This is a genomic window from Aureimonas endophytica, from assembly GCF_014642635.1.
Taxonomy (GTDB): domain Bacteria; phylum Pseudomonadota; class Alphaproteobacteria; order Rhizobiales; family Rhizobiaceae; genus Plantimonas; species Plantimonas endophytica.
In genome coordinates this window covers 1-56,659 of sequence record NZ_BMIQ01000011.1, presented here as the reverse complement: position 1 = coordinate 56,659, position 56,659 = coordinate 1, and the positions used below count along the sequence as shown (strand labels likewise).

Sequence of the window (56,659 nt, the reverse complement as noted above, 5' to 3'; positions counted from 1 at the left end):
TCTGCACGACGCTCGCCGAAGTGCCGACGCGCGACGAGGCGCGCCGCCGCCTGGGGCTCGATCCGAAGCGCGAGATCATCGTCGCCGTCACCGGCGGCGGGGGCAGCGGCACGCCCTATGCGCCGCTCACCGTCGCGGCGCGCGCCGCGCCGGACGCGCTCTGGCTGGCGATCGGTCCGACACACCGCGAGGGGCACGAGACCGATTTCGCCAATCTCGCCGAACTCGGCTGGGTGGCGAATGTGACGGACTATCTCGCCGCCGCCGATCTCGTCATCGCCTCGGCCGGCGACAACACGGTGCACGAGATCGCCCGCATCGGCCGCCGGCTCCTGGTCCTGCCGGAATGGCGCTATTTTGGCGAGCAGCGGCGCAAGGCCGAGGCGCTGGTGCGGCTCGGCGCCGCCGTCGGCGCGCCGGCCTGGCCGAGCGATCTCGCCGCCTGGCAGGACCTTCTGGCGAAGGCGCGGGCGCTCGACCCGGCCGCGATCGCCCCGCTCTACGACGGCGAGGCCGCCGCCAAGGGCGCCGCCTGGCTGGAGCGGCTCACCGACGAGCTCTGGGAAGGGGCCGGGACCGAGGCCGCGCCGCTCCTGAAGGTCGTCGGCTGACGCGGCGGTCTCCGGTCTCATGGCGACCCTCGTCACCGTCCTGAAAAGCGGCGGCCGTTACGACGCGGCCTGGGTGGAGCGGCTGGCGCGCGGCATCCGCCGCTTCGCGCCGGGCTTCTCCCGCTTCGTCTGCCTCACCGACCTCGCGCTCGACCTGCCGGGCGTCGAGACCCTGCCGCTCGCCAAGGATTGGCCGGCCTGGTGGTCGAAGATCGAGGCCTTCCGGCCCGGGCTCTTTTCCGGCACGGTCGTGCTTCTCGACCTCGACACGGTGCTGACCGGCGACGCCTCGGCGCTGACGGTGCCGGGCCTCGCCGCGATGGAGGATCATTTCCACAAGGGCCGGCTGTCGAGCGCGATCCTGCGCTGGACCGGCGACGAGCTCGGCTTCGTCTTCGAGACCTTCGCCGCCGATCCGGCGCGTTGGATGGCGCCCGGCGCCTGCGGCGCGGTGCCGAACGCCGTCCATGGCGACCAGGTGGTGATCGACCATCTCCTGCGCCGCGCCGGCCGGATGCCGGCCTTCGTGCAGGCGATCCATCCCGGCCTTCTCGACTTCCACGACCCGGAAAAGCCGGCGCCGGGCCCCGTCGTGATCTTCATCGGCGACGCCAAGCCCGACACGGCCGGGGAACCGATCCGGAGCCTCTGGCACGGCGAGCGGTAAGCCGCGCCTCCGCACGTTTGCGAAGCGAAGCGCCCCACCGCCTCCGAACGCCCCAAGGCCGCGCCACCGCGTCCCTCTCCCGAGCCGGGAGAGGGTGCCGGCAGGCGGGTGAGGGAGACGTGGGGCGCAGGCATCGGCGTCGCGGGTGAGTGCGGACGCTGGTGCTCTACGTCTCCCTCATCCCGCTGCCGCGATCTTCTCCCGGCTCGGGAGAAGGAGGAGGCTGCACGGCCTCTGCTTTTTTCGGTGCGGAAGAAGCAGCATGGCGGGGTAGGAAGAGCGCCTTTCCTCTCCCCAGCGGGGAGAGGGTGGCCCGCAGGGCCGGGTGAGGGGCCTGCGGCGGTGGAGACTGGCGGAGGGCCGCTCGGCTCTGCCGACCCCTCATCGCCTGCCGGCACTTCTCCCCGCAGGGGAGAAGAAGGCGGTGGGGCGGCCGCGCCTTCTTGCAACCGGGTAGAACAGGCGAGGGCGGCTCCACCGCGTCCCTCTCCCGAGCCGGGAGAGGGTGCCGGCAGGCGGGTGAGGGAGCCGTAGGGCGCAGGCATCGGCGTCGCGGGTGAGTGCGGACGCCGGCGCGCTCTACGCTTCCCTCATCCCGCTGCCGCGACCTTCTCCCGATTCGGGAGAAGGAGGAGGCTGCACGGCCTCTGCTTTTTTCGGCGCGGAAGAAGCAGCATGGCGGGGTAGGAAGAGCGCCTTTCCTCTCCCCTGCGGGGAGAGGGTGGCCCGCAGGGCCGGGTGAGGGGCACGCGGCGGTGGAGACTATCCCAAACCCGCTCGGCTCCGCCGACCCCTCATCGCCTACCGGCACTTCTCCCCGCAGGGGAGAAGAAGGCGGTGGGGCGGCCGCGCCTTCTTGCAACCGGGTAGAACAGGCGGGGGCGGCGCCACCGCGTCCCTCTCCCGAGCCGGGAGAGGGTGCCGGCAGGCGGGTGAGGGAGCCATAGGGCGCAGGCATCGGCGTCGCGGGTGGGTGCGGACGCTGGTGCTCTACGTCTCCCTCATCCCGCTGCCGCGACCTTCTCCCGACTCGGGAGAAGGAGGAGGCTGCACAGCCTCTACCTTTTTCGGCGAGGGAGAAGCAGCACGGCAGGAGAAGGAAGAGCGCCCTTCCTCTCCCCTGCGGGGAGAGGGTGGCCCGCAGGGCCGGGTGAGGGGCCTGCGGCGGTGGACACTTTCCGAAACCCGCTCGGCTGCGCCGTCCCCTCATCGCCCTGCCGGCACTTCTCCCCGCGAGCGAGAAGAAGGCGGCGTCATTGCCGCGCGAGACGATCGGCCCCGCCCCGTCAGGCGGCGAGTTCGGCGGTGTTTCGTTCGGTGAGGACATGCGTCAGGAACAGGCTGAAGAGTTCCTGCTGGCTGGCGATGCCGAGCTTGGCGTAGATGCTCTTGCGGTGGTTCTTCACCGTGCCCTCGGCGATGCCGAAGAGCGCGGCGACCGAATGGGTGGAATGGCCGCGCAGCACCATCTGCGTCACCATCCGCTCGCGCGTCGAGAGAAGGCCGGCGCAGAAGGTGGCGAAGGCCCGGTCAAGCACGGGCTCCGCCGCGCCCGCGAGCGCCGCAGCGGCGGGTTCGGGGGCGGCGAGGCGCGGGAACTGCCGGCGCAGCGCCTCGCGCACGATCGGCTCGGCGCCGCTGAGGCGCTCGAACTCGGCCGCGTCGAAAGGCGGCTGCCCGGCGCTGCGCATCAGCGAATAAACGGCGCGAAGCCCGCCCGGCAGTTCCACGACATAGCCGATCTCCTCCGACAGCGAGCCGGACTCCATCGAGATGCAGGGATGCACTTCCCAATTGTTCACGTATTCGCCTTCGAAAAAGGCATCCGGCGCGATGTCGCGCATCCGGTAGAGGCCGGGCGGCACCGGGCGGGCGCAGGCGACGTAGAAGGGATCGAGCAGATAGGCGCCGTCGAGATAGGCGGCGAGCGCCGCGCCCGGCCGATGCGCGCCGAGCCCGTCATGAAGATGCAGCACCCGCCCGGCGGCCGGATAGGCGAAGATGACGCTGAGATCGAAGGGGGCGAGGCGCCGCAGCGCCGCGTCGAGCCGCTCGGGCAGATCCGGCTCGCCGAGCCGCGCGATGACGGCGCCGATCTCGGCCAGCCATTCGCCGCCCGCCGCCGCCCCGCCCGCCATCGCCGCCGGCCGCCCGGCCTCCGCCGCTGCCCCCATCGCCTCGCCCTCCGATCCCGTCTCGATCGTCCTCCAGGACGCAAGAAGCGTACCAGTGGCACCGCCCCGGCGGATAGCCCTTTGGTGACATTGCCACTTCTTTGAACCCGCCTCCAAACTGGGCGCTCGGGACGGCGCCGGGCCGGGGAGGGGCTTCGGCGCCGCCGGGCGGCGGCATCGCCGCCCGTCCCAGCCCTTCGCGGAATCCGGAGAACTCGCATGTCGACAACCCGCACCGTCTCGCCGCCCGCCACTTATACGGACGACCAGAAGCACACGGACATGCAGGCCCTGCATTCGATGGGCTATGCGCAGGAGCTGGAGCGGCGGATGAGCCGCTTCTCCAACTTCGCCATCTCCTTCTCGATCATCTGCATCCTGTCCGGCGGCATCAACTCGCTGGCCCAGGCGACGGCCGGCGCCGGCGGGGCGGCCATCGGCATCGGCTGGCCGATCGGCTGCGCCGTGTCCGCCGTCTTCGCCATCGCCATGGCGCAGATCGCCTCGGCCTATCCGACGGCCGGCGGCCTCTATCACTGGGGCTCGATCCTCGGCAACCGCTTCCTCGGCTGGCTGACGGCCTGGTTCAACCTGCTCGGCCTCGTCACCGTGCTCGGCGCCATCAATGTCGGCACCTACTACTTCTTCTTCGGCGCCTTCGGTCCGATGCTCGGCATGGCCGACACGATCGAGACGCGCATCCTCTTCCTCGCGGCGATCACCGCCGTCCAGGCGCTGATCAACCATTTCGGCATCGGCCTGACGGCGAAGCTGACCGATTTCTCCGGCTCGCTGATCCTCGTCACCTCCGTGGCGCTGGCGCTCGCCTGCCTCGCCTTCGCGCCCTCCTGGGATGTTGGCCGGCTCTTCACCTTCCACAATTATTCGGGCGCCGCCGGCGGCAATGTCTGGCCGGAAATGTCGACGGGCTGGGCCTTCCTTCTCGGCCTTCTCCTGCCGATCTACACGATCACGGGCTACGACGCCTCGGCCCATACGTCGGAGGAAACGCGCGACGCCGCCAATTCCGTGCCGCGCGGCATGATCTCGGCGGTGCTCTGGTCGAGCGTCGCCGGCTATATCGTCCTCTGCGCCTTCGTCCTGATGATCCCGGACATGGACGCGGCGGCGGCGCAGGGCTGGAACGTCTTCTTCTGGGCGATGGATTCGCAGGTGCCGGGCGCCATCCGCAACATCCTCTATGCCGCGATCTTCGTCGCGCAGTTCCTGTGCGGCCTCGCCACCGTCACCTCGGTCTCGCGCATGATCTTCGCCTTCTCGCGCGACGGCGGGCTGCCGGCCTCGAAGGCCCTCGCCAAGGTCAGCCCGCGCTTCCGCACGCCGGTCGCGGCGATCTGGACGGGCTCGATCCTCTCGGTCCTCTTCGTCTGGGGCACCTCGCTGATCAGCTTCGGCGAATCCTCGGCCTATGCGATCGTCGTCTCCTGCACGGTGATCTTCCTCTTCTTCTCCTTCGCCATCCCGATCGCCGCCGGCCTTCTCGCCTATGGCGGCCGCAAATGGCCGCAGATGGGCCCGTGGAACATCGGCCGGGGCGCCTTTGCCCTCGCCGCGATCCTCTCGATCCTCGCCATGGTGCTGATCTTCGTCCTCGGCGTGCAGCCGCCGAACGGCAACGCGCTCTACATCACGCTCGGCTTCTTTGTGATCGCCGGCATCGTCTGGCTGGTCTTCGAGCGACGCCGCTTCGCCGGCCCGCCGATCGGCGACGAGATCGCCAAGCGCCAGGCGGCGATCAAGGTGGCGGAATCGGCCGTCGGCGAGACGGCCTGACAGGCCGCGCAAGGGAGGCGCCCGCAATGACGAAACGCTTGCAGGGCCGGAGCACGCTCGTCTCCGGCGGGGCGGATGGCTGCGGCGCGGCGGCGGCGCGGCTCTTCGCCCGGGAAGGAGCGCGTGTGGCGATCGTCGACCGCCAGCGCGACAAGGGCGAGGCGCTGGCCGAGGCGATCCGCGCCGAGGGCGGCGAGGCGATCTTCGCCGAGGCCGACGTCTCCAGGCGCGAGGCGGTGGACGCGGCGGTGGCGAAGGCGGCCGCCGCCTTCGGCCCGCCGGTCGCGCTCTTCAACCATGCCGGCTCGATCGTGGTGAAGCCCTTTCTGGAGACCACGGACGAGGATTACGACTGGCTGATGGACGTGAATGTCCGCTCGATGTTCCTGATGACGCGCGCCGTCCTGCCCGGCATGATCGCGGCGGGCGGCGGGGCGATCGTCTGCACTTCCTCGATCTCGGCGGTGGCGGCGACGCCGGCCGAGGTGCTCTACGATCTGACCAAGGGCGCCGTGCATATGTTCGCCCGGGCGATCGGCGTCGAGTTCCGCGACCGCAACATCCGCTGCAACGCCGTCTGTCCGGGCTTCATCGCGACGAGCCACGGCCATCGCGAGGTGGAGCAGCTCACCCGCTACGGCGTCGACGCCTCGGAAGCGGCGATCGCGGCGGGCCAGGGGCGCATGTGCCGGCCGGAAGAGGTGGCGAGCGCCGCCCTGTTCCTCCTCAGCGACGAGGCGAGCTTCGTCAACGGCGCCCATCTCTTCGTCGATAACGGCTTCACCGCCATCTGAGGAAGCGGCCACGATGGCATTCGAGAAAGGCGGCCTCTGGCGCAACTGGGTCGGCAACCAGTCCTGCATCTCGCGCTACAAGGCGGAGCCGACGGAGGAGGCCGAGCTTTGCGAGATGGTGGCGGAGGCGGGCCGCCTGGACCTGCCGGTCCGCGTCGCCGGCTCCGGCCATTCCTTCACGCCGGTCGTCGGCACGACGGGGCTGCGCCTGTCGCTGGCGGGAATGACCGGGGTCCTTGCCGTCGACGGCACGCGGGTGACGGTCGCGGCCGGCACGCGCATCGGCGATGTGGGGCGGGCGCTGAAGGAACTCGGCCTGTCGCTCGCCAACCAGGGCGACATCGACAGCCAGGCGATCGCCGGCGCCTTCACCACCGGCACGCACGGCACCGGCGCGACGCTCGGCTGCCTCGCCTCGCAGATCGCCGGCCTGCGCCTCGTCCAGCCGGACGGCTCGGTGCTGGCGGTGGACGGTTCGGACCCGGACCTCCTCCTCGCCTCCCGCGTCTCGCTCGGCACGCTCGGCGTCATCTCGGCGATCACGCTCGACACCGTGCCCGCCTACAATCTTCACGAACATCTCTGGCGCGACGATTTCGAGACCTGCATGGCGCGCCATGACGAGCTGGCGGCGACGCATCGCCATTTCGGCTTCTTCTGGTGCCCGGTGCCGGAAAGCCGCCATCTCTACTGCCTCGCCGACACGCGCGACGCGCCGCTTTCGACGACGCGCGCCACGGCCGATGTCTGCGAGATGAAGGTGATGGACATCACCGACCGGCCGGCGCTCGAATCGCCCTTCGAGCGGATCGCCTATTCGTCGGAGATCTATCCGATCGACTATGTGCCGAACTTCCACGAGCTCGAATATGCCGTGCCGGTGGAGCACGGGAAGGCGGCGGTGCGGGCGGTGCGCGAACTGATGCTGACCAAGCATACGAACTGCATCTATCCGATCGAATATCGCTTCACCGCCGGCGACGAGGCCTGGATGAGCCCCTTCCACCGGCAGGATTCGATCACGCTCTCCGTCTCGGGCGGGCCGGGCATCGACTATTGGGACTACCTGCGCGATGTCGACGCGATCCTGCGGCGCTACGGCTCGCGGCCGCACTGGGGCAAGCTGCATTTCCTCGACACCGAGGACGTGACGGAGCTCTATCCCCGCGCCGACGACTTCCGCGCCTTGCGCCGCCGCCTCGACCCCGCCGGCCGCTTCCTCAACGACCATGTGCGGATGCTGCTCGGCTAGGATCGGCCGGCCGCTTGTCCCCGCTCGCGCGGCACGCGACAAGCGCGCCATGAGCATTCCGACCGACCACTCCTACGGCTTCGATCCGACCCATGGCATGGGGCTCGACGCGCTGCGGGCGCTGCGGGCCCCGGCCGCGCCGTCGGGCTTCCGCGAGTTCTGGGAGGCGCGGTATCGGCGGGCGCTCGCCGTCGAGCCGCGCCCGCGCCTTTCGCCCGACTCCAGCGACCATCCCGACTGGCGGGTCTTCGACCTCGCCTTCACTTCCACCGACGGCTGCGCGATCGGCGGCTGGCTCCTGCTGCCGCGCCGGGGCGAGGTGCGGCGCGGCCTCGTCGTCGGCCATGGCTATGGCGGGCGCGAGGCGCCGGATCTCGACCTGCCGGTCGAGGCGACGGCCCTGCTCTTTCCCTGCTGTCGCGGCCTGTCGCGCAGCCGGCATCCGGCGATCTCCGCCAATCCGGCCTGGCATGTGCTGCACGACATCGACAAACCGGAGCGCTACGTGCTCGGCGGCTGCGTCGAGGATCTCTGGCTCGCCGTCTCGGCGCTTCTCGCGCTCCATCCCGAAATCGCCGGCCGCGTCGGCTATAGCGGCATCAGCTTCGGCGGCGGAATCGGCGCGCTCGCCCTCGCCTTCGACGCGCGCCTCGATCGCGGCCAGCTCACCGTGCCGACCTTCGGCAACATGCCGCTCTGGCTGAGCCTGCCCTCGATCGGCAGCGCCGCCGCCGTCCAGGCCTATCGAAGGCGGCACCCGGAAGTGGCGGAGACGCTGGCCTTCTTCGACGCGGCCAGCGCCGCGACGCTGATCACCGTGCCGATGCTCGTCGCGCCCGCCCGCTTCGACCCGGCGGTCGCCCCGCCCTGCCAGTTCTCGATCGCCAATGCGCTGGCGTCATCGAGCCTTCATGAAAGCTTCATCCTGGATGCGGGCCATACCGACTATCCTGGCATGGCGGATCAGGGAGCCATGCTTCGCGAGAGGGTCGGCGAATTCTTCCGGGCACCATGAGGCGCGATTATCGACGCTGGTACAGTTCGCGGCTCGATCGCGACATGGAACTCCTGATCTTCGGCCATGCCGGCGCGAAGGTGCTGATGTTTCCGACGCGCGAGGGCCGTTTCTGGGAATACGAGACGCTGAACCTCGTCTCCAGCCTCGCCGACAAGGTGCGGGCGGGCCATCTCCAGCTCTATTGCATCGAGGGGCTGGCGCGCGAGAGCTTCTACGACGCCGGCCGCCATCCGGCCGAACGCATCCGCCGCCATGCCGCGCTCGAGGACTACGTGCTGCACGAGGTCCTGCCGCTGATGGCGGCGCTGAACGGCCATGACTGCACCATGGCGATGGGATGCAGCCTCGGCGCCTTCCAGGCGGCGAGCCTCGTCTTCCGGCATCCGCATCTCTTCCGCAAGCTCGTCGCGCTCTCCGGCCGCTACGACCTGACCTTGCGGGTCGAAAGCTTCGGCGACCTCTTCGACGGCTATTACGACGACGACATCTATTTCCGCACCCCGACGCATTTCCTGCCGGGTCTCGCCGGGGGCGACTGGCGGCTCGAACGGTTGCGCGAGCTCGACATCGTTCTCGCGATCGGCGATGCGGACCCCTTCCTGGAGAACAACCGGCATCTCAGCCGTCTGCTTCACGAGAAGGCCGTGGGGCACGCCTTGCATTTCTGGAACGGACGCGCCCATAGCGCGGGCGCCTGGCGGCGGATGGCGGCGCTCTACGTCTGACGCCACGGGCGCCGCCGGCCGCCGGCCGCGTCGCGCCCTTGCCGCCGACTTGTTTATGACGCGCTAACCTTGCCGCCAACTCGCGACGAAAAAACGTGGTGGAGAATGTGGGCGGCAAAATATCAGCCGGCCAATCAACCATTCCTAGAGACCGTCTCCGCAAAATCCCTTCTAAGTAGATCGGGGCCGGAGCGCCCGGCGCCGTTGCGCGGGGCCGGCGGCAGGACGATGGGAGGATCGACGCTTGACGTTCAAGACCGGCAGTCCCGACGTGCTCAAGCTTCTCAGCCGCCATGCCGGCGTGGGTCTCTTCGACGCCTTCATCGTCGACGGCGACCCGTTCCATCCCGACAGCCGCTGGGCCTATTCGGCGGAATATCGCCGGCTCGTCGGCCATGACACGGAAGCCGGGTTTCCCGACCTCTATCAATCCTGGCGCGACCGCCTCCATGCCGACGACGTGGACGCGATGCTCAAGGAACTGGGGCGGCTCTTCACCGACACCGCCCCCGTCACCCATTACGACGTCAAGTTCCGCCTGCGCCATGCCGACGGCAGCTATCGCTGGTTTCGCGGGATCGGCGGCGTCGTCCACGACGCGCTGGGCATGCCGACGCGCATGTGCGGTTCGCTGATCGACATCCAGGAGGGCGAGGCGGCGGCGGCCGAGATCCGTCGCGACGCGACTTCCGAGATGGAGCGCCTCGCCCATGCGCACGAGGCGAGCCGGAACCGCTTCCTCCAGATCGCGGCGGCCGCGCCGGACGGCATCTGCTGCACGGACGAGGCCGGCATCGTCACTTTCTGGAACGATGCCGCCGAAAGGCTGCACGGCATCCCGCGGGCCGAGATCCTCGGCCGCCCGGTCGACCGCGTGACGACCCGGGAGATCCAGGCCAAGGGCGATTTCCTGACCCGGGCCATGGCAGCCGTCGGCGGGATGAGGGAATACGAGCTCTTGGACCGCGAGGGCCGGCTTCTGCCCGTCGAACTCTCCACTTCGAGCTGGCTGGAGGGCGGGCGCCCCTGCTTCGGCTTCATCACGCGGGACGCGCGCGAGCGGAAGGCGCGGGAGGCGCGGCTGGCCGAACTCGCCCGCACCGATCCGCTGACGGGCCTGCCCAACCGCCCGGCGCTGACCCGGCATATCGCGGCGATCGAGGACACAGGCCCCTTCGCCGTGCTGATGATCGATCTCGACGGCTTCAAGGAGATCAACGACGCGCTCGGCCACGAGAGCGGCGACGCGGTGCTGAAGGTGGTGAGCGCCCGCATGCTGGCGACCGTCGTGCCGGACGACGTCCTGGCGCGCTTCGGCGGCGACGAATTCGCCCTCGTCGTCGCTGGCGAGAACGCGCTCGGCCGTTGCGCGGCCCTCGCCGAAGCGCTGATCGCCGCCATATCGCGGCCCATCCCGCTCGACGAGGCGGAAGTGCTGGTGGGCGCCAGCATCGGCATCGCCACGGCGCCGGATCATGGCACCGAGGCGACGGAGCTCCTGTCCTCGGCCGACAGCGCGCTCTACGCGGCCAAGCGCGAGGGGCGCGGCCGCTTCCGCTATTTTGCGCCCGAGTTGCGGCAGGCGGCGATCGATCTCGGCAATACCCGCCGCCAACTGCGCGCGGCGGTGGAACGGGGCGAGTTCGAGCTCTTCTACCAGCCGCAATATCGGCTGGCCGACCGCCGGCTCATCGGCGCCGAGGCGCTGCTGCGCTGGCGCCATCCCGAGAAGGGGCTGATGGCGCCGGCCGGCTTCCTGCCGGTTCTGGAAAAGAGCCCGCTCTCCATGGCGGTCGGCGACTGGATCCTCTGGGAAGCCTGCCGCCAGGCGGCCGAATGGCGGCGGCGGATGCCGGATTTCCGCATCGCCGCCAATCTCTTCGCCTCGCAGCTGCGGGACCCCGCCCTGCCGGAGAAAGTGGCGCGGGCGCTGGCGGCGCACGACCTGCCGGCCGAGGCGCTGGAACTGGAACTGCCGGAAACCGTGCAGCTTTCCGCCGATGCCGGGCTGAAGGCGCGGCTCGCCGACCTGAAGACGCGGGGGCTCGGCATCGCCTTCGACGATTACGGCACCGGCTACGCCTCCTTCGCCAGCCTGCGCGACTTTCCGCTGACGCGGCTGAAGATCGACCGCAGCTTCGTCCAGGGCATGATCGTCTCCGGTCTCGACGCGGCGGTGGTCGAGGCGATCCTGCTCCTCGGGCGCCGGCTCGGCGTCTCGGTCATCGCCGAGGGCGTCGAGACGATGGAACAGGAACTGCGGCTCGGCGACGGCGGCTGCCTGGAGGGTCAGGGCTATCTCTTCGGCCGGCCGGCGGCGGCGGGCGACTTCGCCGAACGCTTCCTGGCCGCCCCGGCCGGACCGGCGCCGCTCGACCGTCCGGCCCCGTTGGCGATGGCAAGCCCCGGCGCCTATCGGGCGGCCGACCTCCGCCACCCCGCCGCCGCCGGGCTGTGAAGACTTTCGCGCCCTTCCGGAGACCCGCTTGCCCTGCCGCTTCGTCATCCCGGCCTTGAGCCAGGATCCATTCCAAGCCGGTCGCGACGGGCAGGAAACGACGCGGAGGGAGGCCGCGTCTCCAACCTCATCCCTGCGGTTTCGTGGACGGCATGGGTCCCGGCTCAAGGCCGGGACGACGAAGCTGAAACGCAGTCGATAAAGATCATAACAGAGGTGCGGTGGTCGAAGTGCCTTCGCGGACGCTGCCAGGCCGGTCGCCCTTCGCCGCCGCCCGACCCCTTCGCGCCGTCCCCGGACCTCTGCTAGGAGCACCGGCCGAGTCGATCGGCGAGGCGCGGCGCCTCCGGCGGCGGTGAAGACGAGGATTCTCCATGCTCTACGACGCCGCCTTCCTGGCCCGGCTCGCGGCGGATCTGCGCGGCCTCCTGCCGCTCTGGGGCTTCGGGCCGGCGGCGGCACTTTCGCTTCTGACGGTCTCGGAAAACGCCACCTTCCTTTTGAAGGAGCCGGACCGGCGGCTGATCCTGCGCGTCCATCGGCCGGACTATCACACCGAAGCGGAGATCGCCTCGGAGCTTGCCTGGATCGAGGCTTTGCGCGCGGCCGACGTGGTCCCGACGCCTCGCCCGGTGCCGACGCGCGACGGAAAGCTGCTCGTCGCCTTCGAGAACGGCGACACGCGGCGCCATGTCGTCGCCTTCGAGCATCGGGGCGGGCGCGAGCCGGAGGCGGGGGACGACCTGCCGCGCTGGTTCCGCCATCTCGGCGCGATCAACGCCCGCCTGCATCGCCATGCCAAAAGCTGGACCCGGCCGGAAAGGTTCACCCGCAAGCGCTGGAACTTCGCGACGATCCTCGGGTCCAGGGCTTACTGGGGCGACTGGCGCGATGCCTTCGGCCTCGACGCGCCGGGCCGCGCGGTGCTGGAGCGCCTGCATCGTCGTCTCGAAGCGGAAACGGCCGCCTTCGGCGAGGCGGAGGACCGCTTCGGCCTCGTCCATTGCGATCTGCGCGCCGCCAATCTTCTGGTCGAGGGCGAAGAGATGGCGGTGATCGACTTCGACGATTGCGGCTTCTCCTGGTTCGGCTACGACTTCGCCGCCGCCGTCAGCTTCATCGAGCACGAGCCGATCGTGCCGGCGCTGATGGAGGCCTGGCTGGAGGGCTATCGCGCCGTCGCGCCCTTCGCCGAGGCGCAGGCGGCGATGCTGCCCGCCTTCGTCATGCTGCGCCGGATGCAGCTCACCGCCTGGATCGCCTCGCATGCCGAGACCCCGACCGCCAAGGCCCTCGGTCCGGCCTATACGCAAGGCACCGTCACCCTCGCCGAGCGCTACCTCGCAGCCCGTCCGGCGCGGATCGCCTTCGCCTGAGACCGGCACCGGCGAAGGACGGGCGCGGCTCCGCCATTCCCTGACATCGGGGGAGGGCGCGCCGCCGCGCGCCGCGCTATAGATCGGTCACGGCCCCGGTTCGAAGCGAGACGCATGACAGGACCCGATGCGAGGGCGGCGACGCAAGCGCCGAACCGTCTGCCCGGCACCAGCTCGCGACAGAACGTCCGCCATCGGCGCCTCCTGGTCCGGAGGCCGGCGGCGCGACGGCGGCCGAGGTCAGGCCGCGACGAACTCGACCTTGATCCGGTCCGGGTCCTCGACGAAGAGCGCGTAATAGTCGTCGCCGCCATTCGCGAAGGGATAGCGGTCGTCGTAGAGGCAGGAGACGCCGGTCGCCTGGCAATGATCGCGGAGCGCATCGACGGTCGCCCGGTCCGCGACGCGGAAGGCGAGATGGTTGAGGCCGACCCCGCAGCGATGATAGGGCCGCGTTGCATGATTCTCGGCGACCTGCACGAAGGTCAGATAGGCACCGGGTCCGGCGGCGAGCGAGAAGCCCTCCGCCCAGCGGCCGGTCTCCGCATAGCCGATCCGGGCGAGAAGCGCCGACCAGAAGGCGTGGGACGCGTCGAGGTCCGAGACATAGATCTCGATGTGATGCAGCATGCCCGTCCTCTCCGCTGATCGTCGCTTCGCGCTCGTCTTGCGTGTTCTAGCCGGATTGCCGGGCGAGTCGCGAGGCGTGTCCGGCACTCTCTTTCGAAAGGTCGCCCGGCCGTGAGCCTTCTCCCCGACGAGCGCTTCCAGACGATCCTCGACCACCTGCGGCGCGACGGGCGGGTGCTCGTGGCGGAGGTGGCGCGGGCGCTTGCGGTCTCCGGCGAGACGGTGCGGCGCGATCTCCTGAAGCTGGAGGAGGCGGGGCTGCTCCGCCGCTGCCATGGCGGCGCCCTGCCGGCCCCGCCGCCGCAGGGCGAGGACCTGCCCTTTCCCGCCCGCTCGGTGCTGAACATCGCCGCCAAGCGCCGCATCGCGGCGCTCGCCGCGGCGGAGGTGCGGGATGGCGAGGCGATCATGCTCGATTCCTCCTCCACCGTGCACGAGATCGTCCGGCCGCTCGGCGCGCGGCGCGGCCTCACCCTCGTCACCAATTCGGTGGCGCTCCTGTCCGACCCGCATGCGATGCCGCACCAGCTTCTGTCGGTCGGCGGCGAATGGCGGCGCGAACTGATGACCTTCGCCGGGCCGCTGGCGGTGGAGGCGATCCGCCGCTTCCGCGCCGATCGCGCCTTCATCTCGGTGAAGGCCCTGTCGCCGGACGGCGGTCTTCTCGTCGCCAATGCCGAGGACGCGGCGCTGAAGCGCGCCTTCATCGACAGCGCGGCGCGCACGGTGCTGCTCGTCGACGGCGACAAGTTCGACGGGCCGGGGCTCCTCACCGCCGCTCCGCTTCACGCCGTCGATCGGATCGTCACCGATCGCCTGCCGGACGAGCGCTGGCGCGCGGCGCTCGACGATGCCGGCGTCGCGCTCGATGTGGCATCGTGAGGGGATATGTGGATTTCTGTTGATTTGTGACCGTGCTTTTGCGAGGGTCCGGCGCGGGCAGGGACGGACATCATGAGCGACACGATCGAAGCGCTGCGGCGCGCCATCTGCGATATCGGCCGGCGGGCCTGGGACAAGGGCATGGGCGCCGCCAATGACGGCAATATCAGCGTGCTTCTGGACGACGACACGCTGCTCTGCACGCCGACCGGCGTCTCCAAGGGCTTCATGACGCCAGACATGATCTGCCATATCGGCCGCGACGGCGCGCCGCTGACGGATTCGCGCTGGAAGCCCTCGACCGAGACGCGCATGCATCTCTGCGTCTACGACGCGCGGCCGGACGTGCGCGCCGTCGTTCACGCCCATCCCCTCTACGCGACGGTGCACGCGATCTGCGGCAAGCCGCTCACGCAGCAGATCATGCCGGAATCGACGATGTTTCTCGGCGAGGTGCCGCTGGCGCCCTACGGCCTGCCCTCCACCGAGGAACTGTCGGACGCGATCCGGCCCTATCTGGAGCGCCACGATGCCGTGCTTCTGGAGAATCACGGCGCCCTGTCCTGCGGCCACGACCTGCAATCGGCCTGGTTCAAGATGGAGGCGCTCGATTACTACGCGAAGGTCGTCTATCTCGCCGCCGGCTATGGCGGCGCCCAGGAATTCGACGCGCGTCAGGTCGAGCGGCTGATCGGACTGCGGCGCGACCGCTTTCCCTCGCCCGGCCGGCACCCGTTCATCACGCCCTGAGACCTCAATCCGTTCTGGGAGGGACGACACGCATGTATGCCGAGAAGATGCGACTGGACGGCCGGATCGCCGTCGTCACCGGGGGCGGGCGCGGCATCGGCCTCGCCATCTGCGAGGCGCTGGCCGAACATGGCGCCGAGGTGATCATCGCCGATATCGATCCCGAGATCGGGGCGCGCGGCCAGGCCGCGCTCGCCGAAAAGGGCTACCGGACAAGCGTTCATCCGCTCGACGTGACGAAGCCGGCCGAGGTCGAGGCGCTGGCGGCGGAGCTCGTCGCGCGGCACGGCCGCGTCGACATCCTCGTCGCCAATGCCGGCATCGCCCGTTCGGGCGTCGCGGCGGAGGATACGGAGGACGAGCGCTGGCTGAACGTCAACGACGTGAACTATAACGGCGTCTTCTGGTGCAACCGCGCCTTCGGCCGCCACATGCTGAAGGCGGGCCGGGGCGCCATCGTCAATATCGGCTCGATGTCGGGCATCATCTCCAACCGCCCGCAGAAGCAGACCTATTACAACGCCGCCAAGGCGGCGGTGCACCAGCTCACCTCCTCGCTCGCCGCCGAATGGGCGGATCGCGGCGTCCGGGTGAACGCGGTGGCCCCGACCTATATCGAGACCGAGATGACGAGCTACCGTCACGACAATGACGGCATGATCGACGTCTGGCTGCGCGACACGCCGATGCACCGCATGGGCAAGCCGGACGAGATCGCCTCCGTCGTCCATTTCCTCGCCTCCGACGCCTCCAGCCTGATGACCGGCACGACGGTGGTGGCGGATGCAGGCTTCACCTGCTGGTAGGCCGCTCGGCGCCCGTGCCATCCGCGAAACGGGGAGGCCGCCGCCCGGCCTCCTCCGTCTTCCCGAGCCTCATACCATCGCGCCTTCGCCGAGGCCCGCTCACCTCACCGCATCGTCATCCCGGCCTTGAGCCGGGATCCATTCCAAGTCGGTCATAACAGGTCGGGACCGGTGCGGAAGAACGCGCATCTCCACCCCTATCCATGCGGTTCCGTCGAGGCATGGATCCCGGGTCGGGCCCGGGATGACGAAGCTGAAGCGGGATCACCAGAGATCAGCGCATCAGCGCGCCGATATCAGCCCTCGTCGCGGAACAGGATGCCGAGCGGCAGTTGCGCCTTATCGATCGGCGTGCGCAGGACGATGTAGCTGAAATATTTTGCGATGCCGATATTGCGGTCGAGCAGGGCTTCGATCACCTCCTGGTAATGCGGCAGGCCGCGCGTCACGAATTTCACGAGATAGTCGTAGCCGCCGCTGATCAGGTGGCATTCCATCGCCTCCTCGACGCGGCGCAGCGCCGCCTCGAAGGTCTGGAAATATTCGCGCGTATGGCCGTTGAGGGTGATCTCGGTGAAGACCGTGACCGTCTCGCCGAACTTCGCCAGCGCGATCTGCGCGCCGTAGCCGGTGATGTAGCCGGCCTGCTCCATCCGCTTCACCCGCTGCAGGCAGGGGCTGGCCGACAGGCCGACGGCCTCGGCCAGCATGACATTGGTCATGCGCCCGTTGCTTTGCAGCTCGGCCAGGATCTTCATGTCGATCCGGTCGAGCCGAGGGGGGGAGGGGGACATGGCGCGATCCTCGGGGCTCATCCAGGGCGGCGGCGAGAAGCCCGGCCCCTCGCATCCGCCCCGTGCCTTGTTGCCTCCGAATCCGCGAAAAGGCGAGCGCCCGCCCGCGAAAAAGCCGGGGCGCCGCGGGCCTTGGCCCGTCGTCGCCTCAGACGGTACGGCCGCCATCCACCTCCAGCACGACGCCGGTGACGAAGGCGGCCTCGTCGGAGGCGAGATAGAGGCAGGCGCCCGCGACGTCGTCGGGCTCCGACAGGCGGCCGAGCGGGATGGTGGCGATGAATTTCGCGCGGTTCTCCGGCGTGTCGGGCAGGCCCATGAAGCTTTCGAGCAGGGCCGTCGCGCCGATCACCGGGGCGACGGCATTGACCCGGATGCGGCGCGGCGCGAGCTCCACCGCCAGCGAGCGGCTGAGGATGTTCACCGCGCCCTTCGTGCCGTTGTACCAGGTGAGGCCGGGGCGCGGCCGGATGCCGGCCGTCGAGCCGATATTCACCACCACGCCGCCGCCCTGGGCCGCGAACTGGGGCAGGCTCGCCTGGATCGAATGGAAGATCGACTTGACGTTGATCGCGTAGACGCGGTCGAACTCCGCCTCCGTCACCTCGTCCAGCGGCTTGTTGCGATGCGTCCAGCCGGCATTGTTGACGAGGATGTCGAGCCGGCCGCCATGCGCCACCGTGGCGGCGACCGCGCGGTCGAAATCCGCCCGGCGCGTGACGTCGCCGGCAAGGCTCGCCGCCGAGGCCCCGATCTCCTCCGCGACGCGGCGCCCGCCCGCCGCGTCGAGATCGAGGATCGTCACCTTCGCGCCCTCGCGGGCGAAACTCCGGGCGATGGCGGCGCCGAAGCCCGAGGCGCCCCCCGTCACCAGTGCCGACTTGCCGGCGAGCCGCCCGGTCATATCGCGGTCACTCCGAGCTGTTTCAGGAGGCCGAGATTGTCGAGCAGCGCCCAGTGCTCGACGAGCTTGCCGTCGCGGAACTGGAAGAGGTCGAGCACGCCGATGTCGATCGGCCGGCCGGTCGCGGCAAGGCCCATCAACTCGCCGCCATGCGTGCCCTTCACGCGCAGCCGCACCAGCACCTTCTCGCCCTCGGCGATCACGTCCTCGATCGGCAGCTCCATGTCGGGAATGCCGGGATGCAGGGCGTCGGCCAGCTGCTTGACGCCCTCCGGCCCGCGCACCTCGAAGGGCAGGCCGGGATCGTGGCGCCGGAATTCGGGCGCGATATGCTCCCGCCACCAGGCCTCGTCGCGCCGCATGAAGGCGGCGAAATAGTCGCGCGCGAGCTGCTTGTTCTCGCTTTCGGTCGCCATGTCGTCCTCCCGAGATTGTTAGCGGCGTCGAAGCCGCGTCCCTCTCCCGAATCGGGAGAGGATGCCGGCAGGCGGGTGAGGGAGGCGTAGGACGCAAACGGTAGCGCTCTACGCTTCCCTCATCCCCCTGCCGGGACCTTCTCCCGGCTCGGGAGAAGGCGAAGTGGCATTGTCCCGCACCCCTTCAGATGTAGGGTGCGGTCGTCTCGAAGGCCGGGCGCTCGGCGACCTTGGCCCGCAGCGCGTCGAGGCGCGGCAGGGCGGGCGCCCAGGGCGCGTCGCGAAAGCGCAGGCGCAGATAGTCGAGCGCCACGATCGTGACGATCACCGCGACGTCCGGCGTGCCGCCGTCATAGGCCGGCGGGTCCGCCTCCAGCGCCCGGAAGCCGTCGAGAATGGTGCGCCGCCGGCGCAGGCCGACGCGATGCTCGCCGAAACCCGGATCGACCTGCATCGTGTTGGTGACGATGTTCGCCATGGCGTCGACGACGCCCATCGCCCGGCCGGCGAGGCTGATCGTCCGGTCGAGCGGGCCGGCGAGAAGCGAGGGCTCCGGCACCTTCTTCTCCAGCCAGAGCAGGATGAGGAGGCTCTCGGTCAGCGGCAGGCCCTCGCCCGTCGCGAGCGTCGGCACGCGCGCCGCGCTGTTCAGCTTCAGAAGCGCCGGATCGTCGGCCCAGGGGTTGACGATCTCCGTGCCGGACAGGTCGAAGCCCTTCTCGCCGAGCGCGATCCGCGCGATCCGCGCATAGGGCGAGGTCGTGTTGGTGAGAATCCGCATCAGGCGGCTGCCGCCGTGGCGCCGGGCGCCGCGTCGCGCTTCAGCGCGCTGTAGCCGAAGCGCGGGAAATGGACATGCACGGTCCCGACCCGCGCGTTCTCGTGCCGGATGACGATCTCGCGCGCATCGGCCGCGACGAGGATGCCGGCGATCGGATCGTTGGCGTCGTCGGTGCGGATGATGACGGCGTCGCCGGCGGCAAGACCGGACGGATCGTTCTCGGCGACGCCCGTCACCGCCTCCGGCTCGGCGTCGCGGGCAAGGGCGAGGGCGGCCTCGGCGCCGAGCGGCACGCGCTCGCCATGGCCGAGCGCGGCGACGCGCGCCATCCAGGCGAGGATCGTCGGCGTGAAGGGCAGGAGCCGGTCGGCCTCCTCCCCGGCATGGCTGCGCACGAACCAGAGCGTGTGATAGGCGGACAGATCGGCGGCGGACTCGCCCGGCCCGAGCAGGAAGGCCCGCCCGTCCTTCAGGATGTCGGCGAGATGGCCCATCTGCGCCGAAACGCGCTGGCGGTTCAGGGGAAGATCGCGCAGCGAGGCGGGTTTCGTGAAGTCGTGGCCCATGAAGGCGATGCGGTCCTCGATGAATTCCGGCGGCACGCCGTCGCCGATGATCGAGGTGGCGATCGAGGCGGCCGGGATGAAGCAGGTCGTGTCGGCCCACCAGGAGAGGATCGCGGCAAGCCCGGCCTGGCCCGCCGGATAGAGCGTCGGCTCGGGAAAGCGGCGCTCCAGCTCCTGGAAGATCAGCAGCGTGTCGCAATAGATGTCGGCGCCGATCTGGAGCACCGGCGAGCGGCGATAGCCGGCGGTCAGCGGCGCCGTGTCCGGGCGCGGCGGCCAGATCGGCGTCTCCACCGAGGACCAGGCGAGCCCCTTGTGGCCGAAGGCGAGGCGCACCTTCTCGCCGAAGGGCGACAGGTCGTAGTGATGCAGGATCAGGTCTGGCATGGCGGTTCCTCCCAGAACGCGGCTTGATCTCTCGCCCTCAGCCGAGGCAGCGCTCGAAGATCTCTTCGGCCTGACGAACGGTCATCTTGCGCGCCGAGGGGCAGGCGATGACCGTGTGGTCGTTGGTGCTTTTCGGATCGAAGTCCCGCGCCGCGATGCCGGCATAGAGGCCGGGCACGGCGCGCTCGGCCATCTCGCGCACGCGGGCTCCCGGCAATTGCTCCGGCGTGAAGCGCTCGGGGAAGCCGATGTCGCGGTAGAGGTCGCGGATCGCCTCGGCGCAGCCCTCGATGATGCCGGCGCGGGTGAGCCCCTGCGTCTCCACCTTCAGCGCCTCGGCGAAGGGCTTCACCTTGTCCGGCAGGACGGCGAGATTGAAGGCGACGACATGCGGCAGAAGCACGCCGACGCCATAGGGATGGGGCAGGTCGAGATGACCCTCCAGCGGCAGGGACAGGGCATGGCCATGGCCGAGCCGCGCATTGCCGCAGGCGATGTTCGCCATGCAGGAGGCGACGAGATTGGCCTCCCGCGCCGTCTCGTCATCGGTATTGATCGAGGCGCGGAGCGAGCCGTATTGCAGGCCGACCGCGTGAATCGCCAGCGCGTCGGTGATCGGCGAGCCGATGGCGCTGAAATAGGCCTCCGCCGCATGGGTCAGCGCGTCGACGGCGGGCAGCGCCGCGACGCGCATCGGCAGCGAGCGCAGCGTCACCGGGTCGAGGATCGCCGCGTCCGGAAAGCTGAGGGGACCGCCGCCGAGCAGCTTCAGATGCCGCTCCTCGTCCTTGACGATGGTCCATTGCGAGACCTCGGAGCCGGAGCCGGCCGTGGTCGGCACCATGATCATCGGCAGGGCCTTTTTGTCGAACTTGCCGACGCCGGTGCATTCGGCCATCGGCTTGTCGTTGGTGGCGACGATGGCGATGCCCTTGCCGGTGCACATCACCGAGCCGCCGCCGATGCAGACGACGCCATCGATCCGCTCCTGGCGCACGCGCCGGCCCTCCGCGTCGATATGCGAGCAGCGCGCGTCGATGCCGCATTCGTCGAAGCGGGCGATCTCGATGCCGGCCTCGGCCAGGGAGGCCAGCGCGGCGGCGTGGAAATCCTGGTTCGAGATGACCGGATCGGAAACGACGAGGACGTGGCTCATCTTCAGGTCGCGCGCCAGCCGGCCGATGGTGGCGAGCGAGCCCTGGCCGGCGACGATGCGCGTCGGCATGTAGAAATTGCTGATCAACGACCTCTCCTCCCGGTCCGCCGCGGCCCTGTCGCCTGCCGGAACTCTGGCGCGGCGCCGGCGGGCCGCGCCAATAGGGCTTTTGTCCATCCCTCATCGCCGCGCCCTATGGCGTGGCGGCAGCGGGCGTCAGCCGTGCTTGACGATGGTGGTGCGCAGCGTCGAGGCGTCGTGCAGCGCCGCGAAGCCCTTCTCGCGGCCATGGCCGGACTTCTTCATGCCGCCGAAGGGCAGCTCGATGCCGCCGCCCGCCCCGAAGGCGTTGATATAGACTTGGCCGGCCTTGATGCCGCGCGCGACGCGCAGTGCCCGGTTGCCATCGAGCGACCAGACGGCGGCCATCAGCCCGTAATCGGTGCCGTTGGCGAGGCGCACCGCATCGGCCTCGTCCTCGAAGGGCAGGACGGAAAGGACGGGGCCGAAGACCTCCTTCGTCGCCAGCTCGTTGGCGCGCGGCACCGGGCCGTAGATGCGGGGCGCGAGGAAATAGCCGCCCGCCGGCACGCCCTCGGCGATCCGGCCTTCGGCGAGGACCGGCACGGAGGCTTCCTCCGCGCGGGCGAAGAAGCCCTCGATCCGCCGCTTCTGCGTGGCGTTGATGACGGGGCCGAGATCGCGGTCCATCTCGGGCGTGCCGGCGGTGAGCTTGCCGAAGCGCTCGGCCAGCGCCTCGACCACGCGCTCGTAGGACGCCTTCTCGACGAGGACGCGCGAGCCGGCCGAGCAGGTCTGGCCGGCATTCTGCACCATCGTATTGGCGATCACGGTCGCGGCCATGTCGAGATCGGCATCGCCGAAGAGGACATGCGGGCTCTTGCCGCCGAGTTCCAGCGTGCAGCCGATATGGTTCCGGGCGGCAGCGGTCTGGATCAGCGTTCCGACTTCGGGGCTGCCGGTGAAGGAGATGAAGTCGATGTCCGGATGGCCGGACAGGGCCGCGCCCGCCTCATCGCCGAGGCCGGGCACGATGGCGAGGGCGCCCTCCGGGAAGCCACATTCGGCCGCGAGCTCGGCAAGGCGCAGCGGCGTGAGGCAGGCATCCTCGGCCGGCTTCACCACGCAGGCATTGCCCATGGTGAGCGCCGGGCCGACGGTGCGGCCGAACATCTGCGCCGGATAGTTCCAGGGAATGACATGGGCGGTGACGCCGTAGGGCACGCGCTCGGTGGCGACGAAATAGCCGGGCTGGAAGGGAATGGTCTCGCCATGCACCTTATCGGCCGCGCCGCCGTAGAATTCGAAATAGCGGGCGGTCGCCACCATGTCGGCCCGCGCCTGCTTCATCGGCTTGCCGGTGTCGCGCGCCTCGATCAGCGCCAGCTCCTCGGCATGGGCCTCGATGGCGAGCGAGAGCTTCGTCAGAAGCCGGCCGCGCTCGGTGGCCGAGAGCCGCCCCCAGGCGCCGCCCTCGACGGCGCGGCGCGCCGCCTTGACGGCGCGGTCGACATCCTCCGCCCCGCCCGCCGCGATCTCGGCGAAGGCGACCCCTTCCGCCGGCGCCACGACCGGCACGGTGCGGCCGGACGCCGCCGGGCGCCAGTCATTGTCGATGAAGACGCCCTTGGCGGCGCTGATGGTCTGAGGATCGGCGTGGATGTTCATGGGGGCGCTCCTCGCATCCGTGGTCCGAAAGGCGCGGCGGACGCGCCGGACGGCGAGCCCTCCGAGCTCCAGCCGTCCTCCCCGGCGCGTCCGCGCGACCGGCTCGAGCCGAGGTATCCGCCTCCTGGCCCGCGACCGCCAAGACAAGTTTGCGCTTTCCCGCATAGGCCGGCGCTATGGCCTATGTCGAACGGTTGAAGAGCGGGGAGCGGCGCGGGAAGCTTCGCCTTCTCCCGAGCCGGGAGAAGGTCGCGGCAGCGGGATGAGGGAGTGACGGGCGCCAACGCCGGCGCCCTACGGCTCCCTCACCCGCCTGCCGGCACCCTCTCCCGGCTCGGGAGAGGGACGCGGTGGCGCGGTCGGTTCAGCCGCTGACCCGCATCTGCGCGCCGCTCCAGGCGCCGGAGCGCACGAGGTCGCGCAGGGTGCGGCGGCAGAGGGATTCCACGGCGCGGACCGCCTGGGAGAGCGGCCGGTCGATCGGCTCGACCAGGTGGACGGTGCGCAGGAAGGCCGGCTCGAAGGGCCAGGCGCGCAGGCGCCCGTCCTCCGTCTCGCGCCGGATGGCATGGGCGGGCAGGACCGAGAAGCCGAGGCCGCGCTCGACCAGCGTCTTGATCGCGCCATAGGCGTCGATCTCGATCGCGGCGCCGAGACGCGCGCCCTCGGCCGCCGCCTTTTCCTCCACCAGATCGCGCAGGCCGTGGCCGGGGCTCGGCAGGATCAGCGGCAGGCCGGCCAGCGCGCCGATCGGCACCGGCGCGCCCGCCGGCGGCAGGGCATCTTCGTCGGGATCGCCGGCCGGGCCGAAGAGATGCAGCGCCTCCGACAGGAGGCCGATGGAGCGCAGGCCCCGATCCTCGACGAAGGCGTAGAGCAGGCCGAGATCGACGCGCCCGAGGCGCAGCCAGTCGAGGACGTAGCCGCTCATCGCCTCGGCGATGCGCAGCTTCACCTTCGGCAACTGCTCCCGCGCGGCGAGGACGAGCGGCACGCCGAGCACCTGGGCGATGGAGGAGGGCAGGCCGAGGCGCACCTCGCCGGCGGGCTCCAGGCCGCTGCCGCGGATCTCGCGCTCGGCCTCCTCGAACTGGGCGACGATGGTGCGGGCATTGCGCAGGAGGATCTCGCCCGCCTCCGTCGCCTGCACGCCCTGCGGCGTGCGGAAGAGCAGCGGCACGCCGAGATCGGCCTCCATGTTGCGGATATGCAGGCTGAGCGAGGGCTGCGCGACGTTGAGCCGTTGCGCGGCGCGCGAGATCGAGCCGCTTTCGACGATCGCGACGAAGTAACGAAGCTGCCTGACATCCACGCGCGAATCCTCCCCTCGAGGAAGATAGCCCGCGCGCGGGTTGCCGTCAGGCGCGGCGTCGGGCCGCGCCGTCCATCGCGCCGCCGGCGCCGAATTCGCGCCGCAGCGCCTCGCTGTGCTCGCCGAGCGCCGGAACCTTGCGGAATTCGGCGTCGCGCCCGTCGAAGCGGGCGCCGGGCGCCAGATGGCGCACCGGTCCGGCCGGCGTCTCGACCGTGACGAAGCGGTTCTGCGGATGGCTCGCCAGATCCCGCATCGAGCTGACGCGGCCATAGGCGATGCGGGCGCGCTCCAGGCGCTCGATCATCTCCGCGCGGTCGGCCTTGGCGAAAGCGCCGGTGACGATGGCGTCGAGATGCGCGCGGTTGGCGACGCGGTGGCTGTTGTCCTTGAACAGGGGATCGGTCGCGACCTCGGGGGCCAGGAGCACGTCGCGGCAGAGATTGACCCATTCGCGCTCGTTCTGGATCGAGAAGAGCACCGCCGCCCCGTCGCGGCAGGCATAGGCGCCGTAGGGCGCGATGGTCGGATGGTTGAGGCCGCTGCGCGCCGGCTCCTTGCCGCCATAGACATATTGCAGATACGGCACGTTCATCCAGTCGGCGAGCGCGTGGTAGAGCGACACGTCGATATGCCGGCCCTCGCCGGTCCGGCCCCGGCCGATCAGCGCTTGGAGCACCGCCTGGAAGGCGGTCATGCCGGCGGCGATGTCGCAGACCGAGACGCCGACCCGCGCCATGCCGTGCTCGTTGCCGGTGATGGTCGACAGGCCGCTTTCCGCCTGGACGAGGAGATCGTAGGCCTTCAGGTCGCGATAGGGACCCTCGACGCCGTAGCCGGAGATCGAGCAGGTGATGAGGCGCGGGTTGCGCCGGCGCAGCGCCTCGGGCGCAAAGCCGAGCCGGTCGATGACGCCGGGCGCCAGATTCTGGACGAAGACATCCGCCCCGTCGATCATCCGGCGGAGCACCGCCTGGTCGTCCGCCTCCTTCAGGTCGAGGCAGATCGATTCCTTGCCCCGGTTCAGCCAGACGAAATAGGCGCTCTCGCCCATCACCAGCCTGTCGTAGCCCCGGGCGAAATCGCCGTCCGGCCGCTCGACCTTGATGACGCGGGCGCCGGCATCGGCGAGCCGGCTCGACAGATAGGGCGCCGCCACCGCCTGCTCGACGGAGACGACGACGAGATCCTGGAGATCGGTGTTCAAGGCCGGCGCTCCCGATGAAGACGAAACGTTTCCGGACCTTAGCGAGCGGAGGGCGGGAGCGGCCAATAGCGATGTCCTTCCTTGTCCATAGCGCTCCGCTATGGGCCGGGCCGCGATAGGGCGAAGCTATGAGGGACCACGCGAAACGCTATTTCCGCCAGGCGCCCGACGGACGCAGAGAGAGGAGGGGAGGAGGAAGCCCATGCCGTCCGCCATCGACAATGCCGCGCTGTTCCTGTTCGTGCCGGCCGACCGGCCGGAGCGCTTCGCCAAGGCCTTCGCGGCCGGGGCGGAGGCCGTGATCGTCGACCTGGAGGACGCCGTCGCGCCCGGCGCCAAGGATGGCGCGCGCGCCGGCCTCGCCGATGCCGGGGCGATGGTCGCGTCGGCGCCTTGCCCGGTGCTCCTGCGGGTCAATCCGGTCGGGGCCGCCGGCCATGCCGCCGATCTGGCGCTCGCCGCCGAACTGCCCTTCGCCGCGCTCGTCCTGCCGAAGGCCGAGGGCGCGGACGAGGTCGAGGCGGCGCGGCGCGCGACGGGCAGGCCCGTCGTCGCCCTCGTCGAAAGCGCCAAGGGGATCGCCAATGCCCGGGCGCTCGCCGGCGCCGCCGGCCGCCTCGCCTTCGGCTCCTTCGACTTCGCCGCCGATCTCGGCTGCCGCCACGAGCGCGAGGCGCTGCTTCTCGCCCGGCTGGAACTCGTGCTGGCGAGCCGGCTCGCCGGCCGCGCCGGGCCGGTGGACGGCGTGACGGCGGCGGTGCGCGACGAGGCCGCGATTCGGGGCGACGCCGCCTATGCCGCCGGCCTCGGCTTCGCCGGCAAGCTCCTCATCCATCCGGCGCAGATCGCGCCGGCCCGCGCCGGCTTCGGGCCGGGCGCCGAGGAGATCGCCTGGGCGACCCGCGTCCTCGCCGCCGGGCGGGCGGGCGGCGCGGTGGCGCTCGACGGCGAGATGGTGGACGCGCCGGTGCGGCTTCGGGCCGAGACGCTGCTTCGCCGTGCCGGGGGAGGCGCGGCATGAGCGCCCGCCCGCCGATCCGCGAGGCCGATCTCGTCGCCTCCGTCGCCGATGCCCTGCAATATATCGCCGTCTATCATCCGCCGAGCTTCGTGAAGAGCCTCGCGGAGGCCTATGAGCGCGAGGCGAGCCCGGCGGCGCGCGACGCCATCCGCCAGATCCTGATCAATTCGCGCATGGCCGCCTTCGGCCGCCGGCCGATCTGCCAGGATACGGGAACCGTGAACGTCTTCGTCAAGCTTGGCCTCGGGGCGCGGATCGAGACGACGCGCCCGCTCGCCGAGCTCATCAACGAGGGCGTCGCGAAGGCCTATACCGATCCCGACAACCCCTTGCGCGCCTCGATCGTCAGGGACCCGCTCTTCGGGCGCAAGAATACCGGCGACAACACGCCGGCCGTCGTGCATTTCGACGTCACCGCCGGCGACGCGCTGACGATCACCGTCGCGGCCAAGGGCGGCGGTTCGGAGAACAAGGCGAAATTCGCCAATCTCGCCCCCGCCGCCTCCGTCGCCGACTGGGTGGTGGAAACGGTGGAGACGCTGGGCGCCGGCTGGTGCCCGCCGGGCCTTCTCGGCATCGGCGTCGGCGGCACGGCCGAGAAGGCGATGCTGATGGCCAAGGAAGCGCTGCTGGAGCCGATCGACATGGCCGAGCTTCTCCGGCGCGGGCCCGCCTCGCCGCTGGAGGAACTGCGGCTCGAGATCTACGAGCGGGTGAATGCCCTCGGCATCGGGGCGCAAGGGCTCGGCGGGCTGACGACGGTGGTCGACGTCAAGCTCCGCTCCCATCCCTGCCATGCCGCCTCGAAGCCGGTCGGGCTCATTCCGCAATGCGCCGCCGACCGCCATCTCACCTTCACGCTCGACGGCTCGGGGCCGGCGAGGCTGGTGCCGCCCGACCTGTCGCTCTGGCCGGAGCTCGACAGGGCAGAGGCGGAGACCAAGGCCCGCCGGGTCGATCTCGATCGCCTGACGCAGGAGGAGGTCGCGACCTGGCGCGCCGGCGAGGCGCTGCTTCTTTCGGGGCGGATGCTGACCGGGCGCGACGCCGCGCACAAGCGGCTGGCCGAGATGATCCGGCGCGGCGAGCCGCTGCCGGTCGATCTCCGCAACCGGGCGATCTACTATGTCGGGCCGGTCGATGCCGTGCGCGACGAGGTGGTCGGCCCCGCCGGCCCGACGACCTCGACGCGGATGGACGGCTTCACCGATCTCGTCCTCGATGCCACGGGCCTTCTCGTGATGATCGGCAAGGCGGAGCGGGGGCCGGCGGCGATCGACTCGATCCGCCGCCATGGCGCGGCCTATCTCATCGCCGTCGGCGGCGCCGCCTATCTCGTCGCCAAGGCGGTGAAGGCGGCCCGCGTCCTCGCCTTCGAGGATCTCGGCATGGAGGCGATCCACGAATTCGTGGTCGAGGACATGCCGGTGACCGTCGCGGTCGATACGGAGGGCACCTCGATCCACCGCACCGGCCCGCCGCAATGGCGCCGACCCGCCATCACCCATGCCGGCGCGCCGCTCGCATCCTCGTCGTGATGCGACAGTCTCGCCGCGCCGTCGCGGGTGGCCTCTCGCCCTCCGCCTCGTCATCCCGGGCTTGACCCGGGATCCATGCCAAATCGGCTATGGCAGGGCATGGCGGGCGACAGGAGGGACAGATTTCCGACGTCTTCGAACGGAGAGGCAGAGGCATGGATCCCGGGTCAAGCCCGGGATGACGACGCGGATAAGGAAGTGGCAGGCATTGAGAGGCCTCGCTGTCGGCGGAGCGGAAGACCTTCAACCGTCGAACGGATTCGTCTCCTTCTCGAACGCCCGCCGCGCATTGAGGGCCGCGCCGAAGGCCGGGGAATGGAGGGGGGCGACGAGGCGGTAGGGTCTCGGATCGGCCTCCAGCCGTGCCGCGAACAGCGCGGGCAGCGGCGAGCCGGCGGAAAAGAGGCCGCCTGACCAGGAGACCGGGACACGCTCGTCCGCCGCGAAGCCGAGGCCGGCGCGCGTCGTCGCGACCAGCAGCGCCAGTTCCGAGGCGGCATCGCGGAAGAGCCCTTCCGCCGTTTCGTCGCCCTCGGCCGCCGCTTGCCCCACGAGCCGCGCCAGCGCCGCGATCGCCGTCCGCCCGCCCTGCCAGCGATTGTGCACGATGTCGACCAGTTCGAGATCGGCGCGAAGGCCGAGATGCGAACGCAGCCGGTCGTAGAGGGGCGTCCGCGAAAGGCGACCGTCGCTCATGCGCGAGAAGAGGCGCAGCGCTTCCCGGCCGATCCAGAAGCCCGAGCCCTCGTCGCCGACGATCTCGCCCCAGCCGCCGCAGCGCAGGCCCCGGCCGCGCCGCTCGCCATAGGTCATCGAGCCGGTGCCGCCGATGACGTTGATGCCGTCGGCAAGGCCGAGCGAGCCGGCCCAGCCGGCCACCATGTCGTTGTCGCAGGACAGGCGGCCGTGGCCGAGGGCACGCGCCGCGAGGGCGTCGAGCCGGAGGATCGCGTCCGGCACCTCGCCATAGGCGGGCAGGCCGAAGAAGGCCCGCGCGATCTCGTCGCGCGAGAAGCCCGCCTTGCCGCAGATCTCGGCGATGCCCGCCGCCAGCACCCGCTCCACCTCGGCGAAGCCGACCGACAGGAAGGCGGAGGTGCCGGTCTCGGCTTCGGCGAGCACCGTGCCGGCGCCGTCGATGAGGCAGAAGGCCGTCTTCGTGCCGCCGCCGTCGACGCCGAGAAAGGCGGCGCCCGGCGCCTCAGCCGGCATAGGGATGGATGGTGACGCCCTGGACGACGCGGTTCACCTCGCCCGATGGGAAGGGATTGTCGACGCTCTTGCCGAGCGCCAGCGAGGCCTGGAGGGCGAAGAGCTGGGCGTGGACGAGAAGCGGCAGCGCCGCCTGCCAGTCCGGCAGGCCGGCGAGCGCCGGCAGGGTCCAGGCGCCGGTGCCGCTCCCGGCCGCCTCCGCGCCGATGGCGACGACCTGGCCGCCGCCGAGCTGGCCGGCGAGCTCGGCGAGGATGTCGCGGTCATAGGCCCTGGCATGGGGATCGTTCGCGACGAAGACGAAGGCGACGCAGCGCTCGTTCAGCAGCGCCTTCGGCCCGTGGCGGAAGCCGAGCGGCGTGTCGGCATAGGCCAGCGCCTCGCCGGCGGTGAGCTCCATCACCTTCAGCGCCGCCTCGCGGGCGAGGCCCTTGAAGGCGCCGGAGCCGAGATAGACGATCCGCTCGAAGCGTCGCGCGGCGAGGGCGCCGATCTCCGGCGCGCGCGTGCCGAGGACGCTTTCGGCGGCGAGCGCCAGCGGCTCGGCGAGGTCGGAAGGGGCCGTCGCGCCGGTCAGCGCCAGGGCGGCGGCGAGCATCATCGAGGTGACGCTCGACGTCATCGCGAAGCCCTCGTCGTTCGAGCCGTCCGGCATCAGGAGCACGAGCGAACCCGCCGCGCCCTGGTGGCGGCGGAACAGCTCGCCCTCGCCGTTGCAGGTGACGATCAGGTGATGGACCTCGCCGAGGCACTGGTCGGCGAGCTCCGTCGCCGCGACGCTTTCCGGGCTGTTGCCGGAGCGCGCGAAGGAAACGAGGAGAACGGGACGCCCGCCGGCGAAGGCATCGGCGGGACGGGCGACGATATCCGTCGTGGCGATCGCCTCGACGCGCCGGCCGAGCGCCGCCGAGAGATCGGGGGCGAGGATCTCGCCGGCGAAGGCCGAGGTGCCGGCCCCGGTCAGGACGACGCGCAGCTCGGGGCGGGCGAGCAGGGGATCGAGAAAGGCTGCGATCTCCGCCCGCCGCGCGGCGATGCCCGCCGCCGTCTCGCGCCAGAGGCGCGGCTGCTGGGCGATCTCGCGCGCCGTCGCCACCGCCTTCTGCCGCTCGATCTGCGCCGGATCGAGACCCAGGATCGTGGTCGTCATGTCTGTCCTCGCGTCTGTCGCGCGCCGCTCAGGCGCCGAGCCGGCGCCCCGTCCGGGCGTCGAAGAGATGGATGTGGTCGGCCTGCGGCCGCACGGTGAGGCGCCCGGGGGCGAGCGGCGCGCGGTCGCGCTGGATCACCGTGCCGGCCGTGCCGCAAAGGCGGCCGTAGAGATGCGTCTCCGAGCCCGTCGGCTCGACGAGTTCGAGCTCGAAGGGCAGGGTGTCCGGGCCCGCCTCGCCGGTGAGGTCGAGATGCTCGGCGCGGATGCCGTAGACGAGCGCCTGACCTTCCGCGACGGCGAGGCCGGCGGGCAGCGGAATGCGGCCAGAGTTCGTTTCCAGGCGGAGGCCATTCCCCTCCGCGACGGCGGTGCCGTGGACGAGGTTCATGACGGGCGTGCCGATGAAGGTCGCGACGAAGAGATTGGCCGGGCGGTCGTAGAGTTCCAGCGGCGCGCCGGCCTGTTCCACCCGGCCGCCGTTCAGGATGACGATGCGGTCCGACATGGTCATCGCTTCGAGCTGGTCATGCGTCACGTAGATCGAGGTCGTGCCGAGCCGCTTCTGGAGCGCCTTGATCTCGACGCGCATCTGGACCCGCAGCTTGGCGTCGAGATTGGAGAGCGGCTCGTCGAACAGGAAGGCCTGCGGCCGGCGCACGATGGCGCGGCCCATGGCGACGCGCTGGCGCTGGCCGCCGGACAGTGCGCGCGGCAGCCGGTCGAGATAGGGGGCAAGGCCCAAGACCTCGGCCGTCTCCTCCACCGCCCGGCGGATCTCCGGCTTGGCGACGTTCCGCAGCTTCAGCGAGAAGCCCATGTTCTCGGCCACCGTCAGATGCGGGTAGAGCGCGTAGTTCTGGAAGACCATGGCGACGTCGCGGTCCTTCGGCTCGACGTCGTTGATGACGCGGCCGCCGAGCCGGATCGTGCCGGAGGTGACGTCCTCCAGCCCGGCGATCATGCGCAGCAGCGTGGACTTGCCGCAGCCCGACGCGCCGATCAGCGACACGAATTCGCCGTCGGCGACCTTGAGGTCGACGCCGTGGATCACTTCGTCGCGGCCGTAGCTCTTGCGCAGCTCGGCGATGTCGATGGCGGCCATGCGGGAAATCCGTTGGAAAGGCGGCGGATGGGGCGCTACTTGCCGGCGCCCGCCATCAGCCCGCTGACGAGGAAGCGGTTGAGGAGGAGCACGACGAGGACCGGCGGCAGGATGGCCAGCACGCCGGCGGCGTTCATCAGGCCGTAATCGACGTAGTTGCGCGTCACGAATTCCGGGATGAGCACGGTCAGCGGCTTGGTGGCGAGCGTCGGCGAGAAGACGAGCGGCACCATGAACTGGCCCCAGGCGCTGAGGAAGGTCAGGATCGCCGCCGCGATGAGACCGGGCGCGGCCAGCGGCATGACGATCTTCACCAGCGTATAGGTGCGGCCCGCCCCGTCGAGCCAGGCCGCCTCCTCCAGCGAGATCGGCAGCGACTGGTAGACGCTGCGCATCAGCCACAGCGCCAGCGGCAGGAAGGCCGAGACGTAGATCAGCGTCACGCCGAGATAGGTGTCGATGAGGCCCATCGCGATCATCAGGCGATAGAGCGGGATCATCACCGTATAGGCGGGGATGGCGAGCGTCGCGACGGTGAGGACGAAGAGGAGGCCGCGCCCGGGAAATCTGAGCCGCACGAAGGCGTAGCCGCCGAAGGCGGCGAGCGCGACCGTCACCACGGTCGCGGCGAGGGAGGTGACGAGCGAGTTGACGAAGGCGGCGGAGAATTGCGGCCAGACCGACTGGATCGTGTTGCCCTGCGAGGTGCTGGTGGCGCCGAGGAGCTTGCCGAAATGTTCGAGCGTCGGATGGTCGGGCCAGAGCGTCAGCTGCCGCGACAGGAGATCGGCCGGCGGCGTCAGGCTGGTGACGAGCGCCCAGTAGATCGGCCCGAGCGACCAGAAGAGGAGAAGGGCGACGGCGAGCGCCGTGCCGAGGCGCCCGGCGGCGCGGCGAAGGGCGGGGGAGGCGCTCATTCGTAGCGGGTCTCGCGATAGACGCGCAGCACATAGACGAGCGAGACGAGGAGCGAGGCGATCATCGCCAGCACCGACAGCGCCATGCCGTAGGAGAATTTGAGGTTCTGGAAGGCCGACATGTAGACCTGGATGATGACGGTGCGCGTGTCGAGGCTGGTGCCGGCGAGGATCCAGGCCTCGTCGAAGAGATTGAAGGCGAAGACGGTCGACTGCGACAGGGCGATGGCGAGGCCGCCGGAGATCAGCGGCAGCGTCACGAGGCGGAAGCATTTGACCGGGCCGGCGCCGTCGAGCTTCGCGGCCTCGTAGAGTTCCTTCGGAATGCTCTGGAGCGCGGCGAGGAGGATGATCGCCGTCAGTGGCAGCATGCGCCAGATATGGACGAGGGCGATGAGGACGAGCGCCGTGGTGCGGTCGTTGAACCAGACCCGCGGCCCGTCGATCAGCCCGAGCGCCTGGAAGGCGCCGTTGAGGAGGCCATAGCTCGGATTGTAGATCCAGAGCCAGACGAGCGCGTTCACCACCGGCGGCAGGCACCAGGGCAGGACGAGCGCGGCGAGCAGCCAGCGCCGCCCGCGCTTGATGCGGTTGAGGAGCAGCGCCGCGCCGAGACCGCCGACCGCCTGCACGGCGACCGCGACGATCACGTAGACCAGCGTGTTCAGCCAGGCCTGCTGCACATTCGCGTCCGAGAAGGACGAGGTGTAGTTCCGAAGCCCGACGAACGGCGTGCCCGCCCGCATCGGATCGATGCGGTACAGGCTGTCGATCAGCGTCGAGACGACGGGCAGGAAGACCAGCCCGCCCATGATCGCGACGATGGGCAGGACGAAGGCGAGGCCGAGCCAGGCCTCGTTCCGCCGTCCCCGAGGCTTCGGATGCCCCGCATGTTCCGTCGCGATCGCCGTCATCGGGCTTCTCTTACTGCTGGGCGGCTTCGGCGGCGGCGGCGATCTGCTTCACCGCCTCCGCCACGTCGATCTGGCCCTTGGCGGCCTGGTTGAGCGCGTTGGCGGCGGCGCCGGAAAATTCCGGATACCAGCCGGGCGTGCCTTGCGCGAAGAGCGGCTCGACGAGCGCGGCCTGCTGGAGGAGAACGTCGCCGCTGGCGAGCTTGCCGTCCGCGTTGAGCTTTTCGAGGACGCTGGTGCGCGTCGGCAGGTTGCCGAGGCTCGCATAGCCCTCCGCCTGGTTCTCCGGCTTCAGCAGCCAGGCGACGAAGGCGAGGCCGGCATCCGGCGCCTTGGCGGAGACGGGAATGCCGACCGCGCCCGGCAGGCCGAAGGTGCGGGACTTGTCCCCGACATTCGGCATCAGCGCCGCGCCGACCTGATCGGCGACCTGCGACTTCGACTTGTCGGAATAGACGGCGAGATTGCCCGCCCAGCCGGCGACGTCGAAGCTGATGCGCCCGCTCTTGAACAGTTCCTGGATCTCGACATCCTTGAGGCCGGTCGCGGCCGGGTCGATCAGCCCGGCCTTCAGCGCGTCGATCTCGAACTGCATGGCCTTGTAGCCGGCCGAATCCGGGCTGGTGAAGAGCGGCTTGAAATCGGCGTCGAAGAGATCGCCGCCGAAGGCCTTGGTCAGGAGATACCAGGCCGTCGCGCTGCCCTCGGTCGCCGAGAGCGGCAGGCCGATCGGATAGTCGGCGACGCCGGCCGCCTTGATCGTCTTCGCCGCGTCCAGAAGCGCCTGCGGCGTCTTCGGCGCCTCGGCGATGCCGGCGCGCTTCAGATGGTCCTTGTTGAGGATCAGGATGCGGAAATCGTTGTTGTAGGGCACGGCGAGGAGCTTGCCGTCGAACTGGAAGATCCGCGCGGTGGGCAGATCGGCGAGAAGCGCCGGATCGACCTTGCCGTCGAGGAGATCGTACCAGCCGGCCGAGCCGAACTGGCCGACCCAGGACCAGTCCACCTCGGTCGCGTCGGCCGGGGCGGTGCCCGCCACCATCGAGGTGACGATCTTGGTGCGGATGTCGTCCCAGCCGAGGCTCTGCATGTCGAGCGCGATGCCGGTCTCGGCGGTGAAGCGGTCGGTCATCGCCTTCGGCAACGTGCCCCAGGGCGGCAGCAGCACGGAAACCGCCTGCCCGGCCAGCGGCTTGGCGGCGTCCTCGGCGAGAGCCGGGGCGGCGAGGAAGAGCGGCAGCGCCGACAGGGCTGCGAGGAGGGACCTGCGTTTCATGCGGACTGCCTTTCTTCGGAACGGATGGGGGACGGGGCGGAACCGGCGGCGATCGCCACCGGGCAGGCGAGTTCGGCGAGGCGGTGCCGCCAGGGGGCGGGAAGGCCCTCGTCGGTGACGACACGGATCGCGGGGCCGAGCGGCGCCACGCGATGGACGAGGCGGCGGCCGAATTTCGAGGCGTCGGCGAGGAGCACGGTCTCGCTCGCGCGGGCGATCATCAAGGCGTTGAGATGCGCCTCGTCCTCGTCGAGCCCATACAGGCAGCCGTCCTCGGCCACCGCGCCGGTGCCGAGGAAGAGCTGGTCGAGACCGAGGCGGGCGACGGCCTCCATCGCCGCCGGGCCGACGGTCGAGGCGTTTTCCGGGCGCACGCGCCCGCCGATCAGCGTGACCTTCAGGTCGCGCGCGCCCATCAGCGCCTCGGCGATGGCGAGGCCGTTGGTGAAGATCGCGAGCGGCATCGGCTCCAGGCGGATGCGCCGGGCGAGCTGGAGCACCGTCGTGCCGGCATCGAGGAACAGGGCGCTGCCCGGCCGGATCCTCTCGAAGGCGGCTTCGGCGATGGCGCGCTTCTCGGCGAGATTCTCCCGCTCGCGCTGCTCGAAGGCCTCCTCGACGCCTGGCGCGGCGGCGATGGCCGCGCCGCCGTGATTGCGGGCGACGATGCCGTCGGCCTCGAGCCGCTGGAGATCGCGCCGGATGGTCGCCGGCGAGGCGCCGAGCGCGACCGCGATGTCCTGCACCGACGAGAAGCCGTTGCGGTACAGGAACTGGCGGATGCCGCCGAGGCGATCGTCCTTCATGCGAGACCGGACCCATGGTCGACAAGCCGGCGGAGGCCGCTGGCGGGATTTGAGCGAGCCTAGCTCATGTCCTGGGGCTGTCAATCACGATCGTGACGGTTTGCACGGTAAAACGCGCAAGGTTTTGACGATCCGTGACCATTCGGCGGATGCGGCGGCGGGAGGCTCCGCGCTCGGCGACCGGCGGGCGTCGCGCGGCGCGTCGGAACGGCGGCGCGATGCCTCGAGCGCCCGCGAACTTATGGACAGCCGCGCGCCACAGAGGCGATGACGAGCGGCCCCGATTGGCGCTAGAACCCTTCCAGGGAGATGGGAGGAGCAGGCATGTCGCGTGACGAGGCGAAGCGGACGGCGGACCGGCAGGCGGCGCTGGACTATCACGAGCGGCCGCGCCCGGGTAAGTTGGAGATCCGGCCGACCAAGCCCATGGCGACCGGCCGCGACCTGTCGCTCGCCTATTCGCCGGGCGTCGCCGAAGCCTGCCTCGAGATCGAGAAGAATCCGGCCGACGCCCGCCGCTACACCGCCAAGGGCAATCTCGTCGCGGTGATCTCCAACGGCACGGCCGTGCTCGGCCTCGGCAATATCGGGGCGGAGGCCTCGAAGCCGGTGATGGAGGGCAAGGCCGTCCTCTTCAAGAAATTCGCCGGCATCGACTGTTTCGACATCGAGGTGAACGAGCCCGATCCCGAAAAGCTCGCCGATCTCGTCTGCCGGCTGGAGCCGACCTTCGGCGCGGTGAATCTGGAGGACATCAAGGCGCCGGACTGCTTCCTGGTCGAGCGTCTGTGCCGCGAGCGGATGAAGATCCCGGTCTTCCACGACGACCAGCACGGCACGGCGATCGTCGCGGCGGCGGCGGCCACCAACGCGCTGCATGTCGTCGGCAAGCGCTTCGAGGAGATCCGCGTCGTGGCGCTCGGCGCCGGGGCCGCCGGCATCGCCTGCCTGAAGATGCTTCTGGCGATGGGCGTCCGCCCCGAGAACATTACGATGCTGGATTCCAAGGGCGTCGTGCACGACCGGCGCAACGACCTGACGCCGGAAAAGCGCGAATTCGCGATCGCGACCGAGAAGCGCACCACGCTGGAGGCGATGGAAGGGGCGGATCTCTTTCTCGGCGTGTCGGGGCCGGGCCTTTTGACGCCCGAAATGGTGGCGCGCATGGCGCCGCAGCCGATCGTCTTCGCGCTCGCCAATCCGATCCCCGAGATCATGCCGGAAGTGGTGAAGGAGATCTCGCCGGGCGCTCTCGTCGCCACGGGCCGCTCGGACTATCCGAACCAGGTCAACAACGTGCTCTGCTATCCCTTCATCTTCCGGGGGGCGCTGGATGTCGGGGCGACCGAGATCAACGAGGCGATGAAGATCGCCTGCGTCGAGGCGCTGGCGGCTCTGGCGCGCGCCACGATCTCGGCCGAGGTCGGCGCCGCCTATCAGGGCGAGCGGCTCGCCTTCGGGCCGGACTATCTCATCCCGAAGCCCTTCGATCCGCGCCTTCTCTCCACCATCGCGCCGGCCGTCGCCAAGGCGGCGATGGATTCGGGCGTCGCGACGCGCGATCTCGATCTCGACGCCTATCGCGAGAGGCTGCAGGGGCAGGTCTATCGCTCCGCCCTCATCATGCGCCCGGCCTTCGAGGCGGCGCGGCGCGGCAACCGCCGCATCGTCTTCGCCGAGGGCGAGGAGCCGCGCGTGCTGCGCGCCGCGCAGGCCATGGTGGAGGAGGGCATGACGCCGCCGATCCTCGTCGGCCGGCCCGACGTGGTCGAGGCCCGCATCGAGCGCGAAGGGCTGGACCTGCGGCCCGGCCGGCAGTTCGAGCTGGTCAATCCCGAGAGCGACAACCGCTTCCGCGACTACTGGACGAGCTATCACCGGGTGATGCGCCGCGCCGGCGTGACGCCCGAACTCGCCAAGACCATGCTGCGCACCAACAATTGCGTCATCGCGGCGGTGATGGTGCAGCGCGGCGAGGCGGATTCGATGATCTGCGGCACGATCGGCGAATATTTCTCGCATCTGAAGGACATCCGGCAGGTGCTCTCCACCGACGTGCAGCGGCCGGTGGGCGCCCTGTCGCTGATGCTGCTCGATCGCGGCCCGCTCTTCATCTGCGACACGCATGTCCATGCCGAGCCCGATGCCGAGCAGATCGCCGAGACGATGATCGCGGCGGCCCGGCACGTGCGCCGCTTCGGCCTGGAGCCGAAGATCGCGCTCTGCTCCTCCTCGCAATTCGGCAATGCCGACACGCGCTCGGGCCGCCTCGCCCGCGAGGCGCTGGCGATTCTCGACGCGCGCGCCGTCGGCTTCGCCTACGAGGGCGAGATGCACACGGACGCGGCGCTCGACCCGGTGCTGCGCGAGCGCCTCTTCCCCGACGCCCGCTTCGACGGGCCGGCCAATGTCCTCGTCTATACCAATGCCGACGCCGCCGGGGCGACGCGCAACATCCTGCGCTCGGTCGCCGAGGGACTGGAGGTCGGGCCGATCCTGATGGGCATGGGCAATCGCGCCCATATCGTCACGGCCGGCGTCACGGTGCGCGGCCTCCTCAACATCGCCGCGCTCGCCGGAACGCCGGTGTCGAGCTACAGCTGAGCGACGGGGAAGGCGGACACGGGGTCCGCGAAGAGGAGGCCTCCATGGAACGGAGCATCGAAGCCCGGCCCTCCGCCGGGACGGGAACCGGCCGATCCCGGCGGGGGCCCTTCGGGGCGCGCGCCGCCCGCCCGGCGCTGGTTTTCGCCTTCGCCACGGCGCTCTCGGCGCCCGCCTTCGCCGCCTCGCCCGCGCCGGCGGAGGGCGACAACGGCATGGTGGTGACGGCCCAGCATCTGGCGACCGATATCGGCGTCGAGGTGCTGAAGAGCGGCGGCAATGCCGTCGATGCCGCCGTCGCGGTCGGCTACGCGCTCGCCGTCGCCTATCCGACCGCCGGCAATATCGGCGGCGGCGGCTTCATGACGATCCGCCTGAAGGACGGCACGACCACCTTTCTCGACTTCCGCGAGCGCGCGCCGCTGGCCGCCACGAAAACCATGTATCTCGACAAGGACGGCGAGCCGATCCGGGGCGCCAGCACCGACACCTATCTCGCCATCGGCGTGCCGGGCTCGGTCGCCGGCTTCGAGACGGCGCGCGAGAAATACGGCACGAAGCCGCGCGCCGAGCTCCTGGCGCCGGCGATCCGGCTCGCCTCGGAGGGCTTCGCCCTGGAGGCCGGCGACATCCGCGCCTTCGCCGAGGGCAACGAGATGCTGGCGAAGGACGAGGCGGCGGCGAAGATCTTCCTGAAGGACGGCCAGCCGCTGGCGCTCGGCGCGACCCTCGTCCAGAGCGATCTCGCCAGATCCCTCACCGCGATTTCGGAGCGCGGACCCGACGCCTTCTACAAGGGCGAGATCGCCGATCTCATCGTCAAGTCCAGCCAGAGCGGCGGCGGCATTCTCGCCAGGGCCGATTTCGAACAGTACAAGGTGCGCGAGCTGAAGCCCGTCACCTGCACCTATCGCGGCTACGAGATCGCCTCCTCGCCGCCGCCCTCCTCGGGCGGGCTGGTGATCTGCGAGATCCTGAACGTCCTCGAAGCCTATCCGATCGCCTATCTCGGCTATGGCTCGGCCGAGACGACGCGGCTGATGGTGGAGGCGATGCGCCACGCCTTCGTCGACCGCAACACGGCGCTCGGCGATCCGGACTTCGTGGAGAACCCGGTCGGGAAGCTGACGAGCAAGGCCTATGCGGCCGAGATCCGCGCCCGCATCGATCCCTATCGCGCCGGGGTCAGCGACAAGCTGAAGCCGAGCGGCTTCGCCGAGGCGAAGGAGACGACGCATTATTCGATCATCGACAAGGACGGCAACGCCGTCGCCGTCACCTATACGCTGAACGGCTCCTTCGGCACGGGCAAGGTGGCGGCGGGCACCGGCATCCTTCTCAACAACGAGATGGACGACTTCACGGTGAAGCCCGGCGTGCCCAATCTCTACGGCCTCGTCCAGGGCGAGGCCAATGCCATCGCGCCGCGAAAATCGCCGCTCTCCTCGATGAGCCCGACCATCGTCTCGAAGGACGGCAAGCCCTTCATGGTGATCGGCAGCCCCGGCGGCTCGCGCATCATCACCATCACGCTCGAAGCCATCCTGAACGTCGTCGATCACGGCATGGACATCCAGGAGGCGATCGACGCGCCGCGCGTCCATCACCAATGGCTGCCGGACAAGGTGACGATCGAGCCGAACGCCCTGTCGCCCGACACGCTGAAGCTACTCGCCGGCATGGGCTACACGGTCGGCACTGATCCCGGCTGGACGATCTGGGGCGAGGCGGCCGGCATCCTGGTCGGCGGCAAGGACCTGAAGGAGGTCGAGGCCGGTACCGGCCGGCGCTATTACGGCGCGATCGACAGCCGCGCCAGCGCGGGAACGGCCAAGGGCTATTGATCCCCGCCCTCCACCCTCGGCCCGGCCCATGGGGCGGCCTATATGGAGCCCTTCGCAAGCGGTTGCGGGCAAGGTGAGGGGACGGACATGACGGGCGGTGTCGCGATCGTGACGGGTGCGGGCAGCGGCATCGGCCGGGCGGTGGCGACGGCGCTCGCGGCGGAAGGCTGGCGCCTCGTCCTCGCCGGCCGGCGCCGTGAGGCGCTGGAGGAAACGGCGGCGGGTCTCGCCGGCCCGTCGCTGGTGCTGCCGACCGACGTCGCGGACCCGGAGGGCGTCGCGGCCCTGTTCGACCGGACGATCGCGCATTTCGGCCGGCTCGACCTTCTCTTCAACAATGCCGGGACGGGCGCGCCGCCGGTGCCGATCGACGAATTGCCGCTGGAGGACTGGCGGCGCGCCGTCGACGCCAATCTCACCGGCGTCTTTCTCTGCATGCGGGAGGCCTTCCGCGTGATGAAGCGCCAAGTGCCGAAGGGCGGGCGGATCATCAACAACGGTTCGATCTCGGCCCATACGCCCCGGCCGCATTCGGCGCCCTATACCGCCACGAAGCACGGCGTCCTCGGTCTCACGAAGAGCGGCGCGCTCGACGGCCGCGCCCATGGCATCGCGGTCGGCCAGATCGATATCGGCAATGTCGCCTCCGACATGACGAGCCGCATGGCGACGGGCGTCCTCCAGGCGAACGGCACGGTCGCGCCCGAACCGGTGATGGCCCTCGACAACGTGGCGCGCAGCGTCGTCCACATGGCCTCGCTGCCGCTGGACGCCAATGTCCTGTCGCTCACCGTCATGGCGAGCACCATGCCCTATGTCGGGCGCGGCTGAGCCGAAGATCGCGCCAGGGAAACCTCAATGACGCTTTCGCTCTTCGACCTGTCGGGCCGGCTGGCCCTCGTCACCGGCTCCAGCCAGGGCATCGGCCAGGCGCTCGCCCTCGGGCTGGCGCGGGCGGGCGCTCGCATCGTCCTGAACGGCCGGGACGAGGCGAAGCTCGCCGCCGCCGCCGAGGCGATGCGCGGCGAGGGGTTCGACATCGCCCATGCCGCCTTCGACGTCACCGATCTCGCCGCCGTCCAGGCCGGCATCGCGCGGATCGAGGCGGAGATCGGCGCGATCGACATCCTCGTCAACAATGCCGGCATCCAGCGCCGCGCGCCGCTGGAGGACTATCCGGCCGAGACCTGGGCGGAGATCATGCGGGCGAATGTCGATTCGGTCTTCTTCGTCGGCCAGACCGTGGCGCGCGGGATGATCGCGCGCGGACGCGGCAAGATCATCAACATCGCCAGCCTCCAGGCCCATGCCGCCCGCTATTCGATCGCGCCCTATACGGCGACGAAGGGCGCGGTCCTGAACCTCACCAAGGGCATGTGCACCGACTGGGCGCGGCACGGGCTCCAGATCAACGCCATCGGACCCGGCTATTTCGAGACGCCGCTCAACCAGGCGCTGGTCGAGGACCCGGCCTTCAACGACTGGCTGACGAAACGCACGCCCGCCGGCCGCTGGGGCCGGGTGGAGGAATTGCAGGGCGCCGCGATCTTCCTCGCCTCCGACGCCTCGAATTTCGTCAACGGCCAGATTCTCTATGTCGACGGCGGCGTGCTGGCGACGCTCTGACGCCGCCGCGCCTTCCGACACCGGCAGACCCTTCCGCTTCGTCATCCCGGCCTTGAGCCGGGATCCATTCCAAGCCCGTCACGACGGGGGAGGAGCGATGGGAAGGGCGCGCGTCTGCGGCCGTCTCGATGCGGCGCGGCCGAGGCATGGATCCCGGCTCAAGGCCGGGATGACGATGCGGAGACGACGCGGGCGAGCACTGATGCGGCGGTACGACGCTCTGACGCCGCCGCCCGTCAGCAGCCGCGCGCCCGGACGTAGATCGCGTAGATCGAGGTCGTCGCGGCGATGAAGAGGCGGTTCCGCTTCGGGCCGCCGAAGCAGAGATTGGCGACGACCTCCGGCACCAGGATCTTACCGAGGCGCGTGCCGTCGGGATGGAAGACATGGATGCCGTCGGCGGCGCTCGACCAGACGCGGCCTTCGGTATCGACGCGCATCCCGTCCGGCACGCCCTTGTCGATCGTCGCGAAGACCTCGCCGCCCGCGAGGCGGTCGCCCTCGACGCGGAAGCGGCGGATATGGCGCCGCCCCTGCGGATCGTGGCTGCCGGCGGAATCGGCGATGTAGAGCAGCGACTGGTCGGGCGAGAAGGCGAGCCCGTTCGGCTGGCCGAAATCCTCGGCGACGCGCGTCACCGCGCCGCTGGCGGGATCGATGCGGTAGACGCCCTGGCAGGGCTGTTCCTGCTCGGCCTTGTGGCCCTCGTAATCGTCGCGGATGCCGTAATTCGGGTCGGTGAACCAGACCGAGCCGTCGCGATGGACGACGACGTCGTTCGGCGAATTGAGGCGCCGGCCCTCGAAGCTCTCGGCAAGGACGGTCAGCCCGCCGTCCGGCTCCGTGCGCGTCACGCGCCGGGCGCCGTGCTCGCAGGAGACGAGGCGTCCGGTATTGTCGCGCGTATGGCCGTTGGTATGGCCGGCGGGCGCCCGGAAGACATGGGTGCCGACCTCTGGAATCCAGCGCAGGATGCGGTCGTTCGGGATGTCGCTCCAGAGGAGCGCGCCGGCATCGCCGAACCAGACCGGCCCTTCCGCCCAGCGGCAGCCGGTATGCAGCCGCTCCAGCGCGACATTGATGAGCGCCACTTCGGCGAAACGGGGATCTTGAACGTCGTAGAGCATCGGGACAACTCAGGCGCGGCCGGATTTCGGGCCACCGGCGATAGTGATGATGGCGATGATGATAAGGCCAGTGAGCAGGAGGCGTAAGCCGGCGCCGACGCCGAAGGTGTTGAGCATGGTGACGAGGAGATAGAGGAAGAGCGAGGCGCCCCAGAGCCCCGCGACATTCGACTGGCCGCCCGAGACCGAGGAGCCGCCGACCACCACGACCGCGATCGAGGCGAGGAGATATTCCTCGCCCATGTTCAGCGACGAGCCGCCCGAGAAGCCGGCGAGGACGGCGCCGCACAGGCCGGCCAGCGCGGCGGAGAGGACATAGGTCAGAAAGCGCACCCGGTCGACGCGGATGCCGGCGAGCCCGGCGGCGCGGCTGTTCTGGCCGATGGCCGAGACGGAGCGGCCATAGACCGTGCGATGCAGGAGGACGGCCATGACGAGGCAGAGGGCGAGCGTCGCGATGGCGAGATAGGGAATGCCCGCGACGCGCCCGGTGGTGAAGGCGGCGAAGCCCTCCGGCGGGCGCACGCGCAGGCCCCGTCCATAGGCGATCGCCACCGACTGGACGAGGAAGCTCGCCGAAAGCGTGGCGATGATCGGCGGGATGGAGAGAAGGCGGATCAGCGCGTAGTTGAAGCAGCCGACGGCGATGCCGGTGCCGAGCGCGGCGGCGAGGCCGAGCGGCACCAGCGCGTCCCGCCCGTCCATCACCACCATGGCGATCGTGCCGGCGAGCGCGATCGTCGCCGGGATCGACAGGTCGACATTGCCCGGCCCCGTCGTCACGACGAACATCTGGCCGAGGCCGACGATCACATACATCGTGGCGAAGGTCAGCGCCGTCGTCAGGATCTGGCCGGCGCCGGTGCCGCCGGTGAAGGCGACGGTGGCGGCGAAGATCGCCAGCGCCCCGGCGAAGGAGAAGGCCCAGGGCATCCGGCCCATGCCGCCGAGGCGCGGCTTGCGGACGGCCGCGCTCATGCCGCCTTCCTTTCGGTCTGGTTGACGAGGGCCCGCAGCGCCAGGACGACGATGAGGATCGCGCCCTGCGCGCCGATCTGCCAGTCGGGCGAAATGCGCAGGAAGGAGAGAAGCGAGCCGGCGAGCGTCAGCGTCAGGGCGCCGAGGACGGCGCCGACCGGCGAAACGCGCCCGCCGGTGAACTCGCCGCCGCCGAGAATGACGCCGGCGATCGAAAGCAGCGTGTAGCGCAGCGCGATATTGGCGTCGGCCGAGGTGGTGAGCCCGACGAGGACAAGGCCCGACAGCGTGCCGAACAGGCCGCAGAGCCCGTACATCGCCATCTTGGCCTTGAGCAGCGACCAGCCGGCGCGGCGCACCGCCTGCGGGCTGCCGCCGGCGCCGCGCAAAACGGTGCCGACCGAGGAGCGCATCAGGAAGAGATGCGTGACGAGCGCGAGGACGGCGCTGGCGAGAATGGCGAAGGGCACGAGCGGCGTCTTCAGCTTGACGAGGGCGGAGAGCCAGGCCGGGGCGCTGCCGCCGGGCGAGGGCAGGAGCAGCACCGCCGCGCCGAGCCAGACGAAGCTCATACCGAGCGTCACGACGATGGAGGGCAGGTTGCGCCAGTGGATCAGGGCGCCGAGCCCGGCATAGACCGCGATGCAGCCGAGAAGGGCGAGGATGCCGAGAAGCGGCGAGACCGGCAGGATCGTCGCGCCGATACAGGCGACGAGGCTGACGAAGGCGCCGATCGAGAGATCGAGATCGTTGACGGTGATGACGCAGAGCTGCGCGATCGTCGCGAGCGCGATCGGCAGCGCCAGGTTCAGCATTAGGTTGAGCCCGAGATAGCTCATCGCCCGCGGCTGGACGATGAAGATCACCGCGAGGATCAGGACCAGCGAGACCGGCGGCAGCGCGGCGCGCAGGAAGCGCGGATTGGCGAGAAGGCCGTTCATGCCGCTTCGTCCTCGAAGGAGGACTGGAGGATGCGCCGTTCCGAGAGTTCGTGGCGCGGCAGGTCGGCGACGATGCGCCCGGCGCGGAAGACGTAGATGTGATCGCAGCTCTTCAATTCGTCGAATTCCGTCGTGTACCAGACGAAGGTCCGTCCCTTCGCCGCCTCGGCCCGCACCAGGGCGTAGACTTCCTGCTTGGTGCCGATGTCGACGCCGCGCATCGGGTCGTCCATCAGGATGATGTCGGCATCGGAGGCGAGCGCTCTGGCGAAGAGCGCCTTCTGCTGGTTGCCGCCCGAGAGGGTCAGGATGTTGTTGTCCATGTCCGGCGTGCGGATGGCGATGCGGCGCTGCCAGTCCTCCTCCAGCCGGCGCGAGCGCGCCGGATCGATGAGGCCGAAGCGCTGGAGGGCGCCGAGCGAGCGGATCGTGACGTTCTCGCCGATCGACCAGAGCGGAAAGACGCCGTCCGTCTGGCGGTCGCCGGCGACGAAGGCGACGCGGCCGTCGAGCCGCGCATAGCGCGAGCGGCGATAGGCGGCGTTGTGGAGAAGGACGAGGAGCCCGGTCTGGCCGTGGCCGGCGAGCCCGGCGAGCCCGACGATCTCGCCGCGCCGCGCCTCCAGCCGGATCGCGCCGCCCTTCGGCGTCGCGGCAGAGGCGACGACGGGCGCGGCCGAGCGCTCGGCCGCGGCGGCTTCGCCGTCCTCGCCGGTCTCGTGCGCCGCGACATGGCCCATCGCCTCGACCAGCGAATGGCGGTCGAAACGGGCGGCGGGCCGCAGATCCACCACGCGCCCGTCGCTCATCACCGCGATGCGGTCGCAGGTCGAGAGGATCTCGCCGAGAATATGCGAGATGAGGATGATCGAGCCGCCGGCGCCGACGAAGCGGCGCACGAAGGCGAGAAGCTGGGCGGCGACGCTGGCATCGAGCGAGGAGGTCGGCTCGTCGAGGATGACGAGGCGCGGCGCCTCGCCCGTCGCGGCGAAGGTGCTGGCGATCTCGACCATCTGGCGCTGGCCGAGGGCGAGATCCGACACGAGCTCAGTCGGGCGGATGCCGTGGCCGGGAAAGATCTCGTCGAGCTTGGCCGTGATCAGCGCGCCGGCGCGGGCGCGCCAGCCGAACCCCTTCAGGGCCGGCTGGCGGATGCGCGTGTTCTCGACCACCGAGAGGTTGGGGCAGAGCGAGAGTTCCTGGAAGACGCAGGCGACGCCGCCGGCCCGCGCCCGCGCGACGCCGTAGCGGGCGGTGAGATCCTCGCCGCCGATCGCCAGACCCCCCTCGTCCGGCAGGACATTGCCGGCCAGAACCTGCATCAGGGTCGACTTGCCGGCGCCGTTATGCCCGGCAAGGCCGAGACATTCGCCCGCCCGGATGTCGAGATCGACCCCGCGCAACGCCCGCACCGCCCCGAAGCTCTTGGCGATGCCGGTGAGGCGGATGAGGGGTGCGGCGGGGGAGGGAGTCTTTTCCGCTCCGGACTGCTTTTCCCCTGCGGACTGGGACATGTGGGACTCGGCCTATCGAAGCGGATCGGGTTGGGATTACGAGAAGAGACGCCCGTCGCTCCGCCGGACGGAAGGGCGCCATTCCTCTCCCCGGCGGGGAGAGGGTGGACCGCGAAGCGGGCCGGGTGAGGGGTCGGCGAAGCCGAGCGCCGTCAGCATTGGACGGCGCCGGAGCGCCGCCCCTCATCGGCCTGCCGGCCACTTCTCCCCGCAGGGGAGAAGAAGGCGGCGGAGCCGTCGCCCGGAAGGGGTAGGCCCCTCTTACTTCTTCGCCGCCGCGATCACCTTCTTGGCGTCGTCGAGCGAATATTCGACATTGGCGACGCCGCCGGCCTGCGTGTTCTCCAGCGCCTTTTCGAGGCCCGCCTGGTCGATCGACAGGAAGGGCACGACGAGGTCCTTCGGCACGTCCTGGCCGTCGAGGATCTGCTGGGCCACCCAGAAGGCGAGGGTGGAGACGCCCGGGGCGATGGAGACCGACATGGTCTCGTAGCCGGAAGCGTCCTTCTGTGCCTTCCACCAGCGCAGCTCGTCGTCGCGATTGCCGAGGATGATGGTCGGGGTCGGGCGCCCGGCCGCCTTGAAGGCTTCCGCCGCGCCGAAGCCGTCGCCGCCCTGCGTCACGACGCCGACGACCTGCGGCAGGCTCGGCAGCACGCCCGCGACCGACTTCTGGGCGACGGTCTGCGTCCAGTCGCCCTGCACGGCGCTGACCACCTTGAACTTCGAATTGGCGGAAACGCCGGCGGCGATGCCGTCATGGATCTCGGTATCGACCGAAGTGCCGGCGAGGCCCCGGATCTCCAGGAGATTGCCGCCGTCCGGATAGCGCTTGGCGAGATAGTCGAGCTGGCCGGCGCCCATCTTCTTGAAGTCGACCGCGACGCGCCAGGCGCAGGGCTCGGTGACCACGCCGTCGAAGGAGACGACGACGATGCCGGCGTCGCAGGCTTCCTTCACCGCGCCGTTCAGCGCCGTCGGCGAGGCCGAGTTGATGACGATGGCGCTATAGCCCTGCAGGATCATGTTCTGGATCTGCGCGGCCTGCTCGGTCGCCTGGTTCTCGGCGGTGGTGAAGGCGTCGGCGCTCTTCACGACGCCGTCCGAGACGGCCTTGCCCGTGATCTTCTTCCAGCTGTCCAGCATCGCCTGGCGCCAGGAATTGCCGGCATAGTTGTTGGACAGGGCGATGGTCTTGTCCGCCGTCTCGGCGAAGGCCGCGCCGGAAAGCCCGCCGACGAGCGTCGCGGCGGACAGAGTGAGTGCGAGAATCGTCTTCAAGGCTTCCTCCCCAGGATGCCGACCTCCCAGTCGGCGGCCGCGGCGCGATGGCCCGGCATGGCATCGGCGGCGAGAGTGCGGCAGGGCGCGGCGGCGGAGAAGCCCGGAACCCGCATGTCTTTTGCGGGAACCCGCAACCGTGCTGCCGGATCGCGCCGGCCGGGCGTCGCCTTTCCCCTGGTGCGGCGGCGCCGAACGTGATGCACTTCAATGCGATGACGCAAGCGGTTCAGCCCCTCGCTTCCGCCGAAGGCGGCGCGCTCCGGCCGAGGCTCGGCCCGGAGGCCGTGTTCCGGCGCCTGCTCCACGTGTCGAAGGCGCTGGCCGGCCAGCTCGACTTCCAGACCGCCATCCAGGCCGTGTCGGACGAGTTGCAGGACGTGCTGCCGCACGACCATCTCGACGTCTGCATCCTGCGCCGCGACATGCATGTCGCCTACGAGGCGGGCGCTCATACCGACTGGAGCCTCAACGAACGGCCGCATCCGGTGGAGGGCAGCCCGATCCGCGCCGTGCTTCTCGGCGAGACGCCCTTCATGATGACGGGCGACGCGATGGTCGATCCGCGCTTCCACTTCGCCGGGGCCTTCGCCCATCCGATCCTCGACGCGGCGCTGCGCAGCCGCATCCACGTGCCGCTCCTGGTGCGCGGCGAGATCATCGGCGCCTTCTCCTGTTCCAGCCGGGCGCGCGATCTCTACGACGAGGCGGACATTCCCTTCGCCCGGCATGTCGCCGACATGCTCGCCCCCTATTTCTTCGCGCTGCGCGCCACGGAGGACGCCCGCCGGCTCGCCATCGAGGAGGCGGAGGGGAGGGCGCGCGAGGAGGCCTTCCGCGAAGGGGCGCTGCGCCTCACCGAGGAGCTGGAGCGCGAGCGCCAGCGCATCGGCATGGATCTCCACGACCTGACGCTCGCCGACCTGACGCGCCTCCTGCGCCATGTCGAGCGGCTGCGCGGCGAGGCGGCGCTCGCGCCGGACATGCTGGAGCCGATCGCCGGCGGGCTCGGGCGCTGCATCCGCGAGCTGCGGGAGATCATCGACGACGCCCGGCCGAACATCCTCCAGCTCTTCGGCCTCGCCGAAGGCATCGAGGACTTTCTCGGCCGGGCGCTCGGCGGCGGCGCGACGACCATCGCCTGGCGCTTCCTCGACCGGAGCGAGGGCTGCGTCGAGGACCTGGCCGAGCCCCTGCGCGTCGCGCTCTTCCGCATCGTGCAGGAGGCGGTGAACAATGCCGCCCACCATGCCGAGCCCTCGCTGATCGAGGTGGAGCTGCGCCGCGAGCGGCGGGGCGGGGCGGATTTCATGCTGATCGAGATCCGCGACGACGGCATCGGCTTCGCCTCGCTCCAGAGCCGCAAGCGGGTGGGCGGCATCCGCAACATGCAGACGCGCGCCCGCCTCGTCGGCGCGCAGTTCCAGATCCAGCGGCGCACGGACGGGCGCGGCACGGCGGTCGCGCTCTTCCTGGAGCTGCCGCCGCCGGTTCCGGCCGGGGAGGGAAGCGGCGCATGAAGGTGCTGATCGTCGAGGACGATGCCGTCCACCGCGCCTTCCTGCGCGAGGTGCTGGTCGGCACCCTGCCGGATTGCGAGCTGATCGAGGCCGAGAACGGGCTCGTCGGCGAGCGTCTCGCCCGCGAGCACGGCTCGATGAACGTCGTCGTCGATCTCCAGATGCCGCAGCGCACCGGCGTCGACATGGCGCGCACCCTCTGGCGCGAGCGCCCGGCGACCTCGATCATGTTCTGGTCGAACTATGCGGACGAGGCCTATGTGCGCGGCGTCTCGCGCATCGTGCCGGCGGGGGCCGCCTATGGCTACGTGCTGAAATCGGCCTCCGAGGAGCGGCTGGGCCTCGCCTTGCGCAGCGTCTTCCTCGAAGGCCAATGCGTCATCGATCGCGAGATCCGCTCGGTGCAGCAGAAATCGGCCGATCGCTCCGGCAGCTTCACCGATGTCGAATACGAGATCCTCACCGATCTCGCCCTCGGCCTCACCGACCGCCTGATCGCCGAGCGGCGCGGCATCTCGCTGCGCAGCGTGCAGAACCGCCTCCAGCAGATCTACGAGAAGCTCGGCGTCTACGACACCGACGGCGGCTCGGAGGCCTTCAACCTGCGCATGCGGGCGGTGACGCTGGCGCTCCTCCGCCGCCTCCTCAATCGCGGCAGCCTCGAACAGGCCGAGGCCGCCCTCCAGGACTGGCTGAAGCGCCCGCGCTGAGCTTGTCAGACAGAGGGCCGGGCGACGCTGGCGAGAAGCGAGGCCGCAAGCGCCAGCATGGTGAGGCCGACGAGGATGTCCAGCACCCGCCAGGCGCCGGGGCGCAGGAACAGCGGCCGGAGGAGCCGGGCGCCATAGCCGATCGCGGCGAACCAGGCGAAGCTGGCCGAAGCGGCGCCGAGGACGAAGAGCGGGCGGAGCGCCGGCGCCTGGGCCGAGCCGGCCGCGCCCATCAGAAGCACCGTGTCGAGATAGACATGCGGGTTGAGGAAGGTGAAGCCGGCGGTGGCGGCGAGCGCCCGGCCGAGCGTCAGACCGCCCGCCTGTTCCAGGGCCACGGCGCCGGGCGCCGCCGCGCGGCGCAGCGCGACAAACCCGTGCCAGCCGAGAAAGCCGGCGCCGCCCAGCGCGAGGAGGCGCGTCAGCTGCGGCGCGGCGGCAAGGAAGGCGCCGATGCCGGCGACGCCCGCTGCGATCAGAAGCGCGTCCACCGTGCCGCAGAAGAGCACGATCGGCCCGACATGCTCCCGCCGCAGCCCCTGGCGCAGCACGAAGAGGTTCTGCGCGCCGATCGCCATGATCAGCGCGGCCGAAAGGGCGAAACCCGACAGGAAAGCGAAAACGGGACCGGTCATGGCCGCGTCTCCTGCCCGTCGGGCGCCCAGAAGTAAAACTTGGTTTTCTACGCCCGATGAAGCAGAACTTCATCCATGCTGGACTATGCCGCTCTCGCCGCGCTCGGTGCCGTCATCCGCGAGGGCAGTTTCGAGCGGGCGGCCGGGGCGCTCGGCATCACGCCCTCGGCCGTTTCGCAGCGCGTGCGCGGGCTGGAGGAGCGGCTCGGCGCCATTCTCGTCATTCGCGGCCAGCCCTGCCGGCCGACCGAGCTCGGCCGCGCGCTTCTCGCCCATCTCGACCGGGTGCGGCTCCTGGAGGCCGAGATCGCTCCGGCCCTCGGCAGCACGGGCGCCGGGACGCCCGCCGTCCTGAAGGTGGCGGTGAATGCCGACAGCCTCGCCACTTGGTTTCCGGCGGCGGCGGCGGCCTTCGGGCGGGACGCGGGCGTCCTTCTCGACCTGACGCTGGACGACGAGGCGCATACGGCCGACCGTCTGCGCTCCGGCGAGGTGATCGGTGCCGTCACCGCCGATCCCGCGCCGGTGCCGGGCTGCCGCACGAGCCCGCTCGGCAATCTCTCCTATGCCGCCTGCGCCAGCCCCGACTTCCTGGCGCGGCATTTCGCGGGCGGCGTGACGGCGGCGGCGCTGGCGCGGGCGCCCGTTCTCGGCTTCGACCGCCGCGACCGGCTCCAGGCGCGCTGGGCGCGCGAGGCGCATGGCGTCGAGCTGGACGCGCCGACGCATTGGGTGCCCTCGACCCACGGCTTTCTCGATCTGGCGCTCGCCGGTCTCGCCTGGGGTCTCCAGCCCCTGGCGCTCGCCGGAGCGCCGCTGGCCGAGGGACGGCTGGTCGAGCTGCCGCCGAAGCGACGAGTGGCGGTGAAGCTTCACTGGACCGTCGCGCGCCTGCCCGTCACCGCGCTGCGCCGGCTGACGGACGCCGTCCGCGCCGCCGCGCGGACGAGCCTGGAAGAGGATTGAGGTGCCGACGCCTTGGTCGACAGGTGTCCACTTATCCGCTTCGTCATCCCGGCCTCGAGTCGGCTCCATCCCTCGATGGTTCCGCCGGGGAGACGGTTGAAGGAGAATGGCCGTCTTCGCCGCGACGGACTTGGCGTCGTCCTTCGACGTTAAGGCCGGAAGGACGGCGCCGAGCGGCGGCGAGCGGGCGCGGGGCCGGGGCCGTCCTCGATCAACGCCAGCAGCGCCTCGACATGAGCGAAGCGCTCCTCCGTCGTCTTCGACGGGCGCTCCTGCACGAGCCGGTTCTTCGCAAAGCGCCAGCCGCCCTTCGCACCGTCCTTCAGCCGGCGGCGCAGCGGTGCGGCGACATCCGGCGTGAGGCGGGCCGCGACGCCCTTCGAGCCGGCATCGAGGCGGCGGATGCCGAGCTCGCGGCAGCGCAGGCGCAGTTCCGCCAGCCGGAAGCCGCGCGCCAGCGGTTTCGGCACCGGGCCGAAGCGATCGCGGATCTCCGCCTCCAGCGCCGCCAGCGAGGCGGCGTCCTCGATCCGCTCCAGAAGGACGGCGATCTCGATGCGCAGATCCGCCTCCGGCACGTAGTCCGGCGGAATGGCGCCCGGCGCGCCGAGGTTGAGATCGGGCCGCCAGTCCTCCGGCACGTCCTCGCCCCTCGCGACGGCAAGGGCCCGTTCCAGCATGCGCCGGTAGAGCGACAGGCCGATGAGCTGGAGATGCCCGGCCTGATCCTCGCCGAGAAGGTCGCCCGTGCCGCGCAGGTCGAGGTCGCGCGCGGCGATGGCGAGGCCCGAGCCGAGATCGCGATGCTCGCAGAGCGTCGCGAGGCGCTTCTCGCCGCCCGGCGTCGGCTCCGCCTCGGGATCGGTGGTGAGAAGGGCGAGGCCCCGCCGCGCGCCGCGCCCGACCCGGCCGCGCAGCTGGTGCAGCTGGGCGAGGCCGAAGCGGTCGGCCCGCCAGATCACCATCGTATTGGCGTTCGGCACGTCGAGGCCGCTTTCGACGATGCTGGTGGCGAGCAGCACGTCGCCCGTGCCGCCGGCGAAGGCGAGCATCGCCTCGTCCAGCTCCTCGCCCTTCATCCGGCCGTGAAGCGTGACGAGGGCGAGTTCGGGCGCCAGCGCGGCGAGCCGGGCGCCCATCGGCTCCAGGTCCTCGATGCGCGGGCAGACGACGAAGCTCTGGCCGCCGCGCGCCTTTTCCGCGCGCAGCGCCTCGCCCACCGTCGCTTCGTCGAAGGGGCCGGCCAGCGTGCGGATCGGCCGGCGCCGGCCGGGCGGCGTGCCGAGAAGGCTCACCTCGTTGAGGCCGACGAAGGCGGCCTGGAGGGTCTGCGGGATCGGCGTCGCCGTCATGGTCAGCGTGTGGAGGCCGTTGCCCAGCCGGCGCAACGCCTCCTTCTGCGCCGCGCCGAAGCGCTGCTCCTCGTCGATCACCACGAGACCGAGGTCGCGAAAGGCGACTTCGTCGGACAGGAGCGCGTGCGAGCCGACGACGACCCGCGCCGTGCCTTTCGCGAGCGCGCCGCGCGCCGCCTCGGCCTCCGCCTCCTCCACCAGCCGCGACAGGCGCACGACCTCGATGCCCTGGCGCTCGAACCGCGCCTTGAAGGCCAGGAAATGCTGCTGGGCGAGGATCGTCGTCGGCGCGACCACGGCGACCTGCCGGCCGGCGAAGACGGCGGCGGCGGCGGCGCGCAGCGCCACTTCCGTCTTGCCGAAGCCGACATCGCCGCAGAGCAGGCGGTCCATCGGGCGGCCCGAGGCGAGATCGGCGAGGACGGCGCCCGTCGCGCCCGCCTGGTCGGGCGTCAGCTCGTAGGGGAAGCGAGCGCAGAAACGCTCGAACTCGGCCCGGTCGGGCACGAGCTTCGGCGCCCTGGCCTTGGCCTTTTCGGACAGGCGCTGGATCATCCGCTCGGCGGTGGCCGAAATCGCCTGGACGACGCCGGCCCGGCGCTTCTCCCAGCCCGCGCCCTTCAGACGGTCGAGCTTCACTTCGGCATCGCCGCCGCCATAGCGCCAGAGCGCGCCGATATCGGCGAGCGGCACCAGCAACGTCGCGCCGTCGGCATAGCGCAGCTTCAGGGCCTCCAGCACCTTCTGCCCGTCCGAGACCTGTTCCAGCCCGTCGAGAATGCCGACGCCATGGTCGAGATGGACGACGGCGTCGCCGATGCGGAAGACCTCGTCGCGGGCGGCAAGCCCCGGCCGCTCGTCGCGGGCGCCGAGCCGCGCGCGCTGGCCGACGAGATCGGCGAGGGCGACGACCGCGATGCGCTCCGCCGGCCAGCGGAAGCCCTGCCGGAGCGGCATGGGCAGGACGAGGCACGCGCCCCCCTTCGCCGCGCGGATCTCGCGCCAGCCGTCGATGCCTCGCGCCTCGGCGCCGGCTGCGCGGGCGGCCCGGCGGGCGACGCGCATCAGATCCCCGTCGTCCGGGCCGGCGATGACGATGCGATGGTGCTTCTTCAAGAGCGGGGCGGCGAAGGCCGCGAAGGCCGAAAAGGGGTCCTTGTCCTCGGCGAAGCGCGGCAGCTCGGCCGAGGTCTCGCCCTCGCCCACCATGCCGGCCAGCGCGCCGCCGACCAGCGCCGACCATTCCTTCGCGCCGAGATAGTCCTGTTCGGCCGCCCGGGCCTCCGCGCCGCCGCCCTCCCGAGCCTCCGCGATCGCCCGGAAGAGCTCGGCCGTCGCCGCCTCGGCCTCCTCCTCCAAGAGGATCTCGGCCTCGGGCACGTAGTCGAGGAAGGTGTCGAGCCGGCCGTAATGGGCGGCGAGCGAGCGGCCGAGCCCGGCATCGCCCGACCCCGCCGCGACGGGAAGGAATTCGGTCGCCGGATCGACGATCAGATGCGCCGTTTCGGCGACCGAGCGCTGCGACAGGGGATCGTAGGAGCGGATGGCGGCGATCCGCCCGCCCTCGTGCTCGATCCGGCAGGGGCGCGGCGCGGCGGCCGGGAAGATCTCCAGCACCTTGCCGCGCGCCGTCCATTCGCCGGGCTCTTCGACGCGCTCGTCCTGCCGATAGCCGATGCGGGCGAGCCGTTCCTCCACCGCCGCCGGATCGATCGTCTCGCCTGGCCGGAATTCGAGATGCATGTCCTTAAAGATGCCGCGCGGCGGCACGCGGCGGATGAGGGCGGCGGCGCTGGTGACGACCGCCGCCGGCCGCTTGTCCGCGTCGCGGAGCCAGCGCAGCACCGACATGCGCCCGCCCATCGCCTCGGCCGAGGGCGGGATGCCGTCGCCGGGCAGGCCGTCGAGCGGCGCGAATTCGGCGACGCGCTCCGGCCCGGCCATGAGGCGCAGGAGATCGGCGAGGTCGCGCCGGCGGCGCGAGGTCTTCGCCACATAGACGAGGACGGGACCGTCGCGGTCGGCGATCCGCCGCTCCAGGAGCGCCGCCACCGCGCCGATCGGCACGAGGGGCGACAGGCGCTCGGCTTCGGCGCGGGCATTCTCGATCGTGACGGTCTGCAACATCGGGTCCGGGCGCTTCGCTATGGACGATGGGAATGCGCCTCGCCCCGGATCGATCCGCCTCGCCGCGAGAGGGGCGTTGTTTTCCCACAGCTTTTCGGACGCCGCCTATCGCTCGGCGAAGCGCGCCCTAGCTGCCCCCCATGATCTTCTTCACCGCCGACACGCATTTCGCCGATCCGCGCGTGCTGCGCCTCGACCGGCGGCCCTTTCCCGATCTCGCCGCGCATGACGAAGCGCTGATCGCCGCTTGGAACGAGGTCGTCGGGGCAAAGGACGAGGTCTACCATCTCGGCGATTTCGCGCGGGGGTCCGCCGAGGCGAAGGCGGCGCTGCTCGCCCGCCTCGCCGGCACCAAGCATCTGATCGCCGGCAACAACGACGACGCGGCGACATGCGGCCTTTCCGGCTGGGCGAGCGTCGCGACCTATGCCGAGCGCGAGGTGGAAGGGCGGCGCCTCGTCCTCTGCCACTATGCCTTCCGCACCTGGAACGGCATGGGCAAGGGGGCGATCGACCTGCACGGCCATTCCCATGGCCGGCTGACGCCGCTGCCGCGCCAGTTCGATATCGGCGTCGACGCCTTTCCGTTCCGGCCGGTGACGATGGCCGAGATCCTCGCCGCGCCGCGCCGGGCCCTTCGCCGCCGAAACGTAAATCCGCCGCGATCTGCGGATTTTTGAGCCCGCGCCGCGACCGAAGCGGGGGCGCGGCGTTGTAGCCGAGGGACGATCGAGGGAACCGCATCGATGAAGCCGCATGGGCCCGGCCGCAAGGCGCCCGCCATCGCGACGCGCTCGCGCCTGAGAACGGCCGGCACGGCGCTCTTGAAGGCCTCCGGCTGGATCATCGCCGTGCCGCTCGTCTGCGTCGCCGTGATCGCGGCCGGCGCCGTGCCGCTCTACCTGCTTCTGCCGGATGCGCCGGCACCGGCACAGGCGGCGTCCGCGACGCTCGCGACCGAAGACGAAAAGCCCGCCGTTGCTCCCGCCGCCCCGATCCACGAGGCCGCGCTGGCCTCCAAGCCCGCGCCGCTCGCCGCGCCGCTGACGCCGGCCGTCGCCAGGCCGCTGCCATCGCCGCCGAAGGAGACGAACGAGGCCGGGCCGCCCGACGAGGCGGTGGAGGACATGGCGGAAGACGCGCCCGCGGCCGCCGAACCCGCCCATCTCGGCATCGTGCCGACGCCGCGCCCGGAGATCGCGACCGCGCCGGAGACCGCGCCCGGGACGGTGCCGGCCGACGAGCCGGCGCGGGACGTCGCCGCCCTGACCGGCGCCGGCGCCCGCGACCGGGTCGGCCGCGCGGTGACGCTGCGCGCCGGCCCGCATGGCCGCCAGATCGGCGTGCTTCCCCAGGGCACCGAGGTGGAGGTGCTGCGCTGCGACGGCTGGTGCGAGGTGCGCAGCGCCGAGGGCGACGGCTGGATCCATTCCTCCTTCCTGGCCGGCGGCAGCCGCATGGCCGACCGCGCGCCGGAGCGCATGGTGGAGCGCCCGCGCCGCGACGGGGCGGAGAGCCGCCGCATGGCGCGCGAGGAGGCCCGGCGCGCCCGCCAGGACTGGCGCCGGGGCGACCCGGACTGGATGCTGCCGGACGACGACCCGATGGCCTATGCCGACGATCCGCGCGGGTCCTATGACGACGCGCCGGAGCCCTATCCCTACCGCTATCGCTGACGGCGGGCATCGCTTCGCGCCGGCGCCATGACCCGCCAACCTGGCCACTTCGTCATCCCGGCCTTGAGCCGGGATCGATTCCAAGCCGGTCACGGCAGGCCGAGAGCCGTTCGGATGGCTCTTCGTCTCCGATCTCATCCATGCGATTCCGCCGAGGCATGGATCCCGGCTCAAGGCCGGGATGACGAAACTGAAACGGACTCGGCAGAGATCGATGCCGAGGCGCAAGGCCGCTCCATCGGCGCCTCGGATCGCCGCGCGATAGCGACGCTTCCGGCGACACGCGTGGGCTTCAGCCGGGTGCCAGCACTGCTCGACAAGCTCGCGCCGACCGACGCCGCATCCCGCTTCGCGACGCATCTTCGGGGTCTTCCCGACGCAATCGGCCGCGAGATCGCCTTCGAAACCTGCTTATCCTCGGCCGGCGGCCGGCTCGTCGGCCGAGCGGATTTCGCGCCGGGGCGGCGCGGGAAGGCAGGACGATCGCATGTTTCTCTCCGTCTTCGACCTTTACAAGATCGGCATCGGCCCATCGAGTTCGCACACGATGGGGCCGATGACGGCGGCGGCGCGGTTTCTCGCCGAGCTCGGAAGCGGCAGCTGGCCCCGGCCGCACGACGCCACGGTCGCCCGGCTGCGCGTCACGCTGCACGGCTCGCTCGCCTTC

At 70.6% G+C, this 56,659-nt stretch carries 49 protein-coding genes (1 of these 49 cut by a window edge); 24 read left to right on the top strand and 25 right to left on the bottom strand.

All coding sequences use genetic code 11. The features are described 5' to 3' along the window. A protein-coding gene (locus IEY14_RS23810) for a glycosyltransferase (protein ID WP_188913016.1) crosses the window boundary here: on the top strand, positions 1-611 show its 3' portion. Its footprint begins 526 nt before the window's first position; the window shows 611 of its 1,137 coding nt (coding positions 527-1,137); its start codon lies off the left edge, out of view; it ends in the stop codon at positions 609-611. Positions 612-630: 19 nt separating this feature from the next. Next, on the top strand, positions 631-1,278 hold the full coding sequence (locus IEY14_RS23805) for a hypothetical protein (protein ID WP_188913015.1): 648 nt from the start codon (positions 631-633) through the stop codon (positions 1,276-1,278). Positions 1,279-2,564: 1,286 nt separating this feature from the next. Here the strand turns inward: IEY14_RS23805 and IEY14_RS23800 are convergent. Further along, the gene (locus IEY14_RS23800) at positions 2,565-3,452 is read right to left on the bottom strand and encodes a helix-turn-helix transcriptional regulator (RefSeq protein ID WP_188913014.1); all 888 of its coding nucleotides are present in this window, start codon (positions 3,450-3,452) and stop codon (positions 2,565-2,567) included. Positions 3,453-3,671: 219 nt separating this feature from the next. Between IEY14_RS23800 and IEY14_RS23795 the strand changes: the two genes are divergently transcribed. The 7 genes from IEY14_RS23795 (at position 3,672) to IEY14_RS23765 (ending at position 12,869) form a co-directional block, all read left to right on the top strand. Further along, complete coding sequence (locus tag IEY14_RS23795) at positions 3,672-5,246, top strand: amino acid permease (protein ID WP_188913013.1); 1,575 nt, start codon at positions 3,672-3,674, stop codon at positions 5,244-5,246. A 26-nt stretch (positions 5,247-5,272) separates the two neighbouring features. Continuing rightward, positions 5,273-6,040 carry an SDR family NAD(P)-dependent oxidoreductase gene (locus IEY14_RS23790; protein WP_188913012.1) on the top strand — a complete coding sequence of 256 codons (768 nt, stop codon included), beginning with the start codon at positions 5,273-5,275 and terminating at the stop codon, positions 6,038-6,040. A 13-nt stretch (positions 6,041-6,053) separates the two neighbouring features. Then, on the top strand, positions 6,054-7,292 hold the full coding sequence (locus tag IEY14_RS23785) for a D-arabinono-1,4-lactone oxidase (RefSeq protein ID WP_188913011.1): 1,239 nt from the start codon (positions 6,054-6,056) through the stop codon (positions 7,290-7,292). A 49-nt stretch (positions 7,293-7,341) separates the two neighbouring features. Continuing rightward, positions 7,342-8,307 (top strand): acetylxylan esterase, encoded by a 966-nt coding sequence (locus IEY14_RS23780; protein ID WP_188913008.1) that lies wholly within the window; start codon positions 7,342-7,344, stop codon positions 8,305-8,307. Then, positions 8,304-9,035, top strand: a complete 732-nt coding sequence (locus IEY14_RS23775) for an esterase family protein (RefSeq protein ID WP_188913006.1) — start codon at positions 8,304-8,306, stop codon at positions 9,033-9,035. The genes IEY14_RS23780 and IEY14_RS23775 overlap by 4 nt, the downstream gene beginning before the upstream one ends. 244 nt (positions 9,036-9,279) lie before the next feature. Beyond that, entirely contained in the window at positions 9,280-11,493 is a 2,214-nt protein-coding gene (locus IEY14_RS23770) for a putative bifunctional diguanylate cyclase/phosphodiesterase (protein ID WP_188913004.1), read from the top strand. Positions 11,494-11,867: 374 nt separating this feature from the next. Further along, positions 11,868-12,869, top strand: a complete 1,002-nt coding sequence (locus tag IEY14_RS23765) for a phosphotransferase enzyme family protein (RefSeq protein ID WP_188913002.1) — start codon at positions 11,868-11,870, stop codon at positions 12,867-12,869. Between the two features lie 240 nt (positions 12,870-13,109). Here the strand turns inward: IEY14_RS23765 and IEY14_RS23760 are convergent, their stop codons facing one another. Next, positions 13,110-13,499, bottom strand: coding sequence for a VOC family protein (locus IEY14_RS23760; RefSeq protein ID WP_188913000.1), 390 nt, complete (start codon positions 13,497-13,499; stop codon positions 13,110-13,112). A gap of 111 nt (positions 13,500-13,610) precedes the next feature. Here IEY14_RS23760 and IEY14_RS23755 point away from each other — a divergent pair, with 111 nt between their 5' ends. The 3 genes from IEY14_RS23755 (at position 13,611) to IEY14_RS23745 (ending at position 15,937) form a co-directional block, all read left to right on the top strand. Beyond that, on the top strand, positions 13,611-14,381 hold the full coding sequence (locus IEY14_RS23755) for a DeoR/GlpR family DNA-binding transcription regulator (RefSeq protein WP_188912998.1): 771 nt from the start codon (positions 13,611-13,613) through the stop codon (positions 14,379-14,381). A 72-nt stretch (positions 14,382-14,453) separates the two neighbouring features. Further along, positions 14,454-15,131 (top strand): class II aldolase/adducin family protein, encoded by a 678-nt coding sequence (locus tag IEY14_RS23750; RefSeq protein ID WP_188912996.1) that lies wholly within the window; start codon positions 14,454-14,456, stop codon positions 15,129-15,131. A 32-nt stretch (positions 15,132-15,163) separates the two neighbouring features. Beyond that, entirely contained in the window at positions 15,164-15,937 is a 774-nt protein-coding gene (locus IEY14_RS23745; protein WP_188912994.1) for an SDR family NAD(P)-dependent oxidoreductase, read from the top strand. 296 nt (positions 15,938-16,233) lie between these two features. Here the strand turns inward: IEY14_RS23745 and IEY14_RS23740 are convergent, their stop codons facing one another. The 9 genes from IEY14_RS23740 to IEY14_RS23700 all read right to left on the bottom strand — a co-directional run bounded on the left by IEY14_RS23740 (position 16,234) and on the right by IEY14_RS23700 (position 25,149). Then, positions 16,234-16,731, bottom strand: a complete 498-nt coding sequence (locus IEY14_RS23740) for an Lrp/AsnC family transcriptional regulator (RefSeq protein WP_188912993.1) — start codon at positions 16,729-16,731, stop codon at positions 16,234-16,236. A gap of 148 nt (positions 16,732-16,879) precedes the next feature. Then, a complete protein-coding gene (locus tag IEY14_RS23735; protein WP_188912991.1) occupies positions 16,880-17,635 on the bottom strand; it encodes a glucose 1-dehydrogenase in 756 nt (251 codons plus the stop codon). Beyond that, a complete protein-coding gene (locus IEY14_RS23730; RefSeq protein ID WP_188912988.1) occupies positions 17,632-18,051 on the bottom strand; it encodes an ester cyclase in 420 nt (139 codons plus the stop codon). Before IEY14_RS23730 ends, IEY14_RS23735 begins: the two co-directional genes overlap by 4 nt. A 184-nt stretch (positions 18,052-18,235) precedes the next feature. Further along, positions 18,236-18,832, bottom strand: coding sequence for a glutathione S-transferase family protein (locus IEY14_RS23725; RefSeq protein ID WP_188912986.1), 597 nt, complete (start codon positions 18,830-18,832; stop codon positions 18,236-18,238). Continuing rightward, on the bottom strand, positions 18,832-19,785 hold the full coding sequence (locus IEY14_RS23720; protein WP_188912985.1) for a glutathione S-transferase family protein: 954 nt from the start codon (positions 19,783-19,785) through the stop codon (positions 18,832-18,834). Before IEY14_RS23720 ends, IEY14_RS23725 begins: the two co-directional genes overlap by 1 nt. A 37-nt stretch (positions 19,786-19,822) precedes the next feature. After that, on the bottom strand, positions 19,823-21,028 hold the full coding sequence (locus IEY14_RS23715; RefSeq protein WP_188912983.1) for an iron-containing alcohol dehydrogenase: 1,206 nt from the start codon (positions 21,026-21,028) through the stop codon (positions 19,823-19,825). A 129-nt stretch (positions 21,029-21,157) separates the two neighbouring features. After that, positions 21,158-22,630, bottom strand: a complete 1,473-nt coding sequence (locus IEY14_RS23710; protein ID WP_188912980.1) for an aldehyde dehydrogenase family protein — start codon at positions 22,628-22,630, stop codon at positions 21,158-21,160. Positions 22,631-22,994: 364 nt separating this feature from the next. Then, entirely contained in the window at positions 22,995-23,942 is a 948-nt protein-coding gene (locus IEY14_RS23705; protein WP_188912979.1) for a LysR family transcriptional regulator, read from the bottom strand. Between the two features lie 46 nt (positions 23,943-23,988). Continuing rightward, positions 23,989-25,149, bottom strand: coding sequence for a CaiB/BaiF CoA transferase family protein (locus tag IEY14_RS23700; protein WP_188912978.1), 1,161 nt, complete (start codon positions 25,147-25,149; stop codon positions 23,989-23,991). Positions 25,150-25,351: 202 nt separating this feature from the next. On the opposite strand from IEY14_RS23700, the gene IEY14_RS23695 reads away from it, so the two are divergent. Together IEY14_RS23695 and IEY14_RS23690 are read left to right on the top strand one after the other, a co-directional pair. After that, a complete protein-coding gene (locus tag IEY14_RS23695) occupies positions 25,352-26,170 on the top strand; it encodes an HpcH/HpaI aldolase/citrate lyase family protein (protein ID WP_188912977.1) in 819 nt (272 codons plus the stop codon). Further along, positions 26,167-27,708 carry a fumarate hydratase gene (locus IEY14_RS23690; RefSeq protein WP_188912976.1) on the top strand — a complete coding sequence of 514 codons (1,542 nt, stop codon included), beginning with the start codon at positions 26,167-26,169 and terminating at the stop codon, positions 27,706-27,708. Before IEY14_RS23695 ends, IEY14_RS23690 begins: the two co-directional genes overlap by 4 nt. Before the next feature lie 243 nt (positions 27,709-27,951). On the opposite strand, the gene IEY14_RS23685 is transcribed toward IEY14_RS23690, so the two are convergent. The 7 genes from IEY14_RS23685 to IEY14_RS23655 are packed head-to-tail and all read right to left on the bottom strand — an operon-like array spanning position 27,952 to position 35,088. Further along, entirely contained in the window at positions 27,952-28,920 is a 969-nt protein-coding gene (locus tag IEY14_RS23685; RefSeq protein WP_188912975.1) for an N-acetylglucosamine kinase, read from the bottom strand. After that, the gene (locus IEY14_RS23680; protein ID WP_188912974.1) at positions 28,910-30,070 is read right to left on the bottom strand and encodes an SIS domain-containing protein; all 1,161 of its coding nucleotides are present in this window, start codon (positions 30,068-30,070) and stop codon (positions 28,910-28,912) included. The genes IEY14_RS23685 and IEY14_RS23680 overlap by 11 nt, the downstream gene beginning before the upstream one ends. Before the next feature lie 28 nt (positions 30,071-30,098). Then, positions 30,099-31,175 (bottom strand): ABC transporter ATP-binding protein, encoded by a 1,077-nt coding sequence (locus IEY14_RS23675; RefSeq protein ID WP_188912973.1) that lies wholly within the window; start codon positions 31,173-31,175, stop codon positions 30,099-30,101. Between the two features lie 35 nt (positions 31,176-31,210). After that, positions 31,211-32,092: a carbohydrate ABC transporter permease gene (locus IEY14_RS23670; protein ID WP_188912972.1), complete on the bottom strand. Its 882-nt coding sequence runs from the start codon at positions 32,090-32,092 to the stop codon at positions 31,211-31,213. After that, a complete protein-coding gene (locus IEY14_RS23665; RefSeq protein ID WP_188912971.1) occupies positions 32,089-33,006 on the bottom strand; it encodes a carbohydrate ABC transporter permease in 918 nt (305 codons plus the stop codon). Before IEY14_RS23665 ends, IEY14_RS23670 begins: the two co-directional genes overlap by 4 nt. Positions 33,007-33,016: 10 nt before the next feature. After that, complete coding sequence (locus IEY14_RS23660; RefSeq protein WP_188912970.1) at positions 33,017-34,282, bottom strand: extracellular solute-binding protein; 1,266 nt, start codon at positions 34,280-34,282, stop codon at positions 33,017-33,019. Continuing rightward, on the bottom strand, positions 34,279-35,088 hold the full coding sequence (locus tag IEY14_RS23655; RefSeq protein WP_188912968.1) for a DeoR/GlpR family DNA-binding transcription regulator: 810 nt from the start codon (positions 35,086-35,088) through the stop codon (positions 34,279-34,281). The genes IEY14_RS23660 and IEY14_RS23655 overlap by 4 nt, the downstream gene beginning before the upstream one ends. 324 nt (positions 35,089-35,412) lie before the next feature. Here IEY14_RS23655 and IEY14_RS23650 point away from each other — a divergent pair, with 324 nt between their 5' ends. From IEY14_RS23650 to IEY14_RS23635, 4 genes are all read left to right on the top strand, one after another. Continuing rightward, complete coding sequence (locus tag IEY14_RS23650) at positions 35,413-37,692, top strand: NADP-dependent malic enzyme (protein ID WP_188912966.1); 2,280 nt, start codon at positions 35,413-35,415, stop codon at positions 37,690-37,692. Between the two features lie 44 nt (positions 37,693-37,736). Next, a complete protein-coding gene (gene ggt, locus IEY14_RS23645; protein WP_188912965.1) occupies positions 37,737-39,536 on the top strand; it encodes a gamma-glutamyltransferase in 1,800 nt (599 codons plus the stop codon). 87 nt (positions 39,537-39,623) lie between these two features. Next, positions 39,624-40,367 (top strand): SDR family oxidoreductase, encoded by a 744-nt coding sequence (locus tag IEY14_RS23640; protein WP_188912964.1) that lies wholly within the window; start codon positions 39,624-39,626, stop codon positions 40,365-40,367. Between the two features lie 27 nt (positions 40,368-40,394). Further along, positions 40,395-41,162, top strand: coding sequence for an SDR family oxidoreductase (locus IEY14_RS23635; protein WP_188912963.1), 768 nt, complete (start codon positions 40,395-40,397; stop codon positions 41,160-41,162). Positions 41,163-41,398: 236 nt separating this feature from the next. Here IEY14_RS23635 and IEY14_RS23630 read toward each other — a convergent pair whose 3' ends face one another. The 5 genes from IEY14_RS23630 to IEY14_RS23610 form a co-directional block, all read right to left on the bottom strand. Then, complete coding sequence (locus IEY14_RS23630) at positions 41,399-42,289, bottom strand: SMP-30/gluconolactonase/LRE family protein (protein WP_188912962.1); 891 nt, start codon at positions 42,287-42,289, stop codon at positions 41,399-41,401. A gap of 9 nt (positions 42,290-42,298) precedes the next feature. After that, a complete protein-coding gene (locus IEY14_RS23625; protein WP_244639655.1) occupies positions 42,299-43,267 on the bottom strand; it encodes an ABC transporter permease in 969 nt (322 codons plus the stop codon). Next, positions 43,264-44,208, bottom strand: coding sequence for an ABC transporter permease (locus IEY14_RS23620; RefSeq protein WP_188912961.1), 945 nt, complete (start codon positions 44,206-44,208; stop codon positions 43,264-43,266). The genes IEY14_RS23625 and IEY14_RS23620 overlap by 4 nt, the downstream gene beginning before the upstream one ends. Beyond that, positions 44,205-45,722, bottom strand: a complete 1,518-nt coding sequence (locus IEY14_RS23615) for a sugar ABC transporter ATP-binding protein (RefSeq protein WP_188912960.1) — start codon at positions 45,720-45,722, stop codon at positions 44,205-44,207. The genes IEY14_RS23620 and IEY14_RS23615 overlap by 4 nt, the downstream gene beginning before the upstream one ends. A gap of 261 nt (positions 45,723-45,983) precedes the next feature. After that, a complete protein-coding gene (locus IEY14_RS23610) occupies positions 45,984-46,994 on the bottom strand; it encodes an ABC transporter substrate-binding protein (RefSeq protein ID WP_244639656.1) in 1,011 nt (336 codons plus the stop codon). Between the two features lie 224 nt (positions 46,995-47,218). Between IEY14_RS23610 and IEY14_RS23605 the strand changes: the two genes are divergently transcribed. Together IEY14_RS23605 and IEY14_RS23600 are read left to right on the top strand one after the other, a co-directional pair. Then, on the top strand, positions 47,219-48,523 hold the full coding sequence (locus IEY14_RS23605; protein ID WP_188912957.1) for a GAF domain-containing sensor histidine kinase: 1,305 nt from the start codon (positions 47,219-47,221) through the stop codon (positions 48,521-48,523). After that, positions 48,520-49,233: a response regulator transcription factor gene (locus IEY14_RS23600; protein ID WP_188912955.1), complete on the top strand. Its 714-nt coding sequence runs from the start codon at positions 48,520-48,522 to the stop codon at positions 49,231-49,233. Before IEY14_RS23605 ends, IEY14_RS23600 begins: the two co-directional genes overlap by 4 nt. A 5-nt stretch (positions 49,234-49,238) precedes the next feature. Here the strand turns inward: IEY14_RS23600 and IEY14_RS23595 are convergent, their stop codons facing one another. After that, on the bottom strand, positions 49,239-49,868 hold the full coding sequence (locus IEY14_RS23595) for a LysE/ArgO family amino acid transporter (protein WP_188912953.1): 630 nt from the start codon (positions 49,866-49,868) through the stop codon (positions 49,239-49,241). A gap of 75 nt (positions 49,869-49,943) precedes the next feature. Here IEY14_RS23595 and IEY14_RS23590 point away from each other — a divergent pair, with 75 nt between their 5' ends. Beyond that, positions 49,944-50,834: a LysR family transcriptional regulator ArgP gene (locus tag IEY14_RS23590; protein ID WP_188912951.1), complete on the top strand. Its 891-nt coding sequence runs from the start codon at positions 49,944-49,946 to the stop codon at positions 50,832-50,834. A gap of 149 nt (positions 50,835-50,983) precedes the next feature. Here IEY14_RS23590 and IEY14_RS23585 read toward each other — a convergent pair whose 3' ends face one another. Next, positions 50,984-54,316 carry a DEAD/DEAH box helicase gene (locus tag IEY14_RS23585; protein ID WP_188912949.1) on the bottom strand — a complete coding sequence of 1,111 codons (3,333 nt, stop codon included), beginning with the start codon at positions 54,314-54,316 and terminating at the stop codon, positions 50,984-50,986. 140 nt (positions 54,317-54,456) lie between these two features. Between IEY14_RS23585 and IEY14_RS23580 the strand changes: the two genes are divergently transcribed. The 3 genes from IEY14_RS23580 to IEY14_RS23570 form a co-directional block, all read left to right on the top strand. Further along, positions 54,457-54,996 (top strand): metallophosphoesterase family protein, encoded by a 540-nt coding sequence (locus IEY14_RS23580; RefSeq protein WP_188912947.1) that lies wholly within the window; start codon positions 54,457-54,459, stop codon positions 54,994-54,996. 66 nt (positions 54,997-55,062) lie between these two features. After that, positions 55,063-55,992 carry an SH3 domain-containing protein gene (locus IEY14_RS23575; RefSeq protein ID WP_188912944.1) on the top strand — a complete coding sequence of 310 codons (930 nt, stop codon included), beginning with the start codon at positions 55,063-55,065 and terminating at the stop codon, positions 55,990-55,992. A 487-nt stretch (positions 55,993-56,479) separates the two neighbouring features. Beyond that, positions 56,480-56,659, top strand: a 180-nt coding sequence (locus tag IEY14_RS23570; protein WP_280515057.1) for a serine dehydratase beta chain, incomplete at its 3' end; no start/stop codon positions are given.

Excerpts from the sequence above, each read along its gene's own strand:
- IEY14_RS23805 (WP_188913015.1), top strand. The coding sequence starts at position 631 with ATGGCGACCCTCGTCACCGTCCTGAAAAGCGGCGGCCGTTACGACGCG.
- IEY14_RS23800 (WP_188913014.1), bottom strand. The coding sequence starts at position 3,452 with ATGGGGGCAGCGGCGGAGGCCGGGCGGCCGGCGGCGATGGCGGGCGGG.
- IEY14_RS23795 (WP_188913013.1), top strand. The coding sequence starts at position 3,672 with ATGTCGACAACCCGCACCGTCTCGCCGCCCGCCACTTATACGGACGAC.
- IEY14_RS23790 (WP_188913012.1), top strand. The coding sequence starts at position 5,273 with ATGACGAAACGCTTGCAGGGCCGGAGCACGCTCGTCTCCGGCGGGGCG.
- IEY14_RS23785 (WP_188913011.1), top strand. The coding sequence starts at position 6,054 with ATGGCATTCGAGAAAGGCGGCCTCTGGCGCAACTGGGTCGGCAACCAG.
- IEY14_RS23780 (WP_188913008.1), top strand. The coding sequence starts at position 7,342 with ATGAGCATTCCGACCGACCACTCCTACGGCTTCGATCCGACCCATGGC.
- IEY14_RS23775 (WP_188913006.1), top strand. The coding sequence starts at position 8,304 with ATGAGGCGCGATTATCGACGCTGGTACAGTTCGCGGCTCGATCGCGAC.
- IEY14_RS23765 (WP_188913002.1), top strand. The coding sequence starts at position 11,868 with ATGCTCTACGACGCCGCCTTCCTGGCCCGGCTCGCGGCGGATCTGCGC.
- IEY14_RS23760 (WP_188913000.1), bottom strand. The coding sequence starts at position 13,499 with ATGCTGCATCACATCGAGATCTATGTCTCGGACCTCGACGCGTCCCAC.
- IEY14_RS23750 (WP_188912996.1), top strand. The coding sequence starts at position 14,454 with ATGAGCGACACGATCGAAGCGCTGCGGCGCGCCATCTGCGATATCGGC.
- IEY14_RS23745 (WP_188912994.1), top strand. The coding sequence starts at position 15,164 with ATGTATGCCGAGAAGATGCGACTGGACGGCCGGATCGCCGTCGTCACC.
- IEY14_RS23740 (WP_188912993.1), bottom strand. The coding sequence starts at position 16,731 with ATGTCCCCCTCCCCCCCTCGGCTCGACCGGATCGACATGAAGATCCTG.
- IEY14_RS23735 (WP_188912991.1), bottom strand. The coding sequence starts at position 17,635 with ATGACCGGGCGGCTCGCCGGCAAGTCGGCACTGGTGACGGGGGGCGCC.
- IEY14_RS23730 (WP_188912988.1), bottom strand. The coding sequence starts at position 18,051 with ATGGCGACCGAAAGCGAGAACAAGCAGCTCGCGCGCGACTATTTCGCC.
- IEY14_RS23725 (WP_188912986.1), bottom strand. The coding sequence starts at position 18,832 with ATGCGGATTCTCACCAACACGACCTCGCCCTATGCGCGGATCGCGCGG.
- IEY14_RS23720 (WP_188912985.1), bottom strand. The coding sequence starts at position 19,785 with ATGCCAGACCTGATCCTGCATCACTACGACCTGTCGCCCTTCGGCGAG.
- IEY14_RS23710 (WP_188912980.1), bottom strand. The coding sequence starts at position 22,630 with ATGAACATCCACGCCGATCCTCAGACCATCAGCGCCGCCAAGGGCGTC.
- IEY14_RS23695 (WP_188912977.1), top strand. The coding sequence starts at position 25,352 with ATGCCGTCCGCCATCGACAATGCCGCGCTGTTCCTGTTCGTGCCGGCC.
- IEY14_RS23690 (WP_188912976.1), top strand. The coding sequence starts at position 26,167 with ATGAGCGCCCGCCCGCCGATCCGCGAGGCCGATCTCGTCGCCTCCGTC.
- IEY14_RS23685 (WP_188912975.1), bottom strand. The coding sequence starts at position 28,920 with ATGCCGGCTGAGGCGCCGGGCGCCGCCTTTCTCGGCGTCGACGGCGGC.
- IEY14_RS23680 (WP_188912974.1), bottom strand. The coding sequence starts at position 30,070 with ATGACGACCACGATCCTGGGTCTCGATCCGGCGCAGATCGAGCGGCAG.
- IEY14_RS23675 (WP_188912973.1), bottom strand. The coding sequence starts at position 31,175 with ATGGCCGCCATCGACATCGCCGAGCTGCGCAAGAGCTACGGCCGCGAC.
- IEY14_RS23670 (WP_188912972.1), bottom strand. The coding sequence starts at position 32,092 with ATGAGCGCCTCCCCCGCCCTTCGCCGCGCCGCCGGGCGCCTCGGCACG.
- IEY14_RS23665 (WP_188912971.1), bottom strand. The coding sequence starts at position 33,006 with ATGACGGCGATCGCGACGGAACATGCGGGGCATCCGAAGCCTCGGGGA.
- IEY14_RS23660 (WP_188912970.1), bottom strand. The coding sequence starts at position 34,282 with ATGAAACGCAGGTCCCTCCTCGCAGCCCTGTCGGCGCTGCCGCTCTTC.
- IEY14_RS23655 (WP_188912968.1), bottom strand. The coding sequence starts at position 35,088 with ATGAAGGACGATCGCCTCGGCGGCATCCGCCAGTTCCTGTACCGCAAC.
- IEY14_RS23650 (WP_188912966.1), top strand. The coding sequence starts at position 35,413 with ATGTCGCGTGACGAGGCGAAGCGGACGGCGGACCGGCAGGCGGCGCTG.
- ggt (WP_188912965.1), top strand. The coding sequence starts at position 37,737 with ATGGAACGGAGCATCGAAGCCCGGCCCTCCGCCGGGACGGGAACCGGC.
- IEY14_RS23640 (WP_188912964.1), top strand. The coding sequence starts at position 39,624 with ATGACGGGCGGTGTCGCGATCGTGACGGGTGCGGGCAGCGGCATCGGC.
- IEY14_RS23635 (WP_188912963.1), top strand. The coding sequence starts at position 40,395 with ATGACGCTTTCGCTCTTCGACCTGTCGGGCCGGCTGGCCCTCGTCACC.
- IEY14_RS23630 (WP_188912962.1), bottom strand. The coding sequence starts at position 42,289 with ATGCTCTACGACGTTCAAGATCCCCGTTTCGCCGAAGTGGCGCTCATC.
- IEY14_RS23625 (WP_244639655.1), bottom strand. The coding sequence starts at position 43,267 with ATGAGCGCGGCCGTCCGCAAGCCGCGCCTCGGCGGCATGGGCCGGATG.
- IEY14_RS23620 (WP_188912961.1), bottom strand. The coding sequence starts at position 44,208 with ATGAACGGCCTTCTCGCCAATCCGCGCTTCCTGCGCGCCGCGCTGCCG.
- IEY14_RS23615 (WP_188912960.1), bottom strand. The coding sequence starts at position 45,722 with ATGTCCCAGTCCGCAGGGGAAAAGCAGTCCGGAGCGGAAAAGACTCCC.
- IEY14_RS23605 (WP_188912957.1), top strand. The coding sequence starts at position 47,219 with ATGACGCAAGCGGTTCAGCCCCTCGCTTCCGCCGAAGGCGGCGCGCTC.
- IEY14_RS23600 (WP_188912955.1), top strand. The coding sequence starts at position 48,520 with ATGAAGGTGCTGATCGTCGAGGACGATGCCGTCCACCGCGCCTTCCTG.
- IEY14_RS23595 (WP_188912953.1), bottom strand. The coding sequence starts at position 49,868 with ATGACCGGTCCCGTTTTCGCTTTCCTGTCGGGTTTCGCCCTTTCGGCC.
- IEY14_RS23590 (WP_188912951.1), top strand. The coding sequence starts at position 49,944 with ATGCTGGACTATGCCGCTCTCGCCGCGCTCGGTGCCGTCATCCGCGAG.
- IEY14_RS23585 (WP_188912949.1), bottom strand. The coding sequence starts at position 54,316 with ATGTTGCAGACCGTCACGATCGAGAATGCCCGCGCCGAAGCCGAGCGC.
- IEY14_RS23580 (WP_188912947.1), top strand. The coding sequence starts at position 54,457 with ATGATCTTCTTCACCGCCGACACGCATTTCGCCGATCCGCGCGTGCTG.
- IEY14_RS23575 (WP_188912944.1), top strand. The coding sequence starts at position 55,063 with ATGAAGCCGCATGGGCCCGGCCGCAAGGCGCCCGCCATCGCGACGCGC.